Origin of the sequence: Mucilaginibacter sp., from assembly GCF_028288225.1 — a bacterium.
Classification (GTDB): Bacteria; Bacteroidota; Bacteroidia; order Sphingobacteriales; family Sphingobacteriaceae; genus Mucilaginibacter.
This window is the reverse complement of sequence record NZ_JAQBOC010000040.1, coordinates 1-42,920: the sequence shown is the minus strand read 5'-3', so window position 1 is coordinate 42,920 and position 42,920 is coordinate 1. Positions and strand designations below refer to the sequence as shown.

At 41.9% G+C, this 42,920-nt stretch carries 47 protein-coding genes; 29 read left to right on the top strand and 18 right to left on the bottom strand.

Going from position 1 to position 42,920, the window contains the following annotated elements:
- The 12 genes from nuoB to JWQ54_RS12290 all read left to right on the top strand — a co-directional run.
- Positions 1 to 461: NADH-quinone oxidoreductase subunit NuoB (gene nuoB, locus JWQ54_RS12345; RefSeq protein WP_299585085.1), on the top strand; the 461-nt coding region annotated here is incomplete at its 5' end.
- 212 nt (positions 462 to 673) lie between these two features.
- Positions 674 to 2,422 (top strand): NADH-quinone oxidoreductase subunit C/D, encoded by a 1,749-nt coding sequence (nuoC, locus tag JWQ54_RS12340; RefSeq protein WP_299585083.1) that lies wholly within the window; start codon positions 674 to 676, stop codon positions 2,420 to 2,422.
- 76 nt (positions 2,423 to 2,498) lie between these two features.
- Entirely contained in the window at positions 2,499 to 2,963 is a 465-nt protein-coding gene (nuoE, locus tag JWQ54_RS12335; protein WP_299585081.1) for an NADH-quinone oxidoreductase subunit NuoE, read from the top strand.
- 4 nt (positions 2,964 to 2,967) lie between these two features.
- The gene (nuoF, locus tag JWQ54_RS12330; RefSeq protein ID WP_299585079.1) at positions 2,968 to 4,236 is read left to right on the top strand and encodes an NADH-quinone oxidoreductase subunit NuoF; all 1,269 of its coding nucleotides are present in this window, start codon (positions 2,968 to 2,970) and stop codon (positions 4,234 to 4,236) included.
- A gap of 6 nt (positions 4,237 to 4,242) precedes the next feature.
- On the top strand, positions 4,243 to 6,948 hold the full coding sequence (gene nuoG / locus JWQ54_RS12325; protein WP_299585077.1) for an NADH-quinone oxidoreductase subunit NuoG: 2,706 nt from the start codon (positions 4,243 to 4,245) through the stop codon (positions 6,946 to 6,948).
- Position 6,949: 1 nt separating this feature from the next.
- Positions 6,950 to 7,909, top strand: coding sequence for an NADH-quinone oxidoreductase subunit NuoH (gene nuoH, locus JWQ54_RS12320; RefSeq protein ID WP_299585075.1), 960 nt, complete (start codon positions 6,950 to 6,952; stop codon positions 7,907 to 7,909).
- Positions 7,910 to 7,944: 35 nt separating this feature from the next.
- Positions 7,945 to 8,460: an NADH-quinone oxidoreductase subunit NuoI gene (gene nuoI / locus JWQ54_RS12315; protein WP_299585073.1), complete on the top strand. Its 516-nt coding sequence runs from the start codon at positions 7,945 to 7,947 to the stop codon at positions 8,458 to 8,460.
- Positions 8,461 to 8,462: 2 nt separating this feature from the next.
- Positions 8,463 to 8,996, top strand: coding sequence for an NADH-quinone oxidoreductase subunit J (gene nuoJ, locus JWQ54_RS12310; RefSeq protein WP_299585071.1), 534 nt, complete (start codon positions 8,463 to 8,465; stop codon positions 8,994 to 8,996).
- Positions 8,993 to 9,304, top strand: a complete 312-nt coding sequence (gene nuoK, locus JWQ54_RS12305) for an NADH-quinone oxidoreductase subunit NuoK (RefSeq protein ID WP_299585069.1) — start codon at positions 8,993 to 8,995, stop codon at positions 9,302 to 9,304. The genes nuoJ and nuoK overlap by 4 nt, the downstream gene beginning before the upstream one ends.
- Before the next feature lie 55 nt (positions 9,305 to 9,359).
- On the top strand, positions 9,360 to 11,249 hold the full coding sequence (gene nuoL / locus JWQ54_RS12300) for an NADH-quinone oxidoreductase subunit L (RefSeq protein WP_299585067.1): 1,890 nt from the start codon (positions 9,360 to 9,362) through the stop codon (positions 11,247 to 11,249).
- Positions 11,246 to 12,820: an NADH-quinone oxidoreductase subunit M gene (nuoM, locus tag JWQ54_RS12295; protein ID WP_299585065.1), complete on the top strand. Its 1,575-nt coding sequence runs from the start codon at positions 11,246 to 11,248 to the stop codon at positions 12,818 to 12,820. The genes nuoL and nuoM overlap by 4 nt, the downstream gene beginning before the upstream one ends.
- Positions 12,810 to 14,249 carry an NADH-quinone oxidoreductase subunit N gene (locus JWQ54_RS12290; protein WP_299585063.1) on the top strand — a complete coding sequence of 480 codons (1,440 nt, stop codon included), beginning with the start codon at positions 12,810 to 12,812 and terminating at the stop codon, positions 14,247 to 14,249. The genes nuoM and JWQ54_RS12290 overlap by 11 nt, the downstream gene beginning before the upstream one ends.
- Positions 14,250 to 14,391: 142 nt before the next feature.
- On the opposite strand, the gene JWQ54_RS12285 is transcribed toward JWQ54_RS12290, so the two are convergent.
- Positions 14,392 to 14,592, bottom strand: a complete 201-nt coding sequence (locus JWQ54_RS12285; RefSeq protein WP_299585061.1) for a hypothetical protein — start codon at positions 14,590 to 14,592, stop codon at positions 14,392 to 14,394.
- A gap of 92 nt (positions 14,593 to 14,684) precedes the next feature.
- Between JWQ54_RS12285 and JWQ54_RS12280 the strand changes: the two genes are divergently transcribed.
- The gene (locus JWQ54_RS12280; protein WP_299585060.1) at positions 14,685 to 15,026 is read left to right on the top strand and encodes a hypothetical protein; all 342 of its coding nucleotides are present in this window, start codon (positions 14,685 to 14,687) and stop codon (positions 15,024 to 15,026) included.
- A gap of 107 nt (positions 15,027 to 15,133) precedes the next feature.
- On the opposite strand, the gene JWQ54_RS12275 is transcribed toward JWQ54_RS12280, so the two are convergent.
- Entirely contained in the window at positions 15,134 to 15,952 is an 819-nt protein-coding gene (locus tag JWQ54_RS12275; protein WP_299585058.1) for an AraC family transcriptional regulator, read from the bottom strand.
- A gap of 18 nt (positions 15,953 to 15,970) precedes the next feature.
- Positions 15,971 to 16,774: an SDR family oxidoreductase gene (locus tag JWQ54_RS12270; RefSeq protein WP_299585056.1), complete on the bottom strand. Its 804-nt coding sequence runs from the start codon at positions 16,772 to 16,774 to the stop codon at positions 15,971 to 15,973.
- Positions 16,775 to 17,014: 240 nt separating this feature from the next.
- On the opposite strand from JWQ54_RS12270, the gene JWQ54_RS12265 reads away from it, so the two are divergent.
- A complete protein-coding gene (locus JWQ54_RS12265; RefSeq protein WP_299585054.1) occupies positions 17,015 to 17,920 on the top strand; it encodes a helix-turn-helix transcriptional regulator in 906 nt (301 codons plus the stop codon).
- An 80-nt stretch (positions 17,921 to 18,000) separates the two neighbouring features.
- Complete coding sequence (locus tag JWQ54_RS12260) at positions 18,001 to 18,900, top strand: oxidoreductase (RefSeq protein ID WP_299585052.1); 900 nt, start codon at positions 18,001 to 18,003, stop codon at positions 18,898 to 18,900.
- A 123-nt stretch (positions 18,901 to 19,023) separates the two neighbouring features.
- On the opposite strand, the gene JWQ54_RS12255 is transcribed toward JWQ54_RS12260, so the two are convergent.
- The 3 genes from JWQ54_RS12255 to JWQ54_RS12245 all read right to left on the bottom strand — a co-directional run bounded on the left by JWQ54_RS12255 (position 19,024) and on the right by JWQ54_RS12245 (position 20,400).
- Positions 19,024 to 19,416 carry a hypothetical protein gene (locus JWQ54_RS12255; protein WP_299585050.1) on the bottom strand — a complete coding sequence of 131 codons (393 nt, stop codon included), beginning with the start codon at positions 19,414 to 19,416 and terminating at the stop codon, positions 19,024 to 19,026.
- A gap of 67 nt (positions 19,417 to 19,483) precedes the next feature.
- The gene (locus JWQ54_RS12250) at positions 19,484 to 19,999 is read right to left on the bottom strand and encodes a Crp/Fnr family transcriptional regulator (RefSeq protein ID WP_299585048.1); all 516 of its coding nucleotides are present in this window, start codon (positions 19,997 to 19,999) and stop codon (positions 19,484 to 19,486) included.
- 17 nt (positions 20,000 to 20,016) lie between these two features.
- Positions 20,017 to 20,400 carry a helix-turn-helix domain-containing protein gene (locus tag JWQ54_RS12245; RefSeq protein ID WP_299585046.1) on the bottom strand — a complete coding sequence of 128 codons (384 nt, stop codon included), beginning with the start codon at positions 20,398 to 20,400 and terminating at the stop codon, positions 20,017 to 20,019.
- Positions 20,401 to 20,499: 99 nt separating this feature from the next.
- On the opposite strand from JWQ54_RS12245, the gene JWQ54_RS12240 reads away from it, so the two are divergent.
- From JWQ54_RS12240 to JWQ54_RS12225, 4 genes are all read left to right on the top strand, one after another.
- Positions 20,500 to 20,880, top strand: coding sequence for a DoxX family protein (locus tag JWQ54_RS12240; RefSeq protein ID WP_299585044.1), 381 nt, complete (start codon positions 20,500 to 20,502; stop codon positions 20,878 to 20,880).
- 32 nt (positions 20,881 to 20,912) lie between these two features.
- Positions 20,913 to 21,047, top strand: coding sequence for a hypothetical protein (locus tag JWQ54_RS12235; protein WP_299585042.1), 135 nt, complete (start codon positions 20,913 to 20,915; stop codon positions 21,045 to 21,047).
- Between the two features lie 87 nt (positions 21,048 to 21,134).
- The gene (locus JWQ54_RS12230; protein ID WP_367187095.1) at positions 21,135 to 21,449 is read left to right on the top strand and encodes an LLM class flavin-dependent oxidoreductase; all 315 of its coding nucleotides are present in this window, start codon (positions 21,135 to 21,137) and stop codon (positions 21,447 to 21,449) included.
- 303 nt (positions 21,450 to 21,752) lie between these two features.
- Complete coding sequence (locus JWQ54_RS12225) at positions 21,753 to 22,436, top strand: HAD family hydrolase (protein WP_299585040.1); 684 nt, start codon at positions 21,753 to 21,755, stop codon at positions 22,434 to 22,436.
- A 46-nt stretch (positions 22,437 to 22,482) separates the two neighbouring features.
- Here the strand turns inward: JWQ54_RS12225 and JWQ54_RS12220 are convergent, their stop codons facing one another.
- The 4 genes from JWQ54_RS12220 to JWQ54_RS12205 all read right to left on the bottom strand — a co-directional run bounded on the left by JWQ54_RS12220 (position 22,483) and on the right by JWQ54_RS12205 (position 26,716).
- Entirely contained in the window at positions 22,483 to 24,396 is a 1,914-nt protein-coding gene (locus tag JWQ54_RS12220; RefSeq protein ID WP_299585038.1) for a long-chain fatty acid--CoA ligase, read from the bottom strand.
- A 159-nt stretch (positions 24,397 to 24,555) separates the two neighbouring features.
- Positions 24,556 to 24,882 carry an iron-sulfur cluster assembly accessory protein gene (locus JWQ54_RS12215; RefSeq protein ID WP_299585036.1) on the bottom strand — a complete coding sequence of 109 codons (327 nt, stop codon included), beginning with the start codon at positions 24,880 to 24,882 and terminating at the stop codon, positions 24,556 to 24,558.
- Positions 24,883 to 24,970: 88 nt separating this feature from the next.
- Positions 24,971 to 25,384 (bottom strand): Fe-S cluster assembly scaffold IscU, encoded by a 414-nt coding sequence (gene iscU / locus JWQ54_RS12210; protein ID WP_299585034.1) that lies wholly within the window; start codon positions 25,382 to 25,384, stop codon positions 24,971 to 24,973.
- Positions 25,385 to 25,504: 120 nt separating this feature from the next.
- Complete coding sequence (locus JWQ54_RS12205; RefSeq protein WP_299585032.1) at positions 25,505 to 26,716, bottom strand: IscS subfamily cysteine desulfurase; 1,212 nt, start codon at positions 26,714 to 26,716, stop codon at positions 25,505 to 25,507.
- 214 nt (positions 26,717 to 26,930) lie between these two features.
- Between JWQ54_RS12205 and JWQ54_RS12200 the strand changes: the two genes are divergently transcribed.
- Both JWQ54_RS12200 and mce read left to right on the top strand, forming a co-directional pair.
- Positions 26,931 to 28,409 carry a TonB-dependent receptor gene (locus JWQ54_RS12200; protein ID WP_299585030.1) on the top strand — a complete coding sequence of 493 codons (1,479 nt, stop codon included), beginning with the start codon at positions 26,931 to 26,933 and terminating at the stop codon, positions 28,407 to 28,409.
- A gap of 182 nt (positions 28,410 to 28,591) precedes the next feature.
- Positions 28,592 to 28,990 (top strand): methylmalonyl-CoA epimerase, encoded by a 399-nt coding sequence (gene mce / locus JWQ54_RS12195; RefSeq protein ID WP_299585028.1) that lies wholly within the window; start codon positions 28,592 to 28,594, stop codon positions 28,988 to 28,990.
- A 255-nt stretch (positions 28,991 to 29,245) separates the two neighbouring features.
- Here the strand turns inward: mce and JWQ54_RS12190 are convergent, their stop codons facing one another.
- Positions 29,246 to 29,692, bottom strand: coding sequence for a hypothetical protein (locus tag JWQ54_RS12190; RefSeq protein WP_299585026.1), 447 nt, complete (start codon positions 29,690 to 29,692; stop codon positions 29,246 to 29,248).
- A 259-nt stretch (positions 29,693 to 29,951) separates the two neighbouring features.
- On the opposite strand from JWQ54_RS12190, the gene JWQ54_RS12185 reads away from it, so the two are divergent.
- The 8 genes from JWQ54_RS12185 to JWQ54_RS12150 all read left to right on the top strand — a co-directional run bounded on the left by JWQ54_RS12185 (position 29,952) and on the right by JWQ54_RS12150 (position 36,592).
- A complete protein-coding gene (locus JWQ54_RS12185) occupies positions 29,952 to 30,197 on the top strand; it encodes a type B 50S ribosomal protein L31 (RefSeq protein ID WP_299498835.1) in 246 nt (81 codons plus the stop codon).
- A gap of 68 nt (positions 30,198 to 30,265) precedes the next feature.
- Positions 30,266 to 31,426 carry a GlmU family protein gene (locus JWQ54_RS12180; protein WP_299585024.1) on the top strand — a complete coding sequence of 387 codons (1,161 nt, stop codon included), beginning with the start codon at positions 30,266 to 30,268 and terminating at the stop codon, positions 31,424 to 31,426.
- Between the two features lie 118 nt (positions 31,427 to 31,544).
- Entirely contained in the window at positions 31,545 to 32,309 is a 765-nt protein-coding gene (tpiA, locus tag JWQ54_RS12175; RefSeq protein ID WP_299585022.1) for a triose-phosphate isomerase, read from the top strand.
- Between the two features lie 25 nt (positions 32,310 to 32,334).
- Positions 32,335 to 32,811, top strand: coding sequence for a hypothetical protein (locus tag JWQ54_RS12170; RefSeq protein WP_299585020.1), 477 nt, complete (start codon positions 32,335 to 32,337; stop codon positions 32,809 to 32,811).
- Positions 32,812 to 32,832: 21 nt separating this feature from the next.
- Positions 32,833 to 33,669, top strand: a complete 837-nt coding sequence (prmA, locus tag JWQ54_RS12165) for a 50S ribosomal protein L11 methyltransferase (RefSeq protein WP_299585018.1) — start codon at positions 32,833 to 32,835, stop codon at positions 33,667 to 33,669.
- 231 nt (positions 33,670 to 33,900) lie between these two features.
- Positions 33,901 to 34,749 (top strand): universal stress protein, encoded by an 849-nt coding sequence (locus JWQ54_RS12160; RefSeq protein ID WP_299585016.1) that lies wholly within the window; start codon positions 33,901 to 33,903, stop codon positions 34,747 to 34,749.
- A 66-nt stretch (positions 34,750 to 34,815) separates the two neighbouring features.
- Positions 34,816 to 36,171, top strand: coding sequence for a Mur ligase family protein (murC, locus tag JWQ54_RS12155; protein WP_299585014.1), 1,356 nt, complete (start codon positions 34,816 to 34,818; stop codon positions 36,169 to 36,171).
- 79 nt (positions 36,172 to 36,250) lie between these two features.
- Positions 36,251 to 36,592, top strand: coding sequence for a helix-turn-helix transcriptional regulator (locus JWQ54_RS12150; RefSeq protein WP_299585012.1), 342 nt, complete (start codon positions 36,251 to 36,253; stop codon positions 36,590 to 36,592).
- Positions 36,593 to 36,657: 65 nt separating this feature from the next.
- Here the strand turns inward: JWQ54_RS12150 and JWQ54_RS12145 are convergent, their stop codons facing one another.
- The 7 genes from JWQ54_RS12145 to JWQ54_RS12115 all read right to left on the bottom strand — a co-directional run bounded on the left by JWQ54_RS12145 (position 36,658) and on the right by JWQ54_RS12115 (position 42,597).
- Positions 36,658 to 37,776 (bottom strand): GNAT family N-acetyltransferase, encoded by a 1,119-nt coding sequence (locus JWQ54_RS12145; protein WP_299585010.1) that lies wholly within the window; start codon positions 37,774 to 37,776, stop codon positions 36,658 to 36,660.
- A 76-nt stretch (positions 37,777 to 37,852) separates the two neighbouring features.
- Positions 37,853 to 38,038: a hypothetical protein gene (locus JWQ54_RS12140; RefSeq protein WP_299498976.1), complete on the bottom strand. Its 186-nt coding sequence runs from the start codon at positions 38,036 to 38,038 to the stop codon at positions 37,853 to 37,855.
- A 139-nt stretch (positions 38,039 to 38,177) separates the two neighbouring features.
- Positions 38,178 to 38,738: an SMC-Scp complex subunit ScpB gene (gene scpB / locus JWQ54_RS12135; RefSeq protein WP_299585008.1), complete on the bottom strand. Its 561-nt coding sequence runs from the start codon at positions 38,736 to 38,738 to the stop codon at positions 38,178 to 38,180.
- An 11-nt stretch (positions 38,739 to 38,749) separates the two neighbouring features.
- Positions 38,750 to 39,874, bottom strand: coding sequence for a CofH family radical SAM protein (locus JWQ54_RS12130; RefSeq protein ID WP_299585006.1), 1,125 nt, complete (start codon positions 39,872 to 39,874; stop codon positions 38,750 to 38,752).
- Between the two features lie 94 nt (positions 39,875 to 39,968).
- Positions 39,969 to 40,205, bottom strand: a complete 237-nt coding sequence (locus tag JWQ54_RS12125; protein WP_299585005.1) for a hypothetical protein — start codon at positions 40,203 to 40,205, stop codon at positions 39,969 to 39,971.
- A gap of 100 nt (positions 40,206 to 40,305) precedes the next feature.
- Entirely contained in the window at positions 40,306 to 41,064 is a 759-nt protein-coding gene (locus JWQ54_RS12120; protein ID WP_299585002.1) for a DUF6882 domain-containing protein, read from the bottom strand.
- A 27-nt stretch (positions 41,065 to 41,091) separates the two neighbouring features.
- Positions 41,092 to 42,597, bottom strand: coding sequence for an ATP-binding cassette domain-containing protein (locus JWQ54_RS12115; protein ID WP_299585000.1), 1,506 nt, complete (start codon positions 42,595 to 42,597; stop codon positions 41,092 to 41,094).
- Positions 42,598 to 42,920 lie beyond the last annotated feature (323 nt).

Sequence of the window (42,920 nt, the reverse complement as noted above, 5' to 3'; positions counted from 1 at the left end):
TGGCCACCAGTTTAACCAGCAAATATGATGTTGCACGCTTTGGAGCAGAAGTAATACGCGGTACTCCCCGTGAAGCTGATGTAATGGTTATAGCCGGAACTGTTTTTGTAAAAATGGCTCCTATCATTAAACGTTTGCACGAGCAAATGATGGAACCTAAATGGGTTATCTCTATGGGCTCTTGCGCCAACTCGGGCGGTATGTATGATATTTATAGCGTGGTACAGGGCGTGGATAAGTTTTTACCGGTGGATGTATACGTACCGGGGTGCCCGCCCAGGCCTGATGCTTTTATGCAGGGGTTGATGCTGTTGGCTGCTTCGGTAGGCAAAGAGCAAAGACCTTTAAGCTGGGCCATCGGCCCCCAGGGAGTTATAAAGCCCGAACAATTGTCAATGAAGGAAGAAAAAAGGGAAGAAAGAAAAAAAATGATCGATTTCCGCTCCCCGGATGAAGTTTAAACAAAATTTAAAATATGTATTAATATTTAATGCGAAGCAAGAGTCAAGAACCAAGAGTCAAGGAATAGCAGCAGGGTGAAGAAATCCAACAAAAAGAAAAAAAGTAATCTGGCAATATCCGCAAGGTGCTGTAAATGCGCTTGTTTTGCCTTTTATCTTGGTTCTTGACTCTCGATTCGCATATTTAGTATAACCTCCATAAAGTTTAAATCATGGATAGTCATTCAGGATTGGCAGATGAATTGACGGGCAGATTCGGTGAGTCCGTTTTTACTCATCAACTTACAGTTGATGAGGCCACCACTTTATGGGTTGCAAAAGAAAACATATCAGAAGTACTTAAATTTCTTAAGCACACCATCTATCATCCTTTTGAATTACTCTATGACCTCTGTGCTATTGATGAGCGAGGCCGGGCTAAAAAGAATGGATCGCCATCATCTGATTTTACCATTGTATATCATCTGTTTTCATTTAAACGGAACATCTTTATCCGCCTCAAAGTAGCCTTACGCGGCGATTATCCATCCATGCCATCCATCAGTTCCTTATGGAAAAATGCCAATTGGTATGAGCGTGAAGTTTATGATATGTTTGGCATCAATTTCGAAGGCCACCCTCATTTACGCCGTATCCTGATGCCACTGACCTGGGAGGGCAATCCTTTGCGAAAAGAACATCCTGCAAGGGCTACTGAAATGGGCCCCTTTAAACTTTGGGATGAAAAACAAGACCGTGAACAGGGTGCCTTGCAATTCAAGCCCGAAGATTGGGGTTTAAAAAGACATAGTGAAGATGCCGATTTCATGTTCCTCAACCTTGGCCCTCAGCATCCCGGTACACATGGCGTTTTACGCATTATTCTTCAGTTAGATGGTGAAGATATTGTTGATGCAGTTCCGGATATTGGTTTTCATCATCGCGGAGCAGAAAAAATGGGCGAACGGCAGTCATGGCACACCTATATACCTTACACCGACCGGGTAGATTATCTGGGTGGGGTGATGAACAACCTTGCTTATTTGCTGGCTGTTGAAAAACTGGCGGGTATTATCGTCCCCGAAAGGGTAAAAGTAATGCGCATAATGCTTTGTGAGCTCTTCCGCATAGCGAGCCACCTGGTATGGTACGGTACTTTTGCACAGGATCTGGGGCAGCTTTCGCCGGTATTTTACATGTTCACCGACAGGGAGAAGGTATTCGATATTGTTGAAGCTGTTTGCGGGGCCAGGATGCACCCTAACTGGTTTAGAATTGGGGGTGTTGCCCAGGATTTACCCAAAGGCTGGGATAAATTGGTGGGCGATTTTGTTGCTTATTTCCCCAAACGACTTAAAGAATATGATCAGTTGGTGATGCGTAACAGTATTTTCAAAGCCCGGACAGTGGGTATTGGCATTTACACCTTGGAAGAAGCGGTGGAGTGGGGGGTAACCGGCCCTGGCTTACGAGCTTGCGGATTTGAATGGGATTTCCGAAAAAAACAGCCTTATTCTGGTTATGAAAATTTTGATTTTGATATTCCTACAGCGCAAAATGGCGATTGTTATGATAGGGCCAGGGTACGTGTTGAAGAGATGTGGCAAAGCCTTCGCATTATTGATCAATGCCTGAAAAATATGCCTGAAGGGGATTATAAGGCCGATCATCCTTTAACTACGCCCCCTCTTAAAAAATATACCATGCAGGATATTGAAACGCTTATTACCCATTTTTTAAATGTAAGCTGGGGGCCGGTAATTCCTCCCGGCGAAGCCATGAGTTGTATTGAAGCTACCAAAGGGGCCAACAGCTATTACCTCACCAGTGATGGCAATACTTCGCCCTACAGGGTCAGGATCCGAACGCCTTCATTTCCGCACATGCAAATGCTGCCCTATATCAGCAAGGGATATACAGTTGCCGACTTGCTGTCCATTTTAGGAAGTATGGATTATGTACTGGCCGATATTGACCGGTGAATATATAGGGAGCTGAAGTTAAAGGATTTAAAAAAGGAATAGGATACAAATTTTCGGTTGGATAAAATAAAAAGATATGCTATCAACAGAAGAAATAAGGAAGATAGACCATGAGATTGCGCTTGTTCCCGTGCGGAAAGCTGCCTGTATAGAGGCATTAAAAATTGTGCAAAATCATCGTGGATGGATTTCGGATGAAAGCCTTCATGCTATTGCAAGCCACATGGATATGTCTGCCGAAGAACTGGATAGTGTGGCAACATTTTACAACCTCATTTTCCGTAAGCCGGTGGGCCGGAATATTATTTTACTATGCGACAGTATCAGTTGCTATGTAATGGGCTATGAAAACATTTATGAGCACCTGAAAGCCCGGCTGCATATCAAATTCGGAGAAACCACTGCCGATGACAGGTTTACCCTTTTACCCAATCCTTGCCTGGGCACCTGCGATCATGCCCCGGCGTTAATGATTAACGATGACCTGTATAAGAATTTAACCAACGATAAACTGGATGAAATATTAAAAGAATATAAATAACACGATGGAAACGCCCCTCACACAACATATTAGCTTCAATCGTCCTTCGCTTAATCTTAAAGATTATGTGAGGGTTGGCGGTTATCAGGCTGTGCATAGGGCAATTACCATGACTCCGCAGGAAATTAGAAAAATAGTGCAGGATTCGGACCTTAAAGGCCGCGGGGGCGCAGGTTTCAATACGGGAGTGAAGTGGAGTTTGGTTCCGATGAATGATGACGCGCAAACCAAATACCTGGTTGCCAATGCCGATGAGATGGAACCGGGGACTTTTAAGGACCGCTTTCTGCTTGAAGGTAATCCTCATCAACTAATTGAAGGTATGATCGTGTCGGCTTATGCTATACAAGCTAATATATCGTACGTGTTTTTGCGCTGGGCCTATAAAAAAGCGGCCCGGCTCATCAGGCAGGCCATCGATGAGGCTTATGCAGCCGGCTACCTCGGGAAAAACATTTTAGGTACGGGTTTTAATCTCGAAATGCACTTGCATACCGGTATTGGCAGATACATGTGCGGAGAAGAAACAGCTCTGTTGAATGCCCTGGAAGGAAAGCGGGCCACGCCCCGTACCAAGCCTCCATTTCCGCAGGTAAGCGGTTTGTTTGGCAAACCCACAATTGTTAATAATGTAGAAACACTCTGCAATATTCCCCATATCGTTAATAAAGGGGCAGATTGGTTTAAAAGCCTCAGCCCCGGAGCAGATGCCGGAACTAAATTATATGGCATCAGCGGCAAAGTAAATAGACCGGGGTTATGGGAATTACCAATGGGTACTACCATGCGGCAGCTTATTGAAGAACATGCCGGCGGAATGAAAAATGGCTTCAAATTCAGGGGAGCCCTTCCGGGAGGTGCTTCTACTGATTTCCTGGTGGCTGAGCACCTTGATATTAAAATGGATTACAAATCAGTAGCAGCAGCTGGCAGTCGCCTGGGTACTGGCACGATGATTATTCTTGATGATCAAACCTGTCCGGTTGGTTTTGTGCATAACCTTGAGCATTTTTTTGCGCAGGAATCATGCGGTTGGTGCACGCCCTGCAGGGAAGGTTTGCCCTGGACAGAAAAGATTTTACTTTCAATTGAAAATGGAGAAGGACGAGCGGAAGATTTGGAATTGTTAGCGATGCACACCAAATACTTAGGACCAGGTACCACATTTTGCGCCCTGGCGCCCGGAGCAATGGAACCACTGCAAAGTGGCTTAAAATATTTCAGAGAGGATTTTGAAAAGCATATAAACGAAAAAAGATGTCCCTGGAGGTGAAACGCAATGGCAATCATTTATATTGATGGTAAAGCTTACGAAATAAAGCCCGGCAAAAATTTGCTCGAAACCTGTCTTACGCTTGGGTTTAACCTGCCTTATTTTTGCTGGCATCCCGCCATGGGTTCCGTAGGTGCCTGCCGCCAATGCGCCGTTAAACTTTTTAAAGACGAACAGGACACCAATGGCCGCATCGTGATGTCGTGCATGGAAGCGGTGAAAGACAATATGTATTTATCTGTTGACGATCCCACAGCCAAAGCTTTTCGCGCGCAGGTTATAGAATGGCTCATGACTAACCATCCGCATGATTGCGCAGTTTGTGATGAAGGAGGTTCGTGCCATTTACAGGATATGACCGTGATGACCGGCCACACTTATCGGCGTTTTCAATACAAAAAGCGTACTTATAAAAACCAGTATCTGGGGCCCTTCATCAATCATGAAATGAACCGCTGTATACAGTGTTACCGTTGTGTTCGGTTTTATAAAGATTATGCAGGCGGAAAAGACCTGGATGTATTTGCAGCTCATGATCATGTTTATTTTGGCAGGACAGAGGATGGTGTACTTGAAAACGAATTTAGCGGCAACCTGGCCGAAGTTTGCCCAACCGGCGTTTTTACCGACAAAACGCTTAAAGAGCACTATACCCGAAAATGGGATATGACAATGGCTCCCTCCATTTGCCAGCATTGCAGCCTGGGCTGTAATATTATTGCGGGGGAACGGTATGGCGAACTCAGGCAAATAACCAGCCGCTTTAATGGCGAGGTAAACGGTTATTTTATTTGCGACCGGGGGCGGTTCGGATATGACTTTGTAAACAGCATTAACCGTATTCAGCAACCTTTAATACGTGGCAGAATTCCGGATGCAGTGGATAAGCAAAGTTTATATAGCCACCTGAAAGCCATTTTATCAAACAACAAAGTAATAGGCATTGCCTCTCCACGGGCATCACTTGAAGCCAACTTTGCCTTGATGCAACTGGTTGGAAAAGAAAATTTTTACCAGGGTATTTCCGAAACCGCAGCTCAGTTGATGCGCACTATCCTCTGTACAATAAACTCAGGATATATCCATACGCCTTCTTTAAAAGAAACTGAACAGGCTGATGTGGTTTTGATACTGGGTGAAGATCTAACCAATGCCGCTCCGCTACTGGCGCTGGCGCTCCGGCAGGCTTTAAGTAAAAAGACTTTTGAAAATGCGCAGCAAATAAACATACCTTCCTGGCATGATGCCGCGTTACGTGAGTTTGCCCAGCAGGAAAAAGGAGCGCTATTTATAGCTTATCCAACCCGAACCAAGCTGGATGAAGTCGCCTCGGTTAGCCGGCATATATCGCCGGATGATATTGCCCGTTTGGGTTTTGCTATTGCGAATTGCCTGAACAATATAGCTCCTGAACCACAGGGTATGGATGATGACACCTTAAAGCTTGCCCGGCACATTGCAGGCGTCCTGAAAAAAGCTGAAAGACCATTGATAATTTGCGGAACAAGCTTATGTAATGAAGCTATTCTTAAAGCCGCTTCCAACATTGCGTTTGCCCTGGGTACCGAAGATAAAAAAGCCAGCTTGTGCTTTGTAGTTCCTGAATGCAATGCTATGGGATCGGCTATGATGCAGGCGCCATCATTAAACCGGGCTGCTGAAGTTTTGGAAAAGGGCGAAGCTGATACGGTGATTATCCTGGAGAATGATTTGTACCGCCGGGGTGCTAAAAAGGATATTGATGATTTTTTTGACCATTGCAGGCAAGTTATTGTGCTTGATCATTTGCATAATGATACTACTAACCGGGCCAATGTATTGATACCAGTTGGCACCTTTGCCGAAGCGGATGGGACAATAGTTAATAACGAAGGAAGGGCTCAATGTTTCTTCCGGGTATTTAAACCAAAAAATGAAAATTTAAGAGAAAGCTGGAGATGGCTGGATGAGTTCAAACAATTTAAAAATGGAATAAGTCCGGAAGATCTGGCTGAACCCGGCGATTTGATGGCCGAAATGGTTGAATTAATGCCCCAATTTAAAGGAGCGGAAACCGCAGCCCCACCCGCTAACTTCCGTATTAACGGACAGAAAATCCCCCGTGAACCGCATCGTTATAGTGGTCGTACTGCTATGCTGGCCAACATTAATGTAAGTGAACCCAAACCACCCGAAGATCCTGATTCGGCTTTGTCGTTTACAATGGAGGGCTTTAAAGGAAAGCCGCCTGCTCCTTTAATTCCATTCTTCTGGGCGCCCGGTTGGAACTCGGTACAGGCTGTTAACAAATACCAGGTTGAGGTTGGGGGACCTTTGCAGGGCGGCGATCCAGGCAAAAGGCTGTTCTCCGAAACGCCTGTTGCCGAAAATGCTTTTCTCAATAATATTCCTCCGGCTTGTATACCATCGCCCGGGGAATGGCTGATTGTACCCTTGTCGCACATCTTTGGCTCCGAAGAGCTCAGCATTTATACACCTGGTATTGCGGAACGATCTCCTCAGCCTTATATCGCCATTAGCAAACATGATGCGGGAAATTTAAATATCAGCGAAAGCGAAATGGTGAAGGTACAGATCAAGGATGAGGATTATGAGTTGCCTGCGAGGATAAAAGAAGAACTACCCGATGGTTTGGCGGGCATCCCTTACAACATTACCGGATTAAGCGGAATTGCCTGGCCAGCAAAAGGAATTTTAACTAAAGCTGTGTGATATGAGTACAGTACTTTACTATATCCTGATGATTGTAATTGTGTTATTTACATTAACTACAATTGCTGCCTGGCTAATTTGGCTGGAACGGCGGATGCTGGCGCTTTGGCAGGATAGGTACGGCCCAAATCGTGCCGGCCCGTTTGGCTTGCTCATTGTAGTTGCGGATACCATTAAGTTGTTTTTTAAGGAAGATTGGATTCCCCCATTTGCTGATAAAACAATTTTCGTGATTGCTCCGGCTATTATTGGTGCCACTGTATTGATGAGCTTTGTGATCATTCCTTATGCACCGGGCATCGTCATCGCCGACTTGAATATTGGCTTGCTTTTCTTTCTGGCAATGTCATCTCTGGGTGTTTATAGCATCGTATTGGGCGGGTGGGCCTCCAACAACAAGTATTCGCTGCTCGGAGCGTTACGCGGAGCTTCACAAATGATCAGTTATGAAGTATTTATGGGGCTCTCGCTCATGGGTGTGGTGATGCTTTCAGGCTCCTTCAGGCTTACAGATATTGTACTTGCCCAACAAGGATGCTGGTTTATTGTTACTCAACCCGTTGGGTTCGTTGTCTTTTTGATTGCGGGTATTGCCGAAACGCACCGGTTGCCGTTTGATATTCCAGAAGCTGAAAATGAGCTCGTGGCCGGGTTCCATTCGGAATATTCGGGCATGAAATTCGGGATGTTTTTTATTGGCGAATACCTGGGTATCTCCCTCATTTCTGCCTTATTGGTTACACTGTTTTTCGGCGGTTGGTTAGGGCCCGAATTTTTGCCTCCTTTGGTTTGGTTTACACTTAAAACTTTTGTTTTTATCATGTTTTTTATCCTGCTAAGGGCCTCACTTCCGAGGCCCAGGTACGATCAGCTAATGGAATACGGTTGGAAAATATTATTACCCGTGGCTTTATTAAACTTATTAATAACGGGAGCGATTGTGTTAATGATGAATAAATGATGATTTGGAATTGAGGTTAACTAAATAGAGAAACGATGGTTAGTTTGTTAAGAACTATAGGGCTCACTTTTCTGCACATGTTCAGAAAAAGAGAAACGATACAGTATCCCGAAGAAAAGGTGGTGCTGCATCCGCGCTGGCGCGGACGAATTGTATTGACCCGCGACCCTGATATGGGCGAGCGTTGCGTGGGTTGCTATTTATGTGCCGCTGCTTGTCCGGTAGATTGTATTTCATTGCAGGCTACCGAAGATGAAAATGGCAGAAGGTACCCAGAATTTTTTCGCATCAATTTTTCAAGATGTATTTTTTGCGGCTATTGCGAAGAGGCTTGCCCTACTTACGCTATTCAGCTAATACCCGACTTTGAGATGGCTGAATACAAGCGACAGGACCTGGTTTATGAGAAAGAGGATTTATTGATAGATAGTGAAGGGAAATACCCCGGTTATAATTATTATAATATTGCGGGCCTGGATGCAGGGGTAAAGGGAAAGGGCGAAGGCGGCAACGAGGAGCCACCGATTGATATACACAGTTTATTACCCTAAAAATGGATAGTGCATTTTACATAGCCGCTTTTGTGACCGTGATTTCTACAATCATGGTTATCACCAGGCATAACCCGGTGCATGCGCTGCTGTACCTTGTTATTTCGTTGTTGTCCCTATCCATGATCTTCTTTTTGCTAGGTGCGCCATTTGCCGCCTTGCTTGAAATTATCATCTATGCAGGGGCAATTATGGTGCTTTTTATTTTTGTGATTATGCTTTTAAACCTGGGCAAAGAAACCGCTAAACAAGAGAAAGAATGGCTTAAACCGAAGATTTGGATTGGTCCGGCTATTTTGTCCGCTATTCTTTTTGCCGAATTATTTTACCTGATCACTACAGCTCATGCGGCATCGTACAACCTGCAAGTTCTTAATCCAAAAGCTGTAGCTATTTCATTATTCAGGCCATACCTCATCGGTGTTGAACTGGCGGCTATGCTATTAATGGCCGGGGTGGTGGGCGCGGCGCATATAGGACAGCATAAAAAAATGGTATTGCACCGTTTTTTAAAAGAGGAGGATGACATATCATGAAATCATCCATATCCATAGAAATGGTGATGTTGCTGGCCGGTTTGCTTTTTGTGCTGGGCATTGCCGGTGTTATTATCCGTAAGAACATAATTTTTATGTTGTTATCTGTAGAAGTAATGCTGAATGCTTCGGGTTTGGCGTTTGTGGCCGCAGGCTCACGCTGGGCACAGCCTGATGGGCAGGTGATGTTCATATTTATCTTGGCTATGGCAGCAGCAGAGGTTTCTATCGGGCTGGCGCTGATCTTACAAATCTATCACCAGCATAAATCATTGGATATTGACAAGCTGAAAGAAATGAAAGGATAGTTTTAAAATTAGAAGAGGGGTTTGGAAGCGGAAAATACTTATAAAATAAAATAATATGAATAACCTGTTATGGCTTGTACCAACATTGCCCTTTGCCGGTTTTTTAATACTGGCACTGGCGGGCAAACATGTATCACGTGTTTGGGTTGCAATAATTGGCGCCGGGAGCGTAAGTCTTTCGGCTATTATAACACTTATAATTGGCATTAGTTTTTTATCCCTGCCCCCGGCAACTGGTAACTATTCGCAAACCTTATGGACCTGGATGCAGGTAGGAGGTTTTAATCCTAAGATTACGCTTTTCCTGGATGCATTATCACTCATTTTTGTTTTTGTAATCACCTTTATCGGAGCCCTGATCCATATTTATTCGGTGGGCTTTATGGCAGATGACAAAGATTATTCGCGATTTTTTGCCTGCATGAATTTGTTTGTGTTTTCCATGCTCGTGTTAGTTTTGGCTGATAATTTATTGTTATTGTATTTGGGCTGGGAAGGCGTGGGGTTGTGCAGTTACTTACTCATTGGTTTCTGGTATGAAAATCCGGCCAACGGATATGCAGCCTGCAAAGCCTTTATCATCACCCGGGTTGGCGACACGGCCATGGCCATAGGGCTTTTTGTAATCTTTTACCAGTTTGGCACATTGGTTATTCCTGATGTTTTGGCTAAAGCCCCGACTGTGTGGCACCAGGGAGCTTACATGGCTACCGTAACAGCCCTACTGTTACTTGCCGGAGGTGTGGGAAAATCGGCCCAGTTGCCATTGCAAACCTGGCTGCCCGATGCAATGGCGGGGCCATCGCCTGTGAGTGCGTTAATTCATGCAGCCACTATGGTAACGGCAGGTGTTTATCTTATCGCCAGGATGCATGTTTTTTTTCAGCTTTCGCCGATAGCACAAATGACGGTGGCCATAATTGGGGCGGGAACTTTATTTATTGCTGGTTTCAGCGCCCTTGCGCAATATGATATAAAAAGGGTATTGGCTTATTCTACCATCAGCCAAATTGGGTACATGTTCCTGGCATTGGGCGTAGGCGCCTGGACGGCCGCTATTTTCCATTTTGTGATACACGCTTTTTTTAAGGCTCTTTTATTTCTGGCGGCGGGTGCTGTGATAGAAGCGTTGCACCACGAACACAATATGTTTAAAATGGGCGGACTGAAAAATAAACTTCCGGTTATTTTCTGGACCTTCCTCATCGGGTCGGCCTCGCTGGCAGCACTGCCATTGATAAGTGCCGGATTTTACAGTAAAGATCAGATATTATGGTATGCCTGGGCCAGCCAAAGCGGAAACCCATTGCTATGGTTTATCGCCTTGCTGGGGGCCTTCATTACGGCATTGTATACTACAAGGATGATGATCCTTGTTTTCTGGGGCGAAATTAAAACAGAGATTGGTCATCATCCGGGCAGGCTAATGACTGCGCCTTTGATCATCCTGGCTTTTTTTTCTCTATTCGCAGGCTTTATAGAGCTGCCGCATAATTTTGGCCATTTTACAATTTTTTCAAACCTGCTTTACCCGGTATTGCCCGAAACGCTTTTAAAAGCCGGTATAAATACCGAATTGCAATTTCAGGTACTGGCAGCCCTGTCAACTTTTGGCGGGATTTATTTAGCTTATATTTTCTATTATAAACAACCGCGGCGTATTGAAAAATTAAAGCAATCAGGATTTGTTACCAACCTTTACCTTTTCTGGTTTTCGGGGTGGGGCTTTGATAAATTATACAATGTATTAATTGTAAAGCCAATAGTTTTTTTAGCCAATATCAACAAAAATGATGTGGTTGATAAACTGTACCAGGGTATCACGTTTGTCACTATCCGTATTTATCGATCCCTGTCATTTACCCAGTCCGGCTCACTAAGGTGGTATGTTATGGGATTGGTTATAGGTGCAATAATCATATTAAGTATACAAATAATGTTATGATACTTGTTTATCTTATCGGTGTATTAATAGGAGGCGGTTTACTGGCGCTTATGTTGGGGCAATGGAATAAATACCTGCCACGCTGGATCGCACTTTGTGCGCTATCTGCCGGTTTTATTGTTTTGCTGTTTTTTTGGATTGACCAATACAGCACCATTAATATCCATCTTTCAAATACCTGGATAATTGACTACCGGCATAGGTGGATACCGTCATTTGGCATAAGCTTTCACCTGGCTATTGATGGGTTAAGCCTGTTGTTGCTTGTACTAACTTTTTTCCTTGGAATTTTGGCAGTGCTGTGTTCCTGGAACGATGTGAAAGAACGCGTGGGTTTTTATTATTTCAACTTACTTTGGATACTGGCCGGAATTTCAGGGGTATTCATGGCGATGGATTTGTTCCTGTTTTACTTTTTTTGGGAGATGATGCTTATCCCGATGTATTTCCTGATTGGCATATGGGGAAGTGAAAACCGCGTATATGCTGCCTACAAATTTTTTATTTTCACCCAGGCCAGCGGTTTGCTGATGCTGCTGGCCATAATTGGTTTATATTTTATTCATGGCCGCAATACTGGCATTTATACCTTCAACTACTTTGAATTACTGGGAACCACTATTTCGCCTGCTATTGCTTTTTGGTTGATGCTGGGCTTTATGATTGCCTTTGTGGTGAAATTACCCATAGTACCCTTCCATACCTGGTTGCCAGACGCACATAGCGAAGCACCTACTGCCGGAAGTTTAATACTGGCAGGGTTATTATTGAAAACAGGGGCTTATGGCATATTAAGATTTGTTCTTCCTTTATTTCCCCATGCTGCACGGGAGTTAGCGCCATGGGCGATGCTTTTCGGTGTGATCGGGATTATTTACGGAGCCATCCTGGCTTATTCGCAAACCGATCTTAAACGCCTGGTGGCTTATACAAGTGTTAGCCATATGGGCTTTGTAATGCTGGGTATTTTTGCTTTTAATGAGCTGGCATTGCAAGGAGTCGTAATGCAATTGGTTACACATGCTATAAGTACAGGGGCGCTGTTTATTATGGCAGGGATGCTGAAAGAACGCCTGCATACACGCGATATTAACCAGATGGGGGGACTATGGGTCCAGATGCCGCAAATGGGGGCGATTGCAATGCTGTTTGCCATGGCATCCTTAGGTTTGCCCGGATTAGGAAATTTTATTGCTGAGTTCCTGATATTGTTAGGCACTTTCAACGCCCATGTATTGCTTACTATTATTGCTACAATCGGACTTGTTTTTTCTGCTATTTATTCTTTACGTATTGTACAAAAAGTATTTTTAGGGCCATCAGAAAGACAGGATCAGGTTCGTGATTTTTCATTCAGAGAAATAACTGTAATGGCAGCTCTCACTCTAACTATTGCTTGGCTGGGTTTGTATCCACAACCGGTTATTAATACAGTTAAACCGATGATTAACAAACTGGAGTATATTTTCCCAATCGAAAATAAAAATACGCAAAAGAAAATTCATCAGGCAACACCATCAAAGGCATACCAATATCTGGTAAAAAAACAAAAAGAACGCTATGTCAGGTAACGATTTTTCCGCTCTTACGCCACTATTATTACTTGCAGGTTCTTCCGTCCTGATTATGCTTTTGATCGCAATAAAATTGAGTCACCGTGTAATCCAGATGAGTAGTTTGCTTTTATTTGCTGTAGCCTTTGCATCTCTTTTTTATATTCAAAAATTGCTTCCATGCCGCATTGAGCCATTGTTAATCATAGATGGGTTTTCAGTATTCATTATGGGGCTGATCATTTTTTCAAGCCTGGTGGTCAATATCCTTTCTTACATCTATTTTGAAGAAAAAGAAGAAAGTCCTAAAGAATATTACGTATTGCTTTTTCTGTGTACACTTGGGGCCTGTGTATTGGCAGTTAGCAAACATTTTATTTCTTTATTCCTGGGCCTTGAAATTCTGACGGTTGGTTTATATGCCCTGATTGCCTATTTGCGGGTCAGGCACCATAATATAGAAGCAGGAATTAAATACCTTGTTTTGGCGGCATTCTCTTCAGCCTTTCTTCTTTTCGGGATGGCCTTAATATACCTTCAAACCGGAAGCATGGAGTTTTTAATGATTGCCCGCAGCCTAACTTCGCTTCAATCATTATCGCCTCTGTTTCTTATAGGTTTAGGAATGATGTTGGTAGGGGTAGGCTTTAAACTGGCTGTGGTACCGTTCCATATGTGGACTGCCGATGTGTACCAAGGAGCGCCCGCACCCGTTACCGCGTTTATTGCTACCGCATCTAAAGGCGGAGTGTTTGCCGTGCTGTTCCGCTTTTTTATAATGATTGATGGCTTCCGGTTCAAGGTTGTCATGCTTATTTTAATCTGTATTGCCATTGCTTCTATGATTATTGGCAACCTGCTTGCTGTACAGCAAAAAAATGTGAAACGTATCCTGGCTTATTCATCCATTGCACATCTCGGTTATTTATTAGTTGCCTTTATCCCCGGCAGTATAATGAGCGTAAAAGCCGTTGGCTTTTATTTGATAGCCTATTTTATTACCACCTTAACGGCTTTTGGTATTGTGACCATTTTATCCAACAAAGAAACGGATGCGGAGGATATCGAAAGCTATAAAGCATTATTTTGGCAACATCCTGTTTTGGCATGCATATTTAGTTCTGCTTTACTTTCTTTAGCCGGGATACCACTCACGGTTGGCTTTGTTGGGAAATTTTACATACTGGCAGCAGGACTTCAGGTTGGATTTTGGGTAACAGCTTTAATCCTGGTCGTCAGCAGTGTTATTGGTTTATATTATTATCTACGGATTATAACCACAATGTTCGCCGGGCAAAAAAATATCTTATCCGAAGGAAAAAAAGCGAATCCGTTTTTTTACACAGTAAGTATTATAGCTTTATCTGTTCTAACTTTATTGATTATTTGGTTGGGTGTTTATCCGTCAGCAGTGATGAGTTTTATGGAAAATTTTCAGCTTAAATAGCGGAAGTGATTTATCGGTTTGGCAATTCAAAGGTTGATGTTCGTAAATAGCTCTGGATCAGCAGAGGAACAGCGGAGAAATCAATAAAATGATTTGCTGCTATCCATTACACCAGTGCAACGAAGTCAGTTGTGTTTGTTTTTTATTGTTTTGCCACGAAAAATTCAAAATCATCCTCAAACAAAATCACCGATGACCGGTCATACTGGTTCTTACCGGTGGTATCGGACCTGCTGATCTGCAAATAAGGCTTGTTGTTTTTAGCCTTCAGCAGGTCGATAAAATAATGCCTGCCTTCATCGCCGAACATTTCCGAGTCCAGCCTGTTCTTTTCTAGTGCCATAATCATATCATTTAACCGCACAAAATTCCGTCAAACAATTCAGTTGCTCATTGTTTTATACGTATATAACCGTTTAATAAACGTTTACCGTCATGGAAGAAACCTCAACAGCAACCAGGCTTTGCCTCGACTGCGGCAACCCCATCCGCGCCGGCAGGAAAGACAAAAAGTTCTGCGACGACATGTGCCGAACCAACTATAATAACAATAAGGGCACATCCAGCGAACTGAGCCTAACCGATTACATCAAAAAGATACAGACCATTCTGGAAAAAAACCGGAAAATACTGGATGATTGCTTAAGTAAGGCAGTGGAAATGGAAAAGATTGAGGCTCGGAAGCCGACAGGGGAAAAGTCAAAAGAACAATCCCAAAATCACGCATCGAAAGCAATGGAAAATAAAACGCTAAATGATCAAAATATATCCATGTAAAATGCGTATTTTGTATCAATATTCTTTACTAACCTTCAACAAGTTGGAGCCGTTTATGGAGTAGATTGACTAAATTCTTTTATTTTGTCTTTTTATTAATGCTGTCTTCAGTTTGTGCCTATACCTGCAGCCAGCCTGGAAGGCCGCATCCCGTATGACCGTTTGAAAGCGTGCGAAAAATGAGACAAACTTTCAAAGCCAACATATAGGTAAACTGCTGATGGCTTAACATTTTTGTTGCTGATCAAATAATACGCCTCCTTCAGTCGTTGTTCCAGCAGCCATCGGCTTGGCGGACAATGAAATATCTTTTCAAAATCACGCTTGAACGTCGCCAGGCTGCGCCCGGTCAGAAAGGCCAGCTTTTCCAACGGTACATTGTAGCGAAAATTCCGCTGCATAAAAGCCTCCAGGTCGATCTTTCCCGGTGTGCCGAAATCGAACAATACCTGCTGCAATTCCGGCTGCGCGCGCAGCAGCAACAGGACAAATTCCTGAATCTTATGGCCCGCCAGTTCGGCATCGATTTCCTGCGATGCAAAGTCGGGCAGGGCATCCAGGTAATGCTGCAGTAATTCGTCAGGACGAATTTGCAAAACCGCCTCCGGCGGAATAAGGCCGGGAAACGCTGATGATCTGCCTTTGGCCAGACCCTGCAACAGTGATTGGTCGAGCAAGAGGCTGATCACCAGCAGCTCGCCGCCACCCGAAGGCGGCCGCTTGATAAACTTGGCCAGGTGGTTCCGGCGAAAGAGTACGACGTCCCCATCCCGGAAAACATGCGTCCGGCTACCATCGATGATCGTAATACTGCCGGATAGGATATAGCCTACCGCATGATCCGCAATAAATTGCTCGCCCGAGCGGTTCTCCGTGCAGTAACTCGAATACGTAATGCCGCCAATAGCTTTTGTTACAGTGTCCATCAGACCAAAGGTAAGTAATCAGCCTAAGAAAGTTTGACCGATCTCTCTGCGGGCAGCTTCCGCGCCGATCTCCGTACGCCGGGCGTAAAGGGCATTAGCATCAGGCCCCGCCACATAATGTACCCGGTCCTCACCATCGATAGCCGCAGCGTAGACTACTTCGGCGATCTCCCCGGCACTCGAAAACAGGGAATCCGCATCTTTAAAGGCGGTCGTGACCATATGGTCAAAAGCACCCTGGTAAGCCTCGTGTTTAGCCAGATCCAGCGAGCGACCCGCAAAATCGGTGGCGATACCGCCCGGTGCCACAGTCTTTACGCTAATGCCAAAAGGCCGGAGTTCGAACGACAGACTTTCGCTAAAGCCCTCCAGCGCCCATTTGCTGGCATGATACAGCGTTGAAAATGGGAAAGCCACATGGCCACCGATAGAAGTGGTCGTGATGAACAGCCCGCCGCCGCTTTCCCGGAAATGCGGGATAAACGCCTGGATGACCCGGATCACGCCCAGCAAATTGGTGTCCAGTTGCCGGCCGATCTGCGCATCGGAGATCGCTTCCAGCGGACCCATCAGGCCATAGCCGGCATTATTAAATACCACATCGATCTTTCCCAGTGCAACCGCTTTTTCTACCGTCGTAGTAATTTGTTTTGGGTCGGTTACGTCCAGCGGTAACAACGTTACGTTGGGTATACCGCCTAATTCCTGTTGTTTCCCGGGTGCGCGCATCGTGGCGATCACCTTCCAGCCTTTGGTTGCGAACAATTCAACGGCAGCTTTACCCAACCCGCTGGAGGCCCCTGTAATAAAAATAGTTTTCATGTCTTTTGATTTGATAAGCAAAGGTAGTCTGGGCGAAAGACCCAAGGTTTGCGCAGGCAGCTCAAAATACTTGTTTCAGCGGCTCATAATAATTCACCGCCTTTTTATCGGTTTTTGCAGAACCTATAACAAATGGCCAAAAAACGCCATGAAAAGTCGAAGACGTTTTTGGCACTTATCCAAATGCCTATAGTCACATCTGCAATTGGATGGATGATTTGATTCTTGTAGCTTTGTACGATGGCGACCTTAATGGAACTGCAGGCTTTTTATAAAAACTTCAACCGTGAGCTGGAACCTGTTCAACAGGAAGCCGGGCATTTTAACATCTTTAAGGTGGAAGACCTGCTATTGCCGAAGGGCAAACCGGTCACTTATAGCCGCCGCAATTTCTATAAGGTCAGCCTGGTTAGCGGCCACAGCAAAATTCATTATGCCGATCATTCAATAGAAATATTGGATAGTGTGCTGGTTTTTACCAACCCCATGATCCCATTTTTATGGGAAAGGATCAGTGAAAAACATAGCGGGTATGTCTGCGTCTTTACCGAGGCCTTTTTCAGCAAGTTCGGGAACATTAAAGCGTACCCGGTTTTCCTGTCAGCAGATGCCGGTGTGATCCCTTTGGCGGCGGACGACCTGCGGTTATACCAGGAGCTTTTTTCGCGGATGCTTGATGAACTGGAAGGCGATTATCTTTATAAATATGATCTGTTGCGCACGCTGTTAACAGAGGTTATCCACGGGGCCCAAAAAATGCAGCCGGCCTTAGCGGTGCTTCCCCCGGGATCGAATGCTTCGGAACGGATTACCGCCTTGTTCTCCGAACTGTTGGAACGGCAATTTCCCATCGAATTAAGCAATCAGGTTGTTCAACTACATACACCTTCTGCTTTCGCAGGAGCTTTAAACATCCATGTAAATCACCTGAATAAAACGTTGAAAGAAACCACCGGTCAGACTACGTCTAACCTGATTAATGACCGCTTATTGCAGGAAGCCAAGATACTGCTCAAGAGCACGAACTGGACCATTAACGAAATAGCCTGGGCGCTACGGTTTGAGGAACCCAACCATTTCTCCGTTTTCTTTAAAAGCAGGGCGGGGATCACGCCAAAAAAGTTCAGACAGTCAGTCATTGATTGATTTTTGTAGTTATTGCTTTCGTTTCTGTAGCAACCGCCGGCTGTCATTTTCTGATCTTTGCGGTATTTAATCATCATTTTATGTGGACAAAAAATAATATGCCGGGCCAAACCGGCAAAACAGCCCTAATAACCGGTGCAAATACCGGCATTGGTTTTGAAACAGCGCTTGCCTTATATGAGGCCGGAGCACATGTCGTGCTTGCCTGCAGAAATTTCGATAGTGCCCAGTTGGCTCTCGCTAAAATAGCGGAACAAAAAGGTACAGGCACGCTGGAGATCGCCTTAATTGATCTATCCAGCCTGAAGTCGGTCAAACAGTTTGCCGAAGCTTTCACCGAAAAGCATCAGCAGCTCCACTTATTGATCAATAATGCCGGAGTGATGATACCACCCGCATCTAAAACAGCCGAAGGGTATGAATTACAGTTCGGGGTAAACTTCCTGGGGCATTTTGCGCTGACTGGTTACCTGTACCCTTTACTGAATGCTACGCCGGGTTCACGGATCATCACCCTAAGCAGTATGGCCTATTTGCACGGCGTGATAGACTTTGATAATTTAAAGGCAGAAAAAGACTATGACCCCATGCGTGAATACTGCCAGAGTAAACTAGCAGACCTGATCTTTTCCATTGAATTGCAGCGAAGGATAACAGCCCGTAATGATCAGACCATTTCTGTAGCAGCGCAGCCCGGAGCCAATAAAACCGAACTGTCAAGACATATGAGCGAGGCGGCTTTCACCGCCGCTGTTGAACGCTTAGGTCCGCTAATGGATCCGTGGCAGGGCGCTCTGCCATCATTGTATGCTGCCGTATCTCCCGATGTTAGGGGTGGCGAATTTTACGGACCGGACCAGGATGGCGGATACAGAGGATACCCGGCATTGGCCGCTGTTACGCCAAACGCACTGGATGAAGCGGTTGCTAAAAAACTCTGGAGCGTGGCCGAGGAAGCTACGGGCGTCCGTTTCCCCTAACCGATAAAGCTGGCATTTAAGCCGATTTAGCTGCATACAACAAAGGCACTTGTAAGGATTGCCCGAAATGGAACAGGACGGGATTATTGGGGCACTTTTGAATTATAATTATTATGGGTGATGCTAACTTAACGGGCCATTGCGTTTTATTCTTAATAAATAAATCAACGAGCCAATACCAATAAAAAGGTGTGTGACTTCAACAGGAGCCATTTTATTGGCTAGTAAAGCGCCATTAACGACACCAAAAACATCCGCCAGCAACCCCAGCGTATTTGTAATGATATTAGTGAGCAAAATAACACGGAGTATATTGGCATCATTAAAATTACGAACAAAGAAATTAACAGCACCAAAACCAATGATTAATCCACCCATTCCCTGCAGCAGCGAACCAGTTTGCGGCGTATAAGCAATACCTAACAATCGGCCTGCAAAAGCGGGCAAAAAAAACATCATCGCACCAAATGCAAAGGAGCCAACAGCGGAAATGGTAAGAAATACAGGAAGTTTCATTTGTATGTTTTTATTAGTGCTAAGTTCCGGTTTAACCAGGTGTTTAACGATAACAATTGTTAATTAATTACTTCCGGTTCCGGATGCGGCTTAAGGAAATAGGCGTTATACCCAGGTAAGAGGCTGTATACCGTTGCGGCACACGTTGAAATAGTTCCGGCTGCTGGCTGATCAATTCCTGATATCTTTCCATCGGCTTGTTTTTGATGAATGATAACAGCCTTTTGGTATGCAGCAATAACTTTTGCAGAGCTGTTTGGTAAAACCAATCCGCAAAAGCGGGATCATTGGCCATTAATGTATCATAATCACTTTTATTCAATATAGCTATCTCGCAAGGCTCCAGCGCCTCAATGGTAAACAGGCTCGCTTCCTTATTCAAAAAACTTTCTAAGGAAGTGGCCGCTTCCCCTTCAAAAAAGAACTGGGTGGTTACCTCTATGCCATTGTTATTGAACCATACTCTTAAGCATCCTTTTTTAATAAAGAACAATTTTTGAGCGATTTCTCCTTCCTTTATGAGCTGGGTTTTAGCATCAATAGGAATGACCTGCAAAAAATGATCGTCACTGAAATTTGTCATACGTTTCCAAAACAGATCTATTTAAATACAGTTAACTCATCAGGAGTTCGCTCAACCCTGCTTCGCCCGGTAATATGCCCCCGGTGCTGCCTGTCCCATTTGTTCATCGCGGTGATGACCTCTAAAAGCGTTTCACTGTAAGGGGTTACGGCATATTCGACCGTAACCGGGCGGGTATTGCATACCGTCCGGCTTACCAGTTCATTCATCTCCAGTTCCTGTAATTCCTTAGACAGGATCCGGGGCGAAATGCCGGCTTCCCGCGACAGTTCCCTGAACCGTTTTTTTCCGCCCGTGATCAGTATGGAAAGCAGCACCAGTTTCCATTTGCCGCCTACGACCATCAGGGTGTCCTGCATGGCCAAATGGGCTTTATTACACTCTTTATGTTCATTATTCATAGATGGTATTCTTTTTGTAACCGGTATCCTTTTGGTAATCCGTTACAAAAGTACACCATTAACCAATACTTTTGACGTAGTTAAATCATTTAAAATACGATGTCACCAAAAACACGAAAAATCACCGGATGGATCTTGACCGGGTTGATCGCCCTGGCGATGATCCTCAGCGCCGTCCTAAAATTAACCGGTAGCCCGGTTGCTTTAAAATTAGCAGCGGCCGTTGGCTTTTCAGCCAGCACTTATCAGCTCATCGGTTTGATTGAAGTACTCTCTACCGTGTTGTTCATTGTTCCTCGTACCGGTATTTTAGGTACTTTATTGCTTGCCGCTTACCTGGGCGGCGCCATCGCCACACATTGGCAACACCAGCAGCCGGCACTGCCAGCGGTTATCCTGGAATGCCTGGTGTGGATCACGGCGACAATTCGTTTCCAGGAACTGAGTAAAAGGATCATGGGAATAACGGATGGGCAATAATGGAAATCGGAATTGACAGCTTTGCTTCGGTCATGCCCTTTCCGGGAGACAGCAGCCCCCTCAGCAGTGTGGATGCTATGGCGCAGCTACTGGAAAGGATCGAACTGGCGGACCAGGCCGGACTGGATGTGTTCGGCATAGGTGAGCATCACCGGAAAGAGTTTTAGATTCAGCGCCTGCGGTGATCCTGCCCGCCGCAGTGGCACGTACCAAGCGTATCCGCTTAACCAGCGCGGTCACCGTATTGAGCGCCGCTGACCCGGTCAGGGTATTTCAAAGTTTTTGCGACCCTGGACCTGATTTCTAAAGAGCGGGCCGAAATGGTCGTAGGCCGCGGCTCGGCGACAGAGGCCTACCCGCTTTTTGGCTTTGACCTGAAAGATTATGACCGGCTTTTCGTGGAAAAGCTGGAGCTTTTACTAAAAATCCGTCAAAACGAATTCGTGAATTGGTCGGGAAGGTTCCGGCCCGCATTAAACAATCTGCCCGTTTACCCCGTCAGCAAGATGTGGCGTATATCAATGCCGGCGCAGCTGTCGAGGGTTTATTTGTGGTTTAGACACCTATAATATTTCTGTTACTGCAAAACCTGGGGAGTTGGAAAAAGGATTCAAAGCAGTATGGCGGGAAAATATAAAAATAAGTCGCTATGGTTTCATTCAAACTGAATTGGAAAGAGCCCAACAGAAGTATTTAAGCAACTTAAAGGCTGATCTTCAGGAAAAAGATAAAACTAATTCGCAAGCATATGTACAGGAATATTGACCGAAATAGACAGGCGGGAATACCGTGCGGACGCCCATAAATTATGTGTTCAAAACAATGGCTTAAATTGCTTTTGAGATAGGACGTCTGTTTGATACCTTTACATTATGAATATTAAAGTAATTGCTTTTGACGCGGATGATACGCTTTGGGTTAATGAGCCCTACTTTAGAGCGTCAGAAGAAGCATTTTGCACTTTACTGGAAGAATACCTGCCCCGCCACGAACTGGAGCGTGAGCTGCTTAAAATTGAAATTGGGAATTTAGGTTTATATGGTTATGGAATAAAAGGCTTTGTACTATCAATGATAGAAACGGCCATGAACGTAACCAATAACATGATAAGCGCTAAAACCATTGGACAAATAATTGACCTGGGCAAACAAATGCTTAACCAGCCTATTGAACTGCTGGATGGTGTTGAGGATGTTTTACACGCGCTAAAAGGAAGATACCGCTTAGTGGTAGCCACCAAAGGCGATCTGCTTGACCAGGAACGCAAACTGCGCAAATCAAACCTGAACAATTACTTTCATCATGTAGAGATCATGTCCGAAAAGGATGATGCAAACTATTTAAAGCTTATTAAACATTTGGATATACAACCAAGCGAATTGTTAATGATAGGCAATTCGCTTAAAAGCGATGTATTACCTGTACTAAATGTTGGCGGTTTCGCTATACACGTACCTTACCACATCACCTGGGCGCACGAAGAAATTGAACACAGCATTGATAGCGGCATGTTTAAAAGCGTTGAAAGTATTAAGGATATATTGGGGTTTGTGTAACCGTTTTAGATTTGACAACTTTTTAAAAGTTGTCAAATCTGCAAGTCTAATCAGCCTCCGCTCCCCCGGTATACAATTCCTCTATCGCATCTGCATATTTCTTTTCAATCACCTTACGTTTGGCTTTCATAGTAGGGGTTATCTCGCCTTCTTCCATGCTGAAAGGTTTGCGTTTTATCTTGAAGTTTTTAATACGCTCGAATTTGGCCAGTTCATGGGATAGTCTTTTAATATCCTGGTTTAGCCATGCCTTGATCTCTTTATCCTCAATAAATGGATCAGGGTTTTCAAAATAGGCGTCGTCTAATCCAAATTGTTCCTGTAAAGCTTCTTTGGCAGGAATGATGAACGCGGTAATAAATTCACGCTTATCGCCCAACAAAAATACGCCTTCAATTTTTGGACTTTTTAAATAGGTATTTTCTACCGGGGTTGGATATATGTTTTTCCCATAAGCATTTACCAGCATATTTTTTAATCTGTCGGTAATTTGCAGGTTGCCTTTGTAAAAGCGGCCTATGTCGCCGGTATGCAGCCAGTTGTCTTTGTCAATGGTGGCAGCAGTTTCTTCGGGTTTATTTAAATAACCTTTCATTACACAATGCCCGCGTACAATGATCTCGCCTTCTTCCGATTCAAAGTTTTCCCTAAATGATTCGTGCGTTTGAATGGTATAAATATGCTTGGTATCCACATTTTGTATAGCCACCTCAATGCCCGGCACAATTCGGCCCACCGTTCCAAATATTTGACGGTGAAACTCGGTAACAGCCATAACCGGCGAAGTTTCTGTTAAACCAAAACCTTCCAGTACCTTTATACCCAGGTCGCCAAAAAACTCACCAATGTTTTTAGGCAGCGCGCCACCGCCTGACAGCATAATTTTTAACCTGCCACCGGTACGTTCCTTTATTTTGCTGAACACCAGCTTTTCGGCAAGTTTATGCTGATTATTTAGGATGAAGCCGGATTTTTTGCCGTCTTCATTAGCTATGCGGTACTTGCGGCCAATATGCAGGGCCCACAAAAATATTTTTGATTTTATGCCACCCGCTCCGGTGCCGTTTTTCATGGCGCGATCATGTATGCGCTCCAGTAATCGGGGCACACAATTCATTACACTTGGCCTTACTTCGCTCATGTTTTTAGCCAGTAGTTCCAGGCTTTGTGCAAATGCTATTTTAGCCCCCGAGTACAAGCATACGTGATAAGTAGCCGTACGTTCAAATACATGCGATAGCGGTAAAAATGATAAAAAGATATCTGTTTTTTCAATAACAGGTATCTGGATCAGGCTCACTTTTACGTTTTCTACCAAATTATGGTGCGTTAGCATTACGCCTTTTGGCGTACCTGTAGTGCCTGATGTATAGATCAAGCAGGAAAGATCAGACGGTAAAATAGCTTCGCGGGCAATGTTTATAGCCGTACGATGCTCATCAACCAATGTAAGCCCAAGTGTAATTACTTCATTAAAACCTATTACCCCGGCGTCTAAATGCTGCTTCTCCAGGTATTTTTCGTAATCATCAAATGCAGGGATTATGCGCTCCAATTCAGGACAATTGTTGGCAATCTTCAATACTTTTCTAAACAAAAATGGATTACCGCAAATAATGGTTTTAGCGTCCGAATCGTTTAAAATATATTCTATTTCCGTTTCTGTAAGGGTAGGGTAGATGGAAGTGTTAACCGCGCCAATTTGCTGCAGGGCCTGGTCATAGTAAATATAATCAGGGCCGTTTTCAATAATCAGGGCAAGGCGATCGCCTTTTATTATACCAATATTTATAAACCATGCAGATATGGCGTCTATCTTTTCTAAAGCCTGCCTGTAGGTTATATCCTCCCAAACATCACCCACTTTATGGCTTAAAAAAGGATGTGTATCCGGGTGAATGTTTTTTACTAAATAACGTATTAGGCTGGGTACGGTCGGACGCTCAGTAGCTGGGTTCATTTATATATAAATCAGGTTTATTATAGCAAACAAAGCTAATGATAATTTCAGATTTCACCGATTAGATAAATGATTTCACCGATTCGTTTTTTGTAAATAAAAACACCGATCCTGTTTTCACAAAATCGGTGCAATCACATGTTAAAATCGATGTAATCCTTATACCGAAAAACTCTCGCCACAACCACAGGTGCGGCTTGCATTAGGGTTATGAAAGTTAAAGCCCTTGCCGTTTAACCCGTCAGAAAAATCAAGCTCTGTACCGGCAAGGTATAAGAACGACTTCATATCCAAAGCCATGCGTACGCCTTTGTCCTCGAAAAACTGGTCGCCCTTTTTTTCTTCGTTATCAAAGTCGAGGTTATATGATAATCCCGAGCAGCCGCCTCCCTGAACACTCACACGCAGAAAATAAGAGGCATCAAGCCCCGAATCCTGCATAAGGTGGGCTATTTTGCTTTTCGCTTTATCGGTTACAGTTACCATTGTTTAGTCTTTAGTTCTAAGTCTTTAGTCTGAAGTCCAAGCCTCTCAAAAAGACTTTGGACTTACTACTCAAGACTTAAGACTCGTCTTAGTGATGTACTTTTTCGCTTTCAATTGCTTCCATGCCGTTTTTAATGCGGAAGTCGTTAATTGCTGCTTTAATAGCATCTTCTGCTAAAACAGAGCAGTGAATTTTTACCGGGGGCAATGCTAATTCTTCAACAATATCCATGTTGTCAATTTTCATTGCATCGTCAATAGTTTTACCTTTTAGCCATTCTGTAGCTAAAGATGATGACGCTATAGCCGAGCCGCATCCAAAAGTTTTAAATTTAGCATCGGTGATGATGTTATCATCGCCAACTTCAATTTGCAGGCGCATAACGTCGCCGCACTCTGGCGCACCAACTAAGCCGGTACCTACCTTATGACTGCTTTTGTCTAAAGTACCAACGTTGCGCGGGTTAGTGTAATGATCAATTACTTTATCTGAATATGCCATTTTCTTATAGTTTTAAGTATTATGTTCTGAGTGTTGAGTTATTTAACTCTAAGCTCTGTAAATTTTATATTTAAAAATGCCAGGCATCTGCATATCTGCATATCCGAGCATTTGCACATTTTAGTGTTCTGCCCACTCAATCGAGTCGAGGTCTATTCCTTCTTTAAACATTTCCCAAAGCGGCGACATGTTACGTAAGTTAGTAACCGCTGTTTTGGTTACTTCAATCGCGTAATCAACTTCCTCTTCGGTAGTAAACCTGCCTAAACCAAAACGTATCGAAGAGTGTGCCAAATCATCAGATAAGCCTAAACTTTTTAATACGTACGATGGCTCTAACGATGCCGAAGTACAAGCAGATCCTGATGATACGGCCAGGTCCTTCATCGCCATCATCAAACCTTCACCTTCAACATATTTAAAGCTGATGTTGGCAACGTGTGGTAAACGATGCTCAACGTTTCCGTTTACATAGCTTTCTTCCAGTTGGGTTAATGATGCTTGTAATTTATCGCGTAAAGCTGATAAACGTTTGGCTTCGCTCTCCATTTCCTGTCCGCAAAGTTCGCAGGCTTTACCTAAACCAACAATGCCCGGTACGTTTAATGTGCCCGAACGCATACCCCGTTCGTGGCCGCCACCGTCCATTTGTGCGGTAACTTTAACACGCGGCCCTTTACGCCTAACGTATAATGCGCCTACGCCTTTAGGTCCGTATATTTTATGTGCCGATAATGCCAGCAGGTCAATACCATCAGCAATAACATCAACAGGTATTTTACCAACAGCCTGTACAGCATCTGTCATAAACAACGCGCCATATTTATGGGCAATTGCTGATATTTCTTTTATAGGTTGTATAACACCGATCTCATTATTGCCATACATTACCGAAACTAAGATGGTTTCGTTGGTCATTGCAGCTTCTAATACGGCAAGGTCAAGAAGTCCGTCTGGTCCAACAGGAAGATAAGTAACCTTACCGCCAAGTTTTTCAACATGTTTACACGCGTCAAGCACAGCCTTATGTTCGGTAACGGTAGTAATAATATGGTTACCTTTTTCTTTATACATTTCAAACACACCTTTTATAGCCAGGTTGTCTGATTCTGTTGCACCTGAAGTAAAGATGATCTCTTTTTCGCTGGCGCCAATTAATTTAGCCACCTGCTCTCGTGCATAGTCAACACCTTCTTCGGCTACCCAGCCAAATGGATGGTTACGGCTGGCAGCGTTACCAAACTTTGTAGTAAAGTAAGGCAACATAGCTTCCAGCACCCTCGGGTCCATAGGTGTTGTAGCATTGTTATCAAGGTAAATCGGGATATTCATACTTAATATTTTATATGCACAAAGATACCAATCTTTTTATTTAAAATCATTCAAAATAGTCATATTAAACTAATAATTTATATATACCAGAAAGATATTTTAGCCGGAAAATAAAACATGTACCTTTGCTTTTATTCTAAACTATTCAACTTATTCTTAAAATAATCGTATTTTTAAGATGTATTAATAATCATAATGGCAACTATGCAGGTGTATGAATAACGTTCACAATAAAGATATAGGAACAAAGCAAAAAGCGCTGGCCATTAATCTCGACCTTGAAATTTACGGTTCCTTTGCCGAAATTGGCGCGGGGCAGGATGTAGCTGCCAATTTTTTCAAGGCAGGCGCTTCATCGGGCACTATTGCAAAAACCATGTCGGCTTACGATATGACCTTTTCTGATGCTATCTATGGTGTACAACAAATACGCCGCTATGTAAGCGAACAACGGTTAAAATCCATGCTCGATCATGAATATAGTTTGTTAATAGAGCGTTTGGCCTCACAACGTGGGGATACCACAAATTTCTTTGCTTTTTCTGATACCATGTCTGCCCTTAATTATAACAAAACTAATGAAGGGCATGGCTGGATGGGAGTGCGGTTCCAGTTAGAACCTAACGGCGCGTTTAACGATGTGGTGCTGCATGTAAAGCTGTTGGATAATGACAATAATTTACAACAGCAAGCGGTAGGGATATTAGGTGTGAACCTAATGTATGCCTGCTTTTATTATAATGAAATTCCGCCTGTGTTTTTGCTGTCGCTGATGGATAACCTGTCGAAGGACCGTATTCAGATTGATATGATCCGTTTTGAGGGCCCCAACTTTACTAAGGTTGATAACAGGTTAATGAGCCTGCACCTGGTAAAATATGGGTTTTCGGACGCGGCTGTTTTTGGGCCCGACGGTAAAAATCAGCAACCATCAGAGGTGTTGTACAAAAAGCATATTGTGGTAATACGCGGGCGTTTTCGCCCTATCATTAATGTGCATTTAGATATGCTGAATAACGGCGTAAAGCAATTTATTCAGGAGCCGGATGTAGATAGTAAGAATGTTACGGTGGTTACAGAGCTTACCCTGCAATCATTAAAAGAGCGCGATGCCGGTTTCGACGCCGAAATTGATGAAAAGGATTTCCTTGACCGGGTAGATATTCTTTGCTCGCTTGGGCAAACAGTATTGATATCTAATTTTCATGAGTACTATAAACTGGTGGCCTATTTATCTAAGATCACCAGCTTAAAACTTGGCGTTGTTTTAGGCTATCCCAACCTGGAGTATATTTTTAGCGAGGAGCATTATAAGGACCTGCCGGGCGGTATTTTAGAGTCGTTCGCCACCTTGTTTAGCCGTAAGGTGAAATTGTTTATATACCCTACCCTGCGCGATGGGGTTATTATGAATTGCCTGCGGTTTTACCCGCCGCCGCATTTAATAGACTTGTACCGTTACCTGATAGCCAACAACAAAATTGAAGACATCCGTAACTATAATGAAAATAACCTGCATGTGCAAACCGATATTGTATTACAACTGATAAAGCAGGGTGTACCCGGATGGGAGCAATATGTACCGGCCGAAGTAGCTACCATGATAAAGGACCGCTGCCTGTTTGGATTTCACTGTGATGTTGACCCTGTAACAGGCGCGCCTGTTAAAACGGACGCTGCCGCGAAGGAATAATGTAATTAAAAAGAGCGAGGGGCCGTGCGATTCCCTCCCAACGGGAGGGGCAGGGAGGAGTGTAGCGAACTTTGCAAATCGGCGAAACCCCTCCCTGCCACTTCACAGCCAGCCGCACCCCTCCCAGGGGAGGGAATGGAACCCAATGACATTTTCTTTTAATTAATTCACCATATTTGTTCATGAACAAAATAGAACATATTGGCATTGCCGTAACCGATCTTAAAGCCGCCGGCAGCCTGTATGAAAAACTATTAAACACCACTGTTTATAAAATTGAGGACGTAGTTAGCGAAGGTGTTAAAACCGCGTTCCTGCAAAACGGCCCTAATAAGATTGAACTGCTGGAAGCATCCAACCCCGATAGCCCCATAGCCAAATTCATCGCCAAAAAAGGTGAGGGGATACACCATATAGCTTTTGAGGTGGACGATATTATAGCCGAAATGGCCCGGCTAAAAAACGAAGGTTTTGTTTTGTTAAGCGATGAGCCTAAGCGCGGTGCTGATAATAAGCTGGTTTGTTTTGTGCATCCGAAAAGTGCGGGCGGGGTGTTGATGGAGTTGGTGCAGGGGATTTAAATTGGCAGTTTTCAGTTGGCGGTATACAGTATTTTTACAGCACATATTTTTAACATTCATACCCCCCGCTGTTCGAAGCCCTCTCCGAACCACTATGCAGGTAATCTTTAGACTATCGAAAAAAAATCAGGTATGTAGTTGCAAACTACAAGCATAATCGTCCGAAGTTGCAAATTTCGAAAAGCGGGGCTATTTGAAAAATAAAAAAGCCTTCCGGTATTTAACAGGAAGGCTTGTATAGTAGAATAGCTTTATTTATTTTACCCAAAGCGGCCCTTTACCCGTTATTCTTTTAATAATAATATAAATTATGGCCAGTGAAAAAGCAATGTGGAAATACCCGAACCGGGCGGGTACACCTGAATTTAAATGGAAAATGTAAATGATGCCCCCTATATTAAAAACAAGTATGGCTAAACTGATTTTTCCAACCAATTTACTGGCGGCAGTATTTTCCTGGCCGAATTCAATATTGTTTGGAAACGTCAATACAAACTGCGCAATAAACACCAGGATCACAATAATGTGTACCGATGCTTTATCGGCATTGTAGCCCATGCTTTCGCCAATAATGGGAAGAATACTAAAGAAACAAAGTCCTGATAGAAAAAATTTCCTGTTAGCTTTTAATGCTCCGTAAAGGGTTAACAGGGTTAAAGCTCCACCAATAATGGTAAAGATCAATTCAACAGTTGAGTTCATAATTAGTTTAATTTTAAGGTTTAAAATTATATTGGTTGTATAAAAGTAAAAATAAATTACTGATTTACAATATTTTATGAAATATTGTAAAGGGTTGTTATTAACAGATAATGAGGCTTGAACGCAGGTGGGTTCACCCTGGGTCAGGTAGTTCAGGTTGGTTCACCCACCTAATCTTTAAATTAAAAAACATCTTTTTACTTTTGAAAAAAAATACTACATTTGCACCTCTTTTATAAGAAGAAGAGCAATAATAACGATGAAAAAAGATCTGCACCCATCAAACTATAGATTAGTTGTATTTAAAGATATGTCAAACGACTATTCTTTCATGACTAAATCATGTATCGACACCCGTGAAACTGTAAAATGGGAAGACGGTAACGAATATCCATTAGTAAAATTAGAAATTTCTCATACCTCGCACCCTTTCTATACCGGTAAAATGAAACTGGTTGATACTGCTGGTCGTATTGATAAATTCCGTACACGTTATAACAAGTAATATCAGCTTGTTAATAAAATATTTACAAGTCTCCCGATAACATCGGGAGACTTTTTTATTTTTGTGCTATGGCAATTATCCTGTTTGACGATAACGCACACCAAACTTTACTACCTTTAACCTACACTCGCCCTGTTGCCGACCTCCGCATTGGTATATTAACCATTGCCGAAAAGTGGGCAAAATACCTTGGTACGGAGTTTTCTTTCTATACACAACCTTATTTGCAGGCTAAATTTCCGCAAAAAACGGCGGTTGATGATTTATTTATCAACGGTTCTGTTTGCCCGGACGACGGCTTGCTGGAAGCTATTGGTCTGTTAAAAAAAGGCGAAGCGTTAAAGCAGGGTGATTTTTTAATTGCTGCCAAAGCAACGATGGATGCAGCGTTTACTAATGTGGTAAATTATGAGTCGTTTTTTATCTGTATAAAATACCCTGAAGATATATTCAGTAAGAACGATATTGAGCTGCGCAAAGATTTTAAACTGCTTACCAAAGGCAGAACCAGCGCAGCAATAAGCGCTACCAATACCATCATCGGCAATGACTTTTTTGCAGAAGAGGGCGCTGTTGCCGAATGCTCAACCTTTAATACCACCAAGGGTCCCATTTACCTGGGCAAGGATACAGACGTTTGGGAAGGCACCCACATACGCGGCGCGTTTGCTTTGTGCGAACACTCGCAGGTTAAGATGGGAGCCAAGATATATGGCGCTACTACTATAGGCCCATATTCGAGGGTGGGTGGCGAGATCAATAATTCGGTTATCTGGGGATATTCATCCAAAGGGCATGACGGATTTTTAGGTAATTCGGTATTGGGCGAATGGTGCAATATAGGTGCCGACAGCAATAATTCAAATCTTAAAAATAATTATGCCGAGGTTAAACTTTGGGATTATACTACCCAACGTTTCCGTAAAACCGGATTGCAATTTTGTGGTTTAATAATGGCCGACCATGCTAAATGCGGTATCAATACCATGTTTAACACCGGTACAGTTGTGGGGGTGAGCGCTAATGTTTTTGGTGCAGGTTTCCCGCGTAATTTTGTACCCGATTTTGCCTGGGGCGGTGCGCAGGGTTTTGAGGTGTATTCCATCAAAAAAATGTTTGAAACCACCGCGATGGTTTACCCGCGCCGCGACCGTGAATTTAATGAGATTGAGCAAGAAATAATGAAAAAGGTTTTTGAATTGTCTGAGACATATAGAAGTGTATTTTAATTGAAGGAGTCGATAGTCCATGGTCGATAGTCCATGGTTATAATAACTAAATGCAATCACAAAACAAACTATGGACCATCGACTATGGACCATGGTCTAACTAACAACCAAAAATAAAATGAGAAAAAAAATTGTTGCCGGAAACTGGAAAATGAATTTAGATTATAACGAGGGTTTAAGCTTGTTTTCTGAAGTGGTAAATATGGTTAAAGACGAAGTAACGGGTACACAGGAAGCTGTGGTTTGTAGTCCGTTTATTCATTTGCATAGCCTGGCACAACTGGCTAAAGGCGTTGCCAAAGTATCAATAGGCGCGCAAAATGCCCACCAGGCAGAATCTGGCGCTTATACCGGCGAGATATCAGCTAAGATGATCAAATCGGTGGGTGCTGTTTACGTTGTTTTAGGCCACTCAGAGCGTCGCCAATATTTTGGTGAAACCAATGAGCTGCTGGCAAAAAAAACCGATACTGCATTAGCTAATGACCTGAAACCTATCTTCTGTATTGGCGAAACCTTACAGGAGCGTGAGGCTAACAAGCACTTTGATATTATTAAAAGCCAATTGATTGAGGGTGTATTCCATTTAGATGCTGCACAATTTGCAAAACTGGTTATTGCTTATGAGCCGGTTTGGGCCATTGGTACAGGTGTAACTGCATCGTCAGCCCAGGCGCAGGAAATCCATGCCTTTATCCGTAAAGAAATTGCCGCTAAATACAGCCAGGCAATTGCCGATGCTACAACCATTTTATATGGCGGAAGCTGTAACCCTAAAAATGCCCCCGAACTATTTTCTCAGCCTGATATTGATGGCGGATTAATAGGTGGCGCGTCACTAAAATCGCGCGATTTTACCGATATTGTAAAAGTGTTTAATTGAGTTTTAGTTAATTAAAAGGCATATTATGAAACGGTTTGTTAAAGTAATATTGCCTCCGTTAATTGCTTTCTGGGCATTTGCTGTCTTTATAAAATTTACGCCGTTTTTTCACTACGTAAATGGCGCGAGCCAAATTGGCGAAGATTCTGTATATGGATTGATATCTTATTACAAGGTATTTGCCCCGGGCCAAATATTGATAGCTGTGCTTACCCAGTGGCTAATAATTATGCCAATATGGGATAAGATATTGGCCAAACCAAAAGCAGCTACGCTCATCTTTATTAGCATAGCCCTGGTTTGTTTAATATTTGCATTTGGCATAGCTTATGCTATATGGGATAAAACAACCGGGGTTACGCACCTGGCTGATATTTGTTTATTTATGACGGGTGTGCAGTTATTTTACTGGATATTCAACTTTTTAACGTTGTACCTGTTAGATTGGAAAACGTTTAAGAAAACTATTTCCATAAATAAAGAAGAGCCAGCTAATCTCTAATCTTCAATATCATTTTTGAACATGAATTACTACGAACTCCTTTTCACCACCATAACTACCGAAGATTATCAGCAGGACCTGCTGATAAACGCTTTGGGCCAGATAGGCTTTGATACGTTTGAGGAATTGGAACTGGGGTTTAAAGCATACATTCCATCGGCAGATTTTAATGAGGAGCTGCTGCAGGAAACCTTGCTGCCTTACAGAGAAATGTTTACGTTTAGCTACGAGGTAACTCTTATCCCGCAAAAAAACTGGAACGAAGTATGGGAAAGTAATTTTGAGCCAATTACCATAGGCGATGAAGTATTTGTGCGGGCCACTTTCCATGAACCCCGGCCGGAATTTAAATACGAAATAGTAATAGACCCTAAAATGGCATTTGGCACCGGGCACCATCAAACTACAGCCATGATGCTGCAACTAATGCTGGAAAATGATTTTGCCGGAAAGACGGTATTAGACATGGGTTGCGGTACCGGTATACTGGCTATTATGGCTGCTAAATTGGGTGCTGCAGCTATAGTAGCTATTGATTATGACCCGGTTTGTTATGAAAGTACGATAGAGAATGCACAGCTTAATCATATCAGTAATATCAAGGCCATTTGCGGATCAAAAGAAGTTATCCCTGATGAACAATACGATACAATTCTGGCTAATATTAACCGCAACATATTGATTGACCAGATGCAGCGATATGGAGAAGCATTAAAGCCTGATGGTGAGATATATTTCAGTGGCTTTTATGAAACGCCCGACCTGGATATTATTATAGACGAGGCCCGTAAATACGGAATGAAATATATCATTCATAAAAAAGATAAAGACTGGGTAGCTGCAAAGTTTATTAAATAATACAACAACGAGCGCTGTCAAGCTGAGCCCGGCGAAGCATGCGCGTAAAAGCCCTCGCTCGTCTTTCCACGAGGGTGATGACACCGTAAGCTTGTGGTCAAACTCAAACCAGTTTTATTCGTTATTACAAAATGTTATTTGCTTGACAAATTAACTGTTCAAACATGCTAATTTTGTATCTAACTTTTAGACCTTAATGGTCAAGTAGACAAAAATCTAATTCTTACATTTATGAAAACCTATCTTGTACCTATCGATTTTTCGCATGCATCAGTTCACGCTGCAGAATTTGCTGCTGAATTAAGTAAACAAACCAACGTTGAGCACATAGTTTTATTAAATGCCTATTATGTGTCGCCCTACGAGACAATGCTGCCTAACCCAGATATGGTATTGCTAAGAGAGGAAGAGATAGAACAAAACGTAGCCGACCGTATTAAAAAATTAGAGCATTTAAAGCATAAATTAAGCAAATTGGTTAGAGATGGGGTTAAAATTACTACTCATTTAAACCGTTCGCACTTGTTACGTGCTGTTGTTGAAAACGTTATTGCTAAAAATGCTGATGTGGTTATATTAGGCAGCAAGGGTAATACCAGTAAAGACGATTCGCAAATTGGTAGTCACGTTATAAACATCTCCAAAGCCAGCCCGGTTCCTGTAATAGTTGTGCCACCGGCTTATAATTTTAAAACTATAGAGCGTGTTATTGTAGCCTGTGATTTTAATAAGGTTAAAGAAACTGTTCCGTTAGAAGCTTTGAAAAAGCTTTTGGATAGAAAAAAATTCGAGCTCTTAATAGTGAACATTGATAATGAAACTAAACACCTTGCCGGTGATGCCGAACGCAGGGCAGAAGAAACCGCTTTACACGGTATGCTAAAACAATATCACCCCAAATATTATTACATCAACAACCCGGATATTATTAATGGCATTTTAAAATTTGCTGCAGACAATAATGCACAATTGGTTATAGCCTTACCTCATAAATACAGTTTTTTCCAGTCGATACTGCATGATAGCGTTTCGCAACAGTTAGCAGAAAGCGCTGCTGTGCCGGTATTGTTACTGAAATGATTCTTTGTTAAGCAAACTGTTTTTTGCGTTTATTTGCACTTTAAATAAGCATAACCTGTAAATTACATGAGGGTACATTTTATAGCCATAGGTGGCAGTGCAATGCATAATCTTGCCATTGCTTTACATAAAAAAGGATTTGAAGTTACCGGATCAGATGATGTGTTGTTTGAGCCATCTGTTTCGCGTTTAAATAAATATGGTTTACTGCCGCAGCAGAACGGGTGGTACCCCGAAAAAATAACTGCGGATATTGATGCGATCATTTTAGGAATGCATGCCCGTATTGACAATCCTGAGTTAGTTAAAGCACAAGAACTGGGCATAAAGGTGTACTCATACCCCGAGTATATTTATGAGCAATCAAAAGATAAATTAAGGGTAGTAATAGGTGGGAGCCATGGTAAAACCACCATAACTTCTATGATATTGCATGTATTACAGGTTGCCGACAAGGACTTTGATTATATGGTTGGCGCGCAGCTGGAGGGGTTTGAAACTATGGTTAAGCTAACTAAAGAGGCGCCGGTAATTATTATTGAGGGCGATGAATATTTGGCTTCGCCGATAGACAGGCGGCCCAAATTTCATTTATATAAAGCAAACATTGGCGTTATAAGCGGTATTGCCTGGGATCATATCAATGTTTTCCCTACATTTCAAAGTTATATTGATCAGTTTGAAATTTTTATAGAAACTATACAAAACGGCGGAAAACTTATTTATAGTAAAACAGATGAAATATTAAATAATGTAATAATAAATAATAATTCTGAAATTGATAAAGTACCTTATACTTTACCGGATTACAGCATTGAAAATGGTGTGACCACAGTTATTGCAGATGAAAAAAAATATTCGTTAGAAGTTTTTGGTGAACATAACCTGCTAAATATGGAAGCGGCGCGCCTGGTATGCGAAAGCCTTAATATTAAATCAGCAGATTTTTATAAATACATTACCACTTTTAAGGGTGCGGCACGCAGGCTTGAAATAGTTGGAAAAAGCAATAACGCCCATATTTTTAAAGATTTTGCGCATTCGCCATCAAAGCTGCAAGCCACCATTCATGCGGTTAAAACTCAGTTTCCTGACAGGAAATTGATAGCATGTATCGAGCTGCATACGTTTAGTAGTTTGAATAAAGATTTCTTATCACAATACGCGGGTACTATGGATGCGGCAGACGTTGCCATAGTATTTATAGACAAGAAAACTTTTGAGCAGAAAAAGATGGAACCTTACCCGGCAGATACAGTTAAGGCTGCTTTTTTAAAGCAGGATTTAACCTTTTTTAACGATCCAAAACTATTACTAACTGAGTTGGAAAAGATAAATTTGACCAATACTAATTTGTTAATGATGAGTTCTGGAAATTTTGGCGGTATCGACCTTATTGAGCTAAAAAATAAAATATTATAATAATTATTTTTGAAATTAAAAAAAATTAGTAACTTTATTAACTATTGAGAAACCCTTATCCAAATTTATTATACCAACAATGAAGTCACTAGGAAAAAAAATCAGGCTGTTACGTCATCAAAAGGCATGGAGCCAGGAGGATGTTGCAAAAAGGTTAGATATTTCTATTCCTGCTTTTTCCAAGATTGAAACCGGAATTACTGATATTAATTTATCGCGTCTTGAGCAAATCTCAAATTTATTTGAAATGTCGGTAGTTCAGTTACTTACCTTTAATGACCTTGAACAGGAACAAAAATTTGTTAACGAATTAGAAGTAGTTAATAAAAAATTAACCGACCGGGAAATTGAGATCATTGATCTGCAAAAGAAAGTTATTGAGCTGTTTGAAGAATTAAGGCACAACAAAATAACAGCTTAATAAGCTAAAAGACCAAAGTCAAAAGCTAATTATCTCTTTAGCAAAGCTTTCTGCTTCATCTCACCTTAAAAAATATAACGCATAGTTAAATGCTTGTTTGCGAAAGTAGCTCCCATGGAGTTATGCAGGGCAACCATTTTTTCGTTAAAATCGCCTACCCATGATAGCTCTAAAACGCTATATTGGTTAAGCGGGAGCACATACTCACCCAGTTTTATAAATAAGGCTGATTCTAATCCGTGGTTTTGATATTTTTTCTTGGTGCCCATAACTATGGCCCGCATACGCGAAACGCCTTTCCATTTGTAATACAAAAACTTTAATTTCCCAATTAAATTAAGCTTTCCATTTAAAGGTTTAAGCATTTGGTTAGCATCAGGTAAAACAATATTAAATGATGCCGGGTCGCCATTTACATAAGCAAATATTATTAAATGCTCATCCATTATAGGCTTCATTTTAGTAAAGCTTTCTAATATGGTATTATAATTAATTGGTACAAAATTTTCAAACCCCTCCCATGCATCGTTATATATTTCTATGAAATCTGCTGCGAATTGTTCTATTTTGTTTACTTCCAGATGTTTAAATTCATAACCGGGTTTCTGGCTAACCCATTTGGCTATTTTATAAAAGCGTTCTGGAAAGGGTTTAATAATATCTAAATGATTGGTTATTTGCTCATATATTTTTTTAAAACCATAGTTTTCAAAAAAAGCTTTGTAATAGGGCGGGTTGTAATTCATTCCATATGATGGTGGCGAAAATCCTTCTACCAGTAATCCCCAAAAAGTATCATTCTCCCCGAAATTAATGGGGCCATCCATAGCCTGCATACCATTATCCTGTAGCCACTTTTTAGCAGTATCAAACAATAAAAAAGCGGCTCTTTCATCATTTATACACTCAAAAAACCCCATGCCGCCGGTTGGCTGCTCATAATTAAAAGCTTTTTTATTGTTTATAAAGGCCGCGACACGGCCAATGAGCTTGCCATTATCATCCTTCAAAATCCACCTGGTACATTTGCCATATTGATGAAAATTATTTTTAAGCGGATCAAAAACGGCTTCAATATCATTATCAAGCGGGCATACCCAGTTATCATCATTTTTATAGATGTTTCTGGCGGTATTTAAAAAAGCTTTTTTACTTGCTTTGTCATTAACTTCGGTTAAGATCATGGAGGGATGTAAAAATATAAAAAAAGCATCCGGATGTTATTCCGGATGCTTTAAAATACGTTATTTAATAGAGTAATTAAAAATCGTCGTCGTCGTCATCGTCGCCAAAGTCTTCAAAACCCAGATCGTCCAGTGGGCCATCAAAGTCCTCATCCTCGTCAACTACCTTTTTCTTTGGCGTTGTTTCCAAATCATCATCATCTTCCTCGGCATCCGTGTTCTTAGGAATATTCTTGTCTGCGTTCTTTTTTGGCGTTCCCATTTCGGTGAATGTTGTTTAGTAAAATTAAATTTAGGATATGCTTAAACGAATTTAATATAAATTATTTCTTTAATACTGTGTCTGATATTTATTAGTAAAAATAATTAAAAATCATTTTATTAAAAAAAACATTTAAAATTTATTCCTGCTGCTCGCCAATTGAGGTTGAATTATCTGTAAGTTCTTTTATATGAGGCAATTCTTCTATAGTATTTATCCCAAAGTAATCCATAAAAAGTGGGCTTGTGCCATATAAAATTGGTTTCCCCAAGGCTTCAGACTTCCCATTTATTGCGATTAGCTCCTTTTCCAGCAGTTTTTGTATGGAATAATCACAGTTTACGCCGCGTATTTGTTCAACATCTGTTTTAGTTACGGGCTGTTTATAAGCAATAATTGCCAGTGTTTCTAAAGCTGCCTGGCTTAGTTTCTTTTTAGATCGTTGTAATTGTAATAAACTAATAACCGGATGATAATTTTTTTTGGTTAAAAATTGGTAGCCGTTGTTAAGATAGACCAATTCTATCGCAAGGTTTTCATTGGCATATTTATTCTTGATGTTAGCAAGGCTTTCGGTTACTTCATCAATAGAAAAATCACGTTCGAAAGAGGCTTGTAAACAATACATGATCTCTTCTACGCGTATGCTTTGTTCTGAGGCAAAAACCAAGGCTTCTATATACAGTTCGGGTGATTCCATTAATCGAAAGGTTAATAATTTATCACCTGCTCTTCTAACTGTGAGGGCACATCGCGCCACTCATATTTTTGATTGCGCAACTGCGGTTCAAAACCGGCAGCTTTAATAGAATCTTGTATGCCTTTAGCTGTAAAACGGTGCGGTGCACCCGCGGCAGATACTACATTTTCTTCTATCATGATAGAGCCAAAATCATTGGCGCCGGCATTAAGGCATATTTGCGCAACCTGTTTACCTACGGTAAGCCACGAGGCTTGTATGTTTTTAATATTGGGCAGCATAATACGGCTCAAAGCAATCATGCGGATATATTCATCGCCGGTTACATTATTGGTTATGCCGCGTACTTTACGCAGCAGGGTGCCGTCATCCTGGAAGGGCCAGGGGATGAACGCGATAAAACCATGATGACCCTCAGGCTTTTCGGCTTGCACCTCGCGTATCCAAACTAAATGCTCAAATCGTTCTTCAATAGTTTCTACATGGCCAAACATCATTGTTGCAGAGCTTGGCAGGTTAAGCTGATGTGCCGCGCGCATTACATCCAGCCATTCTTTACCACCGCATTTTCCTTTTGATATTAAGCGGCGCACACGGTCGTTCAATATTTCTGCTCCTGCTCCGGGTAAGGAGTCTAAGCCCGATTCCTTCATCGCTCTTAAAACATCGATATGGCTCATGTTCTCCAGCTTTGCAACGTGTGCAATTTCCGGCGGACCTAAGGAGTGTAATTTAAGAGTAGGGTACAGGCTTTTTAATTCTTTAAACAGGTCGGTATAAAACTTTAGTCCCAGATCCGGGTGATGTCCACCCTGTAGTAAAAGCTGGTCGCCGCCCAAACGGAAGGTTTCTTCTATTTTTTGCTTATAAGTTTCAATATCTGTTATGTAGCTATCCTCGTGGCCGGGGCGGCGAAAGAAATTGCAAAACTTACAATTAGCTATACAAACGTTGGTGGTGTTAACATTACGGTCAATCTGCCAGGTTACTTTGCCATGCGGTACCTGCTTTTTACGCAGTTCGTTGGCTACATACATTAAATCGGGTGTTGAAGCATTATGGTGCAGGTGCACCCCCTCCTCAATACTCAAAAATTCAAACCGCGAAGCACGCTGTAACAGATCGGCAGTATTCATAAAGCAAATATACAATATTGTATTAACCGCTTATTTATTTGATTGTAGGATTATTGTGATTTTATAGAGGGGTGACAAGATTATATTCACGATTCTACCCATAATCATTAGCTTCATCCCTGTCAAATTTGAAACCAGAAGTATTTATACGATATTTTTCAAGTGCTTTTTCAATTGCCGCTAATCGTTCGGCTTTTTCTAAATCGCCATTTTCAATATACTCAACTTCATCCAGACTAAAAATTATAACTTCAATAACTTTGCCTACCATATCATCCGGTAACTCAATATTGAGATTGTTATTATCAGATTTTAATATGGTGCGGATCATATAACAAGTTTACAAAATTAAATTTATCAATAATCATATAAATCGCTGATTTATATGATTGTAGAATTATTGTGATTTTTTGCTTGAGACTGAATAGGTATCAATTATGTGTTTGATTTCTTTCTTTAATTTCAAAATAACATTGATCACAAACTAATTTGATGTCAGAGAAAGCCATTGATTTATCGTTCCATTCCCCCTCTTTTAATCGTTCAACTTCGCATTCATCGCACCATGCTTGATAATCATCATCCGGTTCAATTAGAGGATTAGATTGAAATGCTTCATGAAAGCCTATATTGTCATTACTAATTAGGTGTTTACAAACAAATGCTATTGTACCCGACTCGTGTCGATCACATTCAATCAATTTATCTTTAAGAACATTATACTCATCATCATTTAATTCAGATGTGAATATGAAGTAATTGAAAAGATGTTCATGTGGGAAGCGATACATGCCAAGCGCACTTAATAGTTTTGCAGTTATTACAGTAAAATCCCAGCCCGTATACTCGTCACCATCAATTAGCCCTTTCGCTAATTGTCCAAAACCATGTGTTTCTCCAAAAGATTTTACTTTTTCGATACCTCTTTGTACATTATAAGGAGTGGATTCATTGTTCCAGGACCAATTCCAGGTATTTGAGGCTGTTGAAAATGAACCTACATCTACGTATTTAAAGTAAAGATTCCTTCCATCATCAGACTTAAAATTAAATACACCTATAGCATGATCATAAAACCAATTCTCATAACTATTGATATCATACATGGCCATGAATGCATCTTGTAATGATGACATTTCTTCAAAGCAACTATCTTTATAATTCTCAAAAGTTTGTTGAGTACCGCTCATAAATCAAATATACATTATCAATTCATCTTATCCCATCACACAACCCTTCTCCAACCTCAAAACCCTATCCACACTATCCGGTATCTCCTGCTGATAATGTGTTACATAGATCAGCGTAACCTTACTCAAACTGCAAATGGTATCCACCAAATTTTTAAAATGCTGCTGCTGATGGGTATCCATTCCCTGGCAGGGTTCATCAAAAATTAAAAGGGGAGGGTTTTTTATTAGTGCCCTTGCCAGCAAACATAAACGCTGCGCGCTGGCGGGAATGTTTTTTAATAGGGTGCGGGCATATTTATCAATTTCCAAAGCCTTCATCCAGCGTAAAGCTATTGCTGCTTTTTCTTTACTGCTTGGTCTGAATAAACCCAGCGTATCATAATAGCCAGATTCAATTACCTGCAGGCAACTATTATCCGTAGGGAAGTACTGGTGCAATTCGGGCGATACAAAGCCTATCTTCTTTTTAATATCCCAGATGCTTTCGCCGGTACCCCGCTTTTTGTCGAACAATATAATATCATTAGCATAAGCCTGGGGGTTATCGCCATTTATTAAACTTAGCAGGGTTGATTTACCTGCACCGTTATGTCCAAGCAGTGCCCACCTGTCGCCTGGTTTAACTTGCCAGTCTACATCATTTAAAATAATATTATCGCCATATTTAACATGTACTTTATTCATGCTAATGATCTGCTGATAACCAGGTGAAGTATTATACGCATTTAATAACAACCTTAATTCTTCCTTATCAATACTATCCGTTGTTTGCGGCTCAACTAACTGCGGTGTAAACTCATCTTTAGTAACAATATCAGTTATAACTCCATTCTTTAACACAGCTACATTGGTAATGGCGCCAGGTATTTCATAGGGCGATGTTGCCATAACAATGGTAATGCCCGACGCTGTTATCTCTTCAATTATAGTGTTAAACTCTTTACGGGTTTCTATATCAAGTCCCGTTAAGGGGCTGTCCATTAATAGTAAAATTGGATTTTTTGATAAAGCCGCCGCTATTCTTAACCGTTTGGTTTCGCCATTTGATAGTTTGATGAGCTGTTTACCGCTTAATTTATCAAGTTTTAGGGTGGAGATTATCTTGTCGAAATGCCAGTAAATATTGGGTTGGGGAGCAGGTTTTATGGTATGTAAATATTCCTCAACGGTTAAAGCATCCTCACTGTCTGACGAGTTATAACGCTGCTGATAATAAAAATCGCCGGTGTTTGATAGGTTTTTAAAATGGTGTTTGGCCTCAACCAATGCAACTAATTTATGGTGCGTTAAATGTTCAGCGTTACCGGGATGTTGTTTTAAATATTCCTCAAAAAAATGATATTTAATTTCGCCGGCGGTTACATTAAAGTTTCCGGCTATAGTTTGTAATAGCGCGGTTTTGCCCGATCCGCTTTCGCCTACCAGCGCCCAGTTTTCGCCTTTATTAACTACAAAGTTTAAGTTATTAAACAATATACCATCTAAAAACCGAACGCTTACGTGTTGAATTGAAAAAACAGGAGAGACCATAATTTATATTGAGCGGTAAAATTAGTTATATAGCCCAATAAGCCTTAATGTATTAAGTAATAATTGTGTTGGTTTTAAAAAAAGGAGATCGGTTGTAGCCATTGCTATACAACAATATTTGTAAAACTGCATTGCATAAAGCAGAATTGAATAAATGTAACGGATAGGCGTAGTTATTGTATGCTAATTAAAAAAACAATTTAAACCATGAAAAAAATAAATATTACCCTATTCGTTTTGGCAATGATTGCCTTGAGCGGATGTTCTGTTATCGGCGACATATTTAAAGCCGGAGCTTTTGTTGGCATATTAGCTGTAGTTAT

Bases quoted from the DNA above. Each gene is read 5' to 3' on its own strand.
- nuoE (WP_299585081.1), top strand. From the start codon at position 2,499: ATGCTATCAACAGAAGAAATAAGGAAGATAGACCATGAGATTGCGCTT.
- nuoF (WP_299585079.1), top strand. From the start codon at position 2,968: ATGGAAACGCCCCTCACACAACATATTAGCTTCAATCGTCCTTCGCTT.
- JWQ54_RS12140 (WP_299498976.1), bottom strand. From the start codon at position 38,038: ATGGGAACGCCAAAAAAGAACGCAGACAAGAATATTCCTAAGAACACG.
- murC (WP_299585014.1), top strand. From the start codon at position 34,816: ATGAGGGTACATTTTATAGCCATAGGTGGCAGTGCAATGCATAATCTT.
- JWQ54_RS12205 (WP_299585032.1), bottom strand. From the start codon at position 26,716: ATGAATATCCCGATTTACCTTGATAACAATGCTACAACACCTATGGAC.
- JWQ54_RS12240 (WP_299585044.1), top strand. From the start codon at position 20,500: ATGTCACCAAAAACACGAAAAATCACCGGATGGATCTTGACCGGGTTG.
- JWQ54_RS12130 (WP_299585006.1), bottom strand. From the start codon at position 39,874: ATGAATACTGCCGATCTGTTACAGCGTGCTTCGCGGTTTGAATTTTTG.
- JWQ54_RS12125 (WP_299585005.1), bottom strand. From the start codon at position 40,205: ATGATCCGCACCATATTAAAATCTGATAATAACAATCTCAATATTGAG.
- JWQ54_RS12115 (WP_299585000.1), bottom strand. From the start codon at position 42,597: ATGGTCTCTCCTGTTTTTTCAATTCAACACGTAAGCGTTCGGTTTTTA.
- prmA (WP_299585018.1), top strand. From the start codon at position 32,833: ATGAATTACTACGAACTCCTTTTCACCACCATAACTACCGAAGATTAT.
- JWQ54_RS12285 (WP_299585061.1), bottom strand. From the start codon at position 14,592: ATGGCACTAGAAAAGAACAGGCTGGACTCGGAAATGTTCGGCGATGAA.
- nuoC (WP_299585083.1), top strand. From the start codon at position 674: ATGGATAGTCATTCAGGATTGGCAGATGAATTGACGGGCAGATTCGGT.
- JWQ54_RS12145 (WP_299585010.1), bottom strand. From the start codon at position 37,776: ATGATCTTAACCGAAGTTAATGACAAAGCAAGTAAAAAAGCTTTTTTA.
- scpB (WP_299585008.1), bottom strand. From the start codon at position 38,738: ATGGAATCACCCGAACTGTATATAGAAGCCTTGGTTTTTGCCTCAGAA.
- JWQ54_RS12150 (WP_299585012.1), top strand. From the start codon at position 36,251: ATGAAGTCACTAGGAAAAAAAATCAGGCTGTTACGTCATCAAAAGGCA.
- nuoJ (WP_299585071.1), top strand. From the start codon at position 8,463: ATGGATAGTGCATTTTACATAGCCGCTTTTGTGACCGTGATTTCTACA.
- JWQ54_RS12185 (WP_299498835.1), top strand. From the start codon at position 29,952: ATGAAAAAAGATCTGCACCCATCAAACTATAGATTAGTTGTATTTAAA.
- JWQ54_RS12280 (WP_299585060.1), top strand. From the start codon at position 14,685: ATGGAAGAAACCTCAACAGCAACCAGGCTTTGCCTCGACTGCGGCAAC.
- nuoM (WP_299585065.1), top strand. From the start codon at position 11,246: ATGATACTTGTTTATCTTATCGGTGTATTAATAGGAGGCGGTTTACTG.
- JWQ54_RS12290 (WP_299585063.1), top strand. From the start codon at position 12,810: ATGTCAGGTAACGATTTTTCCGCTCTTACGCCACTATTATTACTTGCA.
- nuoG (WP_299585077.1), top strand. From the start codon at position 4,243: ATGGCAATCATTTATATTGATGGTAAAGCTTACGAAATAAAGCCCGGC.
- JWQ54_RS12120 (WP_299585002.1), bottom strand. From the start codon at position 41,064: ATGAGCGGTACTCAACAAACTTTTGAGAATTATAAAGATAGTTGCTTT.
- JWQ54_RS12265 (WP_299585054.1), top strand. From the start codon at position 17,015: ATGGCGACCTTAATGGAACTGCAGGCTTTTTATAAAAACTTCAACCGT.
- nuoH (WP_299585075.1), top strand. From the start codon at position 6,950: ATGAGTACAGTACTTTACTATATCCTGATGATTGTAATTGTGTTATTT.
- JWQ54_RS12250 (WP_299585048.1), bottom strand. From the start codon at position 19,999: ATGACAAATTTCAGTGACGATCATTTTTTGCAGGTCATTCCTATTGAT.
- JWQ54_RS12255 (WP_299585050.1), bottom strand. From the start codon at position 19,416: ATGAAACTTCCTGTATTTCTTACCATTTCCGCTGTTGGCTCCTTTGCA.
- JWQ54_RS12270 (WP_299585056.1), bottom strand. From the start codon at position 16,774: ATGAAAACTATTTTTATTACAGGGGCCTCCAGCGGGTTGGGTAAAGCT.
- JWQ54_RS12275 (WP_299585058.1), bottom strand. From the start codon at position 15,952: ATGGACACTGTAACAAAAGCTATTGGCGGCATTACGTATTCGAGTTAC.
- JWQ54_RS12200 (WP_299585030.1), top strand. From the start codon at position 26,931: ATGAATAACGTTCACAATAAAGATATAGGAACAAAGCAAAAAGCGCTG.
- iscU (WP_299585034.1), bottom strand. From the start codon at position 25,384: ATGGCATATTCAGATAAAGTAATTGATCATTACACTAACCCGCGCAAC.
- JWQ54_RS12215 (WP_299585036.1), bottom strand. From the start codon at position 24,882: ATGGTAACTGTAACCGATAAAGCGAAAAGCAAAATAGCCCACCTTATG.
- JWQ54_RS12225 (WP_299585040.1), top strand. From the start codon at position 21,753: ATGAATATTAAAGTAATTGCTTTTGACGCGGATGATACGCTTTGGGTT.
- JWQ54_RS12260 (WP_299585052.1), top strand. From the start codon at position 18,001: ATGTGGACAAAAAATAATATGCCGGGCCAAACCGGCAAAACAGCCCTA.
- JWQ54_RS12220 (WP_299585038.1), bottom strand. From the start codon at position 24,396: ATGAACCCAGCTACTGAGCGTCCGACCGTACCCAGCCTAATACGTTAT.
- tpiA (WP_299585022.1), top strand. From the start codon at position 31,545: ATGAGAAAAAAAATTGTTGCCGGAAACTGGAAAATGAATTTAGATTAT.
- nuoI (WP_299585073.1), top strand. From the start codon at position 7,945: ATGGTTAGTTTGTTAAGAACTATAGGGCTCACTTTTCTGCACATGTTC.
- JWQ54_RS12235 (WP_299585042.1), top strand. From the start codon at position 20,913: ATGCCCTTTCCGGGAGACAGCAGCCCCCTCAGCAGTGTGGATGCTATG.
- nuoK (WP_299585069.1), top strand. From the start codon at position 8,993: ATGAAATCATCCATATCCATAGAAATGGTGATGTTGCTGGCCGGTTTG.
- mce (WP_299585028.1), top strand. From the start codon at position 28,592: ATGAACAAAATAGAACATATTGGCATTGCCGTAACCGATCTTAAAGCC.
- JWQ54_RS12245 (WP_299585046.1), bottom strand. From the start codon at position 20,400: ATGAATAATGAACATAAAGAGTGTAATAAAGCCCATTTGGCCATGCAG.
- JWQ54_RS12160 (WP_299585016.1), top strand. From the start codon at position 33,901: ATGAAAACCTATCTTGTACCTATCGATTTTTCGCATGCATCAGTTCAC.
- JWQ54_RS12190 (WP_299585026.1), bottom strand. From the start codon at position 29,692: ATGAACTCAACTGTTGAATTGATCTTTACCATTATTGGTGGAGCTTTA.
- nuoL (WP_299585067.1), top strand. From the start codon at position 9,360: ATGAATAACCTGTTATGGCTTGTACCAACATTGCCCTTTGCCGGTTTT.
- JWQ54_RS12180 (WP_299585024.1), top strand. From the start codon at position 30,266: ATGGCAATTATCCTGTTTGACGATAACGCACACCAAACTTTACTACCT.
- JWQ54_RS12170 (WP_299585020.1), top strand. From the start codon at position 32,335: ATGAAACGGTTTGTTAAAGTAATATTGCCTCCGTTAATTGCTTTCTGG.